The organism is Streptomyces sp. NPDC044063, from assembly GCF_056434285.1.
Genome location: NZ_JBWKFM010000018.1, coordinates 66,214 through 121,111, shown reverse-complemented (window position 1 = coordinate 121,111; position 54,898 = coordinate 66,214). Strand labels below are relative to the sequence as shown.

Below are 54,898 nucleotides of genomic sequence, written 5' to 3'. Positions count from 1 at the left end.
GCGCGGTCCTGGCGACGCGTGCCGGCGCGATCTGCCGGGCGACGGCCGACGGCGCGGTGTGGATCCCCGAGCTGCGGCGCTGCCGCGACGGCGACGGGCCGCCGGGCATCAGGCTGCCGGCGGTGACGGCGCTGGGCGACGCGCTGCCCGCCGTACCGGACCTGCCGGCGCCGCTGGAGCTCCCGCCGGACCGGGTGACCTGGAGCGACATCCGGTACACCGAGCGGGGCGGGGTGGGGTTCGTACGGTTCCGGTTCCCGGGCGGGGCGATGGGCACGGAGCAGTGCCGGCGGCTGCTCGCCGCCTACCGCTTCGCCCTCGGCCGGCCGACGACGGTGATCGTCCTCGGGGGCGAGCGGGACTTCTTCTCGAACGGCATCCACCTGAACGTCATCGAGGCGGCCGCGGACCCGGCCGCGGAGTCCTGGGCCAACATCAACGCCATGAACGACCTGGTCGAGTCGGTGCTGACCACCACCGACCGGCTGGTGGTGGCCGCGGTGGCGGGCAACGCGGCGGCGGGCGGGGCGATGCTGGCGCTCGCCGCCGACGAGGTGTGGTGCCGCGCGGGCACGGTCCTCAACCCCCACTACCGGCTGCTGGGGCTGCACGGCTCGGAGTACTGGACGTACACGCTGCCCCGGCGGGTGGGCGCGGCCCGGGCCGCGGCGCTGACCGCGGAGGCGGCGCCGGTGAGCGCGGCACGGGCACGGGCGCTGGGGCTGGTGGACCGGATCGTGCCGGGTCCCGCGCAGGAGTTCGCGGGGGCGGTCACCCGGATGGCGGCCGACCTCATCGGTGAATCCGACGTTCCGATGCGGATCGCGGTGAAGAGGGCGGCCCGGGAACGGGACGAGGCGCTCAAGCCGCTGGCGGTCTACCGGGCCGAGGAGCTGGAGCGCATGCGCGCCGCGTTCTTCGCTCCGGGTTCCGCCTACCACGCGCTGCGGTCGGCGTTCGTGCGCAAGCGGCCGGCCGGCGACGCGGCCGAGCGGTTCGAGGCGCTGTCGGCACTCCCCCGACAGGATATGCATATTGCCGGAAAAGAACCGGTATGCGAGTTTTAGCCGCGGGGACTCCGGGGGCACCGAAGGGAAGCGCCGATGGCAGAAGCGCGGAGGGCATTCGAGCCGACCGAGCCCGGCTTCGACGAGGTCCACGTCCTGTGGACCTCCGAGGGCATGAGCTGCGACGGCGACACCGTCTCGGTGACCGCCGCCACGCTGCCGAGCCTGGAGGACGTCCTGCTCGGCGCGATCCCGGGCCTGCCCAAGGTCCATCTGCACAACAAGGTGCTCGCCTTCGAGACCGGCGAGGACTTCATGACCCCGTTCCACCGGGCGGCGCGCGGCGAACTGGAGCCGTTCATCCTCGTCGTCGAGGGCTCGATCCCCAACGAGCAGCTCAGCGGCGAGGGCTACTGGTCCGCCATGGGCAACGACCCCGAGACCGGTGAGCCGATCCGGCTGACCACCTGGCTCGACCGGCTGGCCCACCGGGCCTGGGCGGTGGTGGCGATCGGCACCTGCGCGGCGTACGGCGGCATCCACGCCATGGCGGGCAACCCCACCGGGTGCATGGGGCTGGCCGACTACCTCGGCAAGGACTTCCTCTCGGCCGGCGGCCTGCCCGTCGTCAACGTGCCCGGCTGCCCGGTCCAGCCGGACAACTTCATGGAGACCCTGCTGTGGGTGCTGCACCAGGCCGCCGGCCTGGCCCCGGTCATCCCCCTGGACGAGCAGCTCCGCCCGACCTGGCTGTTCGGCAAGACCGTGCACGAGGGCTGCGACCGCGCCGCCTACTACGAGCAGGGCGACTTCGCCAAGGACTACAACTCCCCCAAGTGCCTGGTGAAGGTGGGCTGCTGGGGTCCCGTGGTCAACTGCAACGTCACCAAGCGCGGCTGGATGGACGGCGTCGGCGGCTGCCCCAACGTCGGCGGCGTCTGCATCGGCTGCACCATGCCGGGGTTCCCCGACAAGTTCATGCCCTTCATGGACGAGCCGCCCGGCGGCACGCTGTCCTCCGCGGCGATGAGCGTCTACGGGCCGTTCATCCGCACCCTGCGCTCGATCACCAACTCCGCCGTCAACCGCGAGCCCCGGTGGCGGCACAACAAGCCGGCGCTGACCAGCGGCTACCAGCCGCGCTGGGGCAGCCGGGACTGAACCGGAGCTCCACCAAGCCCGCAAGTCCCCGAGCATCCACGAGAGGACACCGTCCGTGGCGACCGCCCAGAAACCCGACGCGGCAGGGCCCGGCCTCACCGAGGTCGCGTTCGACCCCATCACCCGGATCATCGGCAATCTGGGCATCTATACGAAGATCGACTTCCCGGCCCGGAAGGTCGTCGAGTGCCGCAGCACCTCGTCCATCTTCCGCGGCTACAGCGTCTTCATGAAGGGCAAGGACCCCCGGGACGCGCACTTCATCACCAGCCGCATCTGCGGCATCTGCGGCGACAACCACGCCACCTGCTCGGTCTACGCCCAGAACATGGCCTACGGGGTCAAGCCGCCGCCGCTCGCGGACTGGATCATCAACCTCGGCGAGGCCGCCGAGTTCATGTTCGACCACACCCTCTTCCAGGACAACCTGGTCTTCGTCGACTTCTGCGAACGCATGGTCAAGGAGACCAACCCCGGCGTCCTCGAACGCGCCGAGCGCACCCCCGCGCCCCGCGGGGACGTGCACGGCTACCGGACCATCGCGGACATCATGCGCGCCTTCAACCCCTTCGAGGGCGAGGTCTACAAGGAGGCGCTGCGCATGAGCCGCCTCACCCGCGAGATGTGCTGCCTGATGGAGGGGCGCCACGTCCACCCGTCGACGCTCTACCCCGGCGGCGTCGGCACGGTCGCCACCCCCCAGCTCTTCACCGACTACCTCGTCCGCCTCACCCGCTGCCTGGACTTCATCAAACGCGGGGTGGCGCTCAACGACGACGTCTTCGACTTCTTCTACGAGGCGCTGCCCGGCTACGAGGAGGTCGGCCGGCGGCGCACCCTGCTGGGCTGCTGGGGCTGCTTCCAGGACCCGGAGGTCGTGGACTACGACTACCGGTCCATGACCACCTGGGGGAACGCCATGTTCGTCACCCCCGGCATCATCGTCGACAACCAGCTGGTCACCACCGACCTCGTCGACATCAACCTCGGGCTGCGCGTCCTGCTCGGCAGCTCGTACTACGAGGACTGGGCCGGCGAGGAGACGTACGTCGAGAAGGACCCGCTCGGCAACCCCGTCGACCAGCGCCACCCCTGGAACCAGACGACGCTGCCCAAGCCGCAGAAGCGCGACCTGGACGGCGGCAACTACAGCTGGGTGATGAGCCCGCGCTGGTACGACAAGCGCACCGGCGATCATCTGGCCCTCGACACCGGCGGCGGCCCCATCGCCCGCCTGTGGACCACCGCGCTGGCCGGCAAGGTGCACACACCGTACGTCCGCTCCACCGGCCACAGCGTCGTGATCGAGCTGCCGAAGACGCCCTCGACCGACGAGGTGCGCCTGGAGTGGAAGCCGCCGCCCTTCCCCAACACCATCGAGCGCGACCGGGCCCGGATGTACTTCGTGGCCTACGCGGCCGGCATGGCCCTGTACTTCGTCGACCGGGCGCTGGCGGAGGTACGGGCCGGACGCACCCAGGTGTTCGAGGACTTCGACGTGCCCAAGGAGGCCATCGGCGCCGGCTTCCACGAGGCCGTGCGCGGCGTCCTCTCCCACCACCTCGTCATCCGCGACCACAAGATCGCCAACTACCACCCGTACCCGCCCACCCCCTGGAACGCCAGCCCCCGCGACCAGTACGGGACCCCCGGCCCCTACGAGGACGCGGTCCAGGGCATGACGCTCTTCGAGGAGAACGGCCCGGACGACTTCAAGGGCATCGACATCATGCGCACCGTCCGCAGCTTCGACCCCTGTCTGCCCTGCGGCGTCCATATGTACCTCGGCGGCGGGCGGACGGTGCGGCAGAGCCACTCGCCCACCTTCGGCGCCCTCGCCTGACCGGAGAACGCGGAATGACCTGGAACGACCCCGAGGCGCGCGAGCACGTCGCCCGCGCCGAGACCCTGCTGTCGGCGCTGGCCGAGCTGCCCGACGCCACCGCCCGCGAGCGGGCCGCCGACGCCCTCCACGCCGTCGTCGGGCTCTACGGACAGTGCCTGGAACGCGTCCTGCGGCACACCGACGGCGCGGCGCGCGAGGCCCTCGTGGCCGACGAGCTCGTCGGCCACCTGCTGCTCGTCCACGACCTCCACCCCGAGCCCGCCGAGAGCCGGGTACGACGCGCCCTGAGCGCGGTGCCCGGGGCCGAACTGGTGGCGGTCGACGGGACGGTGGCCCGGGTCCGGCTGCCGGCCGGGAGCGGCGGCTGCTCCGCCGAACGGACCCGGCGGGACCTCCACACCGCGGTGACCTGGGCGGCTCCCGAGATCGAACGGGTGGAGACGGTGACGGAGCCCGCGCCCGGGCCGCTGATCCCCGTCGAGGCGCTCTTCCGCGCCGGGGCGCCCGCCGGCACGGCGAGCGGGACGTGACGACCGTGCCGGTCGCCGCCACCGGGCTGCGCGCCCTCGCCCGGCGCCCCGCGGCCCCGCCCCCGCCCGCTCCGGCGGCGGCCGCCGGGCGCTGCGACCTGTGCGCGGAGCCGCTCGCGGAGACCCACCGGCACCTGCTGGACCTCGCGGACGCATCGGAGCCGCTGTGCGCCTGCCGGGCCTGCGCGCTGCTCCTCGACCACCGGGAGGCGGGCGGCCGGCACTACCGCCTGCTGCCCGAGCGCCGGCTCCGCCTGGCCGGCCACACCGTCGACGACGTGCTGTGGGCGGCGCTGGGCGTGCCCGTGGCGCTGGCGTTCTTCGTCCGCGAGAGCCGGACCGGGCGGACCGTCGTGCGCTACCCGAGCCCGCTGGGGGCCGTGCGCGCCGATGTGGACCCCCAGGTCTGGGCGGAGATCACGGCCGGGCTGCCGGGCCCCGCGCGCCCCGCCGACGACGTCGAGGCCCTGCTCGTCAACCGTGCCCAGCCGCCCCACCAGCACTGGATCGTCCCGCTGGACGACTGCTATCGCCTGGTGGCCGTGCTCCGCGCACACTGGAAGGGCCTGACCGGGGGCCGGGACGCCTGGTCCCGGATCGCATCGTTCTTCGCGGAGCCGGCGCCGTCCGCGCCGGACCGCGACGGTCCGCAGGAGGCGACATGAGCGACACCCCGCACGACAAGGGCGGCGGCACCCCGCCGGAGACGGCGGGCATCACCGTCGGCAGACCCGACGTCCGCCCCGACAAGCCCGCGCACGTCCCCGGCGTCCGCCAGGGCAACAGCACCGGCCACTACCGGCGCAACCCCGGCGTCGAGGACGACGGACGGTCCTCCTCCCGCCGCTCGACCGGCATCCGCCCCAAGGCGGAGGACCCGATCCTGCCCGGCATGCCCGGCCTGTCCCCCGCGTGAGCGCGCCCGCACCGCGCGACGGCGCGGACATCGCCGACCTGTCCTTCGCCGTCACCGGCGTCCGGCCCCTCGACCACGCGGCCGTACCGACCCTGGCGTTCCGGCTCGCCGTCACCCGCGGTGGCGGCGGGCCGGTCCGCTCGGTCAGCCTCACCACCGACGTCCGCATCGCCGCGGCGCGCCGCCGCTACACCGGGGCCGAACGGCTCGCCCTGGCCCGGCTGTTCGGCCAGCCCGAGCAGTGGGCCACCGGGCTGCGCCCGCTGACCTGGGCCCGGCTCACCACGGTCGTCCCGCCCTTCGACGACACCACGACCCTCGACCTGCCGGTGCCCTGCACCCGCGAGTGCGAACTGGCCGTCACCTCCTACTTCGACGCCGTCCGCGACGGCGAGGTGCCGCTGGACTTCCTCTTCAGCGGCACCGTCTTCCACACCGGCCCCGGCGGGGCCCTGCGCACCTCGCAGATCTCGTGGGCCCGGGAGACCTCCTACCCGCTGCCCGCCGCGCAGTGGCACGCCCTCACGGCCCGCTACTACGGCGGCCTGCGCTGGCTCCGGGTCTCCGAGGACACCCGGGCCCGGCTCGGCGACTACCGCGCGCGGCACGCCCTGCCGGGCTGGGACGAGACGCTGCGCGCCCTCCTGGAAGGAGCGTCACGGTGAGCGCCGTGGACGAGGCCGTCGACCGGATCGCCCGCACCTGCCTCTACGAGGGCTATCTGCTGTGGCCGTACCGCCGCTCGGCGCTGAAGAACACCCGGCGGTGGACGTTCGGCGCCGTCTACCCCCGCGAGCGGGCCGGGGAGGCCGGGGAGCGGGACGGGGTGCGCACCGAGGTGCTGCTGGAGGCGGGCCCCGCCGCGCCGCTGACCGTGCGCGTACGCTTCCTGCATGTCGTCGAGCGCCAGGTGCACCGGGTCCTGCCGGACGGCGGCCGCGAACCGGCCGACTCCCTCACCGTCGCCGGCACCCGCCACCTGACCTGGCACGAGGCCACCGAGCACGAGTGGCTCCTGCCGCCGTGGCACCCCGCCGACGGCCCGCGCGCGACCACCCTCAGCGCCCCCGGCGGTACCGACGAGGAAGCCCTCCGCGACACCGCGGGACGCACCGCCGGGGTCCTGGTCCGCACCCGGCGCCCGCTGACCGCGGACGTCGCGCTGCGCGCCGTCCCCGCGGCCGACGGCGTGCTCCGGGTCTCCGTCACCGTGCGCAACACCACCACCCGCTGCCCCGCGCCCCGAGGCGGCCCGCGCACCGCCCGCGACGAGCTGGCGCCGTACGCCCTCGCCTCCACCCATGTGGTGCTCGGCTGCGACGGGCCCGGGGCGTTCGTCTCGCTCGCCGACCCGCCCGCGGGGCTGCGGGAGGCGGCCCGCTCCTGCCGCAACGACGGTGTCTGGCCCGCCCTGGTGGCCGGTCACGGCGGCCCGGACGACGGGGACCGGCACCGGTCGCGCACCGTGCTGTCCTCGCCGGTCACCCTGGAGGACTTCCCGGCGGTCGCCCCGGAGAGCCCCGGCGACCTCTTCGACGGAGGCGAGATCGACCAGTTGCTGATCCTCAACGTCCTCGCGCTCACCGCCGAGGAACGCGAGGAGGCGCGCGCGAGCGACCCGCGGGCGCGCGAGATCCTCGACCGCTGCGCCTCCCTGTCCGCCGACGACCTCATGGCGCTGCACGGCACGATCCGCGGCTTCTCCCCCGCCGCCCGGACGCCCGGGGAGGGACGATGACGCCGGCGCGGACCGTCCCGGTGGACGGGGCGATCGTCGGCCGCGGCAGCAGGGTCCGGCTGCGGCCCGGCCCGCGCGCCGACGTCCTCGACCTGGCGCTCGCCGGGCGGATCGCCGAAGTGGAGGCGGTGGAGGAGGACATGGAGGGCCGGACCCACCTCGTCGTCACGCTCCACGGCGACGCCGGCCGGGACTTCGCCACCGGGCTCGGCCACCGTTTCTTCTTCGCGCCCGAGGAGGTCGAGCCCCTGGGGCCCGCCGAGGCCTCCGGCGCGCCGGCCGCCACCGGCCACCGCGTGCTGGTGGCGGGCATCGGCAACGTCTTCCTCGCCGACGACGCCTTCGGCCCCGAGGTCGTCGGCACCCTGCGCGGCCGCCCCCTGCCGCCCGGCGCCCACCTGGCCGACTTCGGCATCCGCGGCATGGACCTGGCCTACCGGCTGCTGGACGGCTACGACGCCGCGGTGCTCGTCGACGCGGCGCCGCGCGCCCCCGAGCCCGGCACCCTCCACGTCATCGACGTGGCCGACGAGGACTGGGCCGGGCCCGCGGCCGCCGCGCCGGAGGCCCACGGCATGGACCCGGTGAAGGTACTCGCGCTGGCCCGGGAGCTCGCCCGCGAGGAGGGCGTGCCGCTGCCGCGCGTCGTGGTGCTCGGCTGCGAGCCGCTGGTGCGCCCGCGCGGCGACGAGGCCGACGTCACGTACGGTCTGAGCGAGCCCGTACGGGCGGCGGTCGGGCGGGCCGTGCCACTGCTGCTGTCCCTGACCGGCGATCTGCTGGACGACCCGCGACGCTCACTGGAGCCGCCCGCCGCGGCCCCCGCGTCGCCCGCCGCGCGGGGGAGGTGACCGACATGAGAAACGGGATCTTCATCCCCGCGGTCGTGGTCCGCATCGCCGTAGGCGTCATCGCCGCGGCGGCCGTCGCCGCGCTCGCCTGCAACGCGTCCGACGCGGTGCGCTACGTCAAGTTGGAGACCATGTAGGCGCGTAAGGCGTGCCGGAGGTCATGAGCACGGAAGGGCCATCGGATGTCCGCACCACCACCGGAGCACCACCCGGACGGCCATCTCCCCGGCGGGGCGCTGGGCGACGCCGCCGAGCGGCTGTCCGAGGACGTGCGGCGCCTGGTCCGCGAGGAACTCCTGCGGGCCCGCCCCGAGGCGGCCGCCGCGCTGCGCCGGGCGGGCCTGGGCACCGGGGCGTTCGTCGCGGCGGGCGCCTGCGGGGTGCTCGCCCTCTTCTCGGCGCACGAGACGGTCCTGCGCACGCTGGAGCGGTCGATGCCGCCGCGGTGCGCGGCGGGCCTGCTCACCGCCGCGTACGGCACGGGCGCGGCAGCGCTGGCGTGGTACGGCTACGGACGGCTGCGTGCCTCCTGCGACGCCTCGCGGCACGCCCTGGAGGATCTCGGGGACGGCACGACGGACGAGGAATGAGCGGGGAATCGCGGGGCAGGCGCACCTGTGGAGGTGAACATCGTATGGTTCCCCTGATTCTCGTCCTGCTGCTCGCCCTGCTCCTCTTCGGAGCGGGATTCGCCGTCAAGCTCCTGTGGTGGGTCGCCGTGGCCGTCCTCGTGATCTGGCTGCTCGGCTTCCTCCTGCGGTCGGCCGACGGCGCCGGGTCCCGGAGCCGCTGGTACCGGTGGTGAGGTGGCCCGCCGCGAGTCGCACGATCCGAAGGGCCGCCGGGCCGAGTGCCCGGCGGCCCTCTCAGTTCCGGCCGCCGGCCTCCGCCGCGGCGGCCTCGGCCGCCCGGCGGGCCGCGCGCCAGGCGCGTTCGGCCGCGCGGAGGCGGTCCCGGACCTCCCGGACGCGTTCCTGGGCGGCCCGCCGGTCCTCCTCGGCCGCGTCGAGCTCGGCGGTCAGGTCGTCGGCCCGCCGCCGGGCCTCGCGCTCGGCACGGGCCGCGCGATCGGCCTCCTCCCGCGCGCGGGCCGCCCGTTCCGCCTCCTCCCGCGCGCGGGACTCCTCGGCGCTCCGGTCGGCGGCCTCGCGCTTCCGGCGGCGGGCGCGCTCGGCCGCCAGGTCGGTGACGCGGGCGCCCGCCCCCGGCCCGTGGGGCCCCTGCGCGGGAGCCGGTGAGGGCGGCGCCGCGAGGAGCTCCGCCGCCCCGGGGGCGATGCCGGGGAAGCCCGTCACCGGGGCCGGGGGCCGGGCCAGCCGGCCCGCCGCCCACTCGCGTGCCACGTCCGGGTCCGCCAGGACGGTGTGGAGGATGCCCTCGACCTCGCGGCCCACCTCCTCGCCCACCGGGTGTCCGGCCGCCTCCGCGAGCGCGCGGGCCCGCCCGGACAGCGAGGCGACCAGGGTGCGCTGCCGGCGGCCCAGTTCGCGCAGGCTCGCCCCGTCGAGATCACGGTGGGCGGCGCGCAGCCCCTCGCCGAGGGCCGCCAGTGCCTCCGCCTCGCCGGGCCGTTCACGGACGAGCAGGTTGCTCGCCCAGGCCGCCAGGGTGGGGCGGCGCAGCGCCTTCAGCCGCCGGGCCAGCTCCGGGTCGCCGCCCCGGCGGGCCTCGGCCGCGCGCCGGTCCCGTACGGCGGTGAACTCATCCGGCCGGAGTCGGTAGAGCTCATCGGTCACACTCTCCAGATCCATGGCGTCGTCCGTCGTCCGTCCCCCGGCAGGGGTACGGCGGCGACCCGGAGCCGGGTCGCCGCCGTGCCGTGCTCGCGTGTCTAGCGGTGACGCTTGTTCTTGACGGTCCGCCGGAGATTCTCCACCGATTCGTGGAGATGCCCCTTGGTCCGCTCGACGCGGCCCTCGGTGTGCGTCCGCTTGTCCCCGGTGGCCCGGCCGGCCGTCTCCTTGAGGCGGCCCTTGACCTGCTCGGCCTTCGCCTTGGCCATGTTCTTGGCGCTCTTGGCGTCCTTGGCGCTCATTGCCCGGTACTGCCTTCCGACGTCGTGTGCGGTGTAGTCGTGATGCCGTCGCCGGGTGACCGTGCGTCGTCACCCGGCCGTGTCCCGGTGCGTACCCCCTCTCTCCAGTCTCCCGCCGCGGCCGGGCCGGCGCACGTCGCCGGCCGCGGCCCTCTTCCGGGCCGGCGGTCAGTTGAGCAGGCCCGGGCGGTACGGGAAGCGGTGCCGGGCGAGGGCGGTGGCCAGGGCGTCGGCGACGTCGCCCGCGGAGGCGGTGCCGTTGCCGGTCAGCACACCGTGGCCGGGCGCGTCCTCGCCCATGACGAGCTCCTCGGGCACCCTCGCCTCGGACAGCAGCCGGGTGCCCTCGCCGAGGGCGGCCAGCGGCTTGCCGTGCCGGTAGGCCTCCTCGACGAACCGTACGGCGGCCGGGTCGGCGGCCAGCGTGGACACCGCGTCCCCGCCGCCGGGGACCACCACGGCGTCGTACAGCACGGAGGACATGGTCGGCAGGGCCCGGTCCACCTCCAGGGTGCCGCCGCCGGCGTCCCGGACGGTGCCGTCCTTGGCGGCCAGCACCTCGGCGACCGCGCCGTCGGCGGCCAGCCGCTCCCGTACGGCCGTCACCTGCCCGGCGTCCGTGCCGTCGGCCGCGAGGACCGCGACCTTGCGGGTGCTGATGCCGGAACCGGCCAGGTTCTCCTGGCTGAGGGCCGGCGAGGAGGCCGTGGGGAGGCCGGCGACGGGCTGGGGGGCCGGCAGGCCGATGCCGTCGGCGACCCGCTCGGCGAGCTCGCCGCTGACGTGGGCCAGGTTGCCCGTCATGCGCTCGCGCACCTCGTGGGAGCCGACCTTGCCGAGCTCGAACCGGAACGCCTCGACGATGTGCCGCCGCTCCCACTCCGCCATGCTGTTCCAGAACAGCGTGGCCTGGCTGTAGTGGTCCTGGAAGCTCTCGCTGCGCGTCCGGATCTTCTCCCCGTCGACGCGCTGCGCGTAGTGCCGGAAGACGCCCGCGCCGCCGCCGGCGCCCGCGTGGGCGGGACAGCCGCCGCCCAGCGAGTTGGGGAAGTAGCTGGTGCCGGGGTGGATGATCTGCTGCCCGTAGCCGTCGCGGTGGTTGTGGTGGACGTCGGCGACAGGCCGGTTGACGGGCAGCTGGCTGAAGTTGGGGCCGCCCAGGCGGATCAGCTGGGTGTCGAGGTAGGAGAAGTTACGGCCCTGGAGCAGCGGGTCGTTGGTGAAGTCGATGCCGGGCACGACGTTGGCCGTATGGAAGGCGACCTGCTCGGTCTCGGCGAAGAAATTCTGCGGGTTGCGGTCGAGCACCAGGCGGCCGACCGGCCGCACCGGCACCAGCTCCTCGGGAATGATCTTCGTGGCGTCGAGCAGGTCGAAGTCGAAGGAGAACTCGTCCTCCTCCGGCACCAGCTGCACCCCGAGCTCCCATTCCGGGTAGTCGCCGGCCTCGATCGCCTCCCACAGGTCGCGCCGGTGGAAGTCGGGGTCCTTGCCGGCCGTGATCTGCGCCTCGTCCCAGACCAGGGAGTGCACGCCCAGCTTCGGCTTCCAGTGGAACTTCACGAAGGTGCCGCGCCCCTCGGCGGTGACGAAGCGGAACGTGTGCACCCCGAAGCCCTGCATCATCCGGAAGCTGCGCGGGATGGCCCGGTCGGACATCGCCCACATGAGCATGTGGGTGGTCTCCGGTTGCAGGGAGGCGAAGTCCCAGAACGTGTCGTGCGCGGTGCCGCCGGTGGGCATCTCGTGCTGCGGCTCCATCTTCACCGCGTGCACGAAGTCGGGGAACTTGATGGCGTCCTGGATGAAGAACACCGGGATGTTGTTGCCGACGAGGTCGTAGTTCCCCTCGCGGGTGTAGAACTTGGTGGCGAACCCGCGCACGTCGCGCACCGTGTCGGCCGAGCCGCGCGGCCCCTGGACGGTGGAGAACCGCACGAACACGGGCGTCCGGCGGCCGGCCTCGGCGAGGAAGTCGGCGCAGGTGTACTCGCGCAGCGAGGCGTACGGCTCGAAGTAGCCGTACGCGCCCGCGCCGCGGGCGTGGACGACGCGTTCCGGGATGCGCTCGTGGTCGAAGTGGGTGATCTTCTCGCGGTTGTGGAAGTCCTCCAGCAGCGTCGGCCCGCGCGTTCCGGCCCGCAGCGCGTTGTCCGTGTCGTCGACGCGTACGCCCTGGTCCGTGGTGAGGGCGTCGGACGCCGGGGCGGCCCGGAACTGTTCCAGCTGCTCGTCCTTGGCGTCCTGCGGTGCTGACTCGTGGTGGGCGGACACGCGCGCACTTCCTTCCGCGTGGGGTCGTCGGCGTCGTCGTCGGGGGGGGCGAACGGTGATCTCCGCGGGGAGGGCGGGAACCGGCGCACCGGCACCGCTCGCCCCCTCAGGCTCACCCGGGTTCCCGGGGCGGGCAAGCCGAAACCGCCGACCGGGGCCCCGGCGGGGAACGGCGGGGGTGTGCGGAGCCGATGACGGGGCAGCAGCACCGTGTGCTCCGGACCGGGAGCGCGCCGCGGTACGGGCGATCCCCTCCCCGCGACCCCGCGGCCCGTACGGCCCCGACCGGCGGCCGCGCGCGGCGCCCCCGGCCCGGGAGAACCCCATCCCCCGGAGGAGGCGTGTCACCGCCATGCGTACGTCCCGTCACCCTCATGACGACGCCCCCGACACCGCGGCCGCGTTCCGCCGCATCGCCTGCCTGCCCAAGGGCCCTGAGCGCGACGAGCTGCGCCGCCAGGTCGTCGTGGCCTGGCTACCGATGGCCGAGCGGCTGGCCGGGCGGTTCCGCGACCGCGGCGAGTCGGCCGAGGACCTCCACCAGGTCGCGGCGCTCGGGCTGGTCAAGGCCGTGCACCGCTACGACCCCGACCGCGGGACCGCGTTCGCCGGTTTCGCCGTGCCCACCGTCGTCGGCGAGATCAAGCGCCACTTCCGCGACCACGCCTGGAGCGTCCATGTGCCCCGCCGGGTGCAGGAGCTCCGCAACCGCGTCCGCCGCGCCCGCGACGAGCTCGGCCGGACGGCCGGCGCCGGCGGTCCCGCGGCCGTCGGGATCGCCGAGATCGCCGAGCACACGGGGCTGACCGAGGACGAGGTACGGACCGGGCTGGAGGCCCTCGACAGCTATACCGCCCTGTCGCTCGAGGCGGAGTCCCACCGCGGCGCCGGACGGCCCCTGGCCGACTCCCTGGGCGGCCCGGACGCGCGGCTCGACACCGTGGTGGACCGGGTGGCCGCCGGCCCCCTGCTGCGGGACCTCCCCCGGCGCGAACGGGAGATCCTCTACCTGCGGTTCTTCGGCGACCTGACGCAACGGCAGATAGCCGAGGTCATGGGCATCTCCCAGATGCACGTCTCCCGCCTCATCAACCGCTGCTGCGCCCGGCTGCGCGACGAGATCACGGCGGAGGCGTGAGGTGAGGCCCGGCGTGCTCCGCCCGAACGCGGGTACCCGGTCCCCATGCGCACCGTGCTGAGCTCCTGGGACCGGTCCCTGTTCCATCTGGTCGCCACGCGGCACTGGCCGGGTGGCGACCGTGTGCTGCCGCGGCTCTCACGCGGCGCCGACCACGGGATGCTGTGGTTCGGCGTGGCCGCGGGGGCGGCGCTGCTGGGCGGGCGGCCCGCGCGGCGGGCCGCGCTGCGCGGGGTGGCGTCGCTGGCGCTCGCCTCCGCCACGGTGAACACCCTGGGCAAGCGGTCGGTGCGGCGCGGCCGCCCGGTGCTGGACGCGGTCCCGGTGATCCGGCGGCTGACCCACCAGCCGTTCACGACCTCCTTCCCGTCCGGGCACTCCGCCTCGGCGGCGGCTTTCGCCACCGGAGTGGCGCTGGAGAACCCGGCGTGGGGCCTGGCGCTGGCCCCCCTCGCCGTGTCCGTGTGCTTCTCCCGGGTCTACACCGGGGTGCACTACCCGGCCGACGTCGTGGCGGGCGCCCTGCTGGGCGCGGGCGCCGCCTACGCGGTGCGCGGGCTCGTGCCCACCCGGGCGCAGCTCGCTCCCCCGGCCCGGCCGAGCGCCGACGCCCCGGTACTGCCCGGCGGGCGGGGCCTGGTCGTCGTGGCGAACCCCGGCTCCGGGCAACGGCTGCCGGGCGCCGCGGACCCGGAGCCGGAGATCCGCGCGGCGCTGCCGGAGAGCGAGTGCGTCGTCTGCCGGGCCGATGATCCGCTGCCCGAGGTGCTGGAGTCGGCCGCGAAGCGCGCGGCCGGGCTCGGCGGGGCGCTGGGGGTGTACGGCGGGGACGGCACCGTCAACGCCGCCGCCGCGGCCGCGGTCCGGCACGGGGTGCCGCTGGCGGTCCTGCCCGGCGGCACCCACAACCATTTCGCGCACGACCTGGGCATCGAGTCCCTCGCCGACGCCGCCCGCGCGGTCGAGGCCGGGGAGGCGGTGGCGGTGGACGTGGGCCGCTTCGGCGGGGAGCTGTTCCTCAACACCTTCAGCATCGGCGTCTATCCCGAGCTGGTGCGGGTGCGGGAGCGCTGGGCCCCCCGGACCGGGGCGTGGCCGGCCGGGCTCGTGGCCGCCGTGCGCGTGCTGCGCACGGGGCGCCCGGTGCGGCTGACGGTCGGCGGCCGGGCGCGGCGGCTGTGGACGCTGTTCGTCGGCAACTGCTCCTACCGGGGCCCGGGGGCGGCCCCCGTGCGCCGGCACGACCTGGCGGACGGGGTGCTGGACGCGCGGATGCTGCTGGGCGGCCGGCTCGCCCGGACCCGGCTGCTGGCGGCGGCGCTGCCGGCCTCGCCCCGGCACTCCCCGGTGCTCAGGTCGGCCCGGGTGCGGCGGCTGACCGTCGAGGACATCCCGCCCGGCACCCATCTGGCGTACGACGGCGAGGTGGCGCCCGCTCCCCGGTCGCTGGTGCTGGAGAAGGAGAACGAGGCGCTGGTCGTCTATCGGGTGCCGGTGTGACGGGTGTGACGGCCGCGTGGCGGGGTGGTGTCAGTCCGCCACGGTGGCGGGCGCTTCGAGGCAGAACTGCAGCAGGCCCGCGCAGACGTCCTTGATGATCAGCTTCATCTCGGCCCACGGGGGCTGGAACTCGGTGCCCCACTCGACTGTGTAGGCGAGGATCCGCCCCTTGCCGGGGTCGGTGAGGTGCCGCGAGTAGGCGTAGTCGTCGCTGGTGCCGGCGGTGGGGTAGAGGTCGAAGGCCGGCTTGGCGGTGTACGTCCTGCCGCGGACGGCCTTGAGGGCCGTGGTGAAGTGCCGGGCGAGGGCGGCCGCGTTGTCGAGGTCGTCCTTGCGGACGAACTCGCGGTAGGCCGTGTCGCCCTCGATGCCGCGCTTGCCGTCGAAGTCGTGGTTGCGGAAGTTCATGTCCTCGTCGTCCGACTGGTTCTCGTCGTCGCCCCAGACATGCAGCATGGCCTGGGAGTAGCTGTGGACGTCGACGTACCAGCGGGTGCGCGGGTGTTCGTCGAACAGCCAGCGCACATTGCGGGTCTCGGGCTCGGAGAAGGGCTGGGGGCCCTGGTAGACCTGCGGGTCGCAGGGGTTGGCCGACACCCGGACGTCGGAGAGGGGCGAGAAGGCCGTGGCGAAGTCGAAGAGGAAGTCGAAGTTGCGGTTGATGTCGACGCCCACGCAGTCGCCGCCGCCGGTGGAGTGGGCGTGGTCGCGGTTCTTGCGCCACATGGGGTCCACGGTCTGGCTGTAGCGCCGGCCGTCCGGGTTGACCAGCGGGAAGACGACGATGTCGAGTCCTTCCAGCACCGTCGCCACCTGGGCCGCGGTGAAGGTCTTTCCGCCGTAGACCAGGCCGCCGCCGGTGTCGTACGCCTCCAGCAGGTCGGCGGCGAGGAAGACGAGGATCTCGCAGCTGCCCCATTCACGGGCGTGGACGCCGCCGGTGAGGACGACGCAGTCGCGGTCCCCGGTGTCCGGTCCGGCGCGCAGGCGCAGCGCGTGGCAGGCGGTGCCCTCCACGGACGGTTCCGGCAGGTCGATCAGCGCGCAGTGCGCGGGGTAGGTGTCCGCCAGCCGCAGCACGGCGGAGTCCGTCTCGGTGGTGTTGAGGTACGGCATCTCAGCCCTCCCGGCTGCGGTCCTTCACCTTCTGGCCGAGGCCGTGCGGGACCGCGCCGGGGTCGGCGTAGCGGTCGCCGGTACCGACCTCCTCCTGACGGGCCCGGCCGGCGGCGGTGGCGTCGCCGAGCACATGCACGGCGATGTCCCCGCCCTCCAGGGCCAGGGCCTTCTCCTCGGTGAGGTACGCGTCGATGCTGGTGCCTCCGCCGGGGCCGGGCGCGGGCCCGGGACCTCCGCCGATGTCCAGCCGCTCGTCGCGCAGCAGGGCGCGCAGGGCCCGGCTGTCCGGTGCGGTGACGCGTACGTGAAGGATTCTGTCCTCGCCGGCCATGGCGGCCTCCCCAGGCCCCCCTCGGCTCCTTTCCTCCATCGTGCGCGGTCCCGGCGGCTCCTGTCGAACGCTGCGGCGCCTGCCCCGGCGGGCCCGCGGCTCAGCCGATGTCGCGGCGGCGGAGGGCGGCGAGCCCGGCGGTGGTGAGCAGGGCCGTGAGGGCCGCCATCCACACGAAGGGGGTCGCGGAGAGCGCGGCTCCGGGGAGCTTGGGCAGGTGTCCGAAGGGCGAGAGGTCCATGACGGCCGCGGGCAGCTCGAGGGCGGGGCCGATCCAGCCGATCGCCAGGCAGCCACCGGCCGCCGCCCAGGACACCGCGGTGGACGCGGCGGGGAGGGCGCCGACGGCCAGGACGGCCACGGCGGTCAGCGTCCAGACGGCCGGTATCTGAGCCAGCGCGGCGCCGAGGACGCGCGGCAGTTGCCCGGGGACATCGCCGGCGGCGAGACCGTGGCCGAGGCCCATGCCGAGGCCGCCCACGCCCAGGACGGCGGCCGTGCCCAGGAAGGCGAGGAGCAGATGGCCGGATGCCCAGCGCAGCCTGCCGACGGCCCCGGCCAGCACGGGCTCGGCGCGCCCGGCGGTCTCCTCCGAGCGCAGCCGCAGCACCGCGCTCACGGCGCACAGAGCGGCGACCATGCCGAGCATGCCGGTCATCGCGCCGAGGAAGGCGTCGGTGATGCCGTGGTGGCCGCCCATGCGCTCGATGATCCGGCGGGTGCCGTCGTTGCCGCCGACCAGATCGCCCGCGCCGTCGGCGACGGCGCCGAAGACGGCCCCGGCCACCGCGAAGCCGGCCGCCCAGCCCGCCAGCGCGCCCCGCTGGAGCCGCCAGGCGAGGCCGTGGGCGCCGCCGAGGGACGGGGGGCCGCCGGCGGCCCCCGGCCGGGCGGCCAGGAAGCCGGCGCCGAGGTCGCGGCGCCCGGCCAGGACGTACGCGGCGGCGGCCGTCAGCAGCGCGGCGGCGTACGACGGGAGCAGCGCCCACCAGCGCTCGCCGGCGAAGGCCCGGACCTGCTCGGCCCACCCGAGGGGGGAGAGCCGCACGAGGGGCGAGCCGGCGCCGGGGGCGGCGGCGTCGCCGGCCGCCCGGAGCAGGAAGGCGAGGCCCACCGCGGCGCCGGCGACGCCCCGGGCCGCGCGGGCGCTCTCGGTGAGCTGGGTGGCGACGGCCGCCACGCCCGCGAAGCACAGCCCCGTGCCGCCGACGGCCAGGCCGAAGGCCGCCGCGCCGCCGGCGGGCAGCCCGGCGCGGACCAGGCCGGCCGTCACGAGGAGGGCGGTCAGGCCGTTGGCCAGGAGGGCCGTGAGGAGCGCGGCGGTGAGGGGCGCCCCGCGGCCCACCACGGCGGAGGACAGCAGCTCCTGACGGCCGGTCTCCTCCTCCTCGCGCGTGTGGCGGACCACGACGACCAGGCTCATGACGGCCGCCAGGGCGCCGCCGAAGACCGCCATGCGCCAGGCGACCAGGCCGCCGGGCGAGTCGGCGAACACCGGCCCGTACAGGGCGCGGAGGGAGCCGTTGGCGTTCGCCGAGCGGGCCACGTCGGCGCGCTCGGCGGCCGTGGCGTAGAGCGAGTCGAAGGCACCCGCGACGCTGACGACCGCGAGGGTGAGGGCGAGGATCCACCGCGGCAGCAGGAGGCGGTCACGGCGCAGGGCGAGCCGCAGCAGGGCGCCGGTGCCGGCGAGGGGGCGCGCCCCGCGCGGGCGGCGGTGGGCCGGGGGCGCGGCGGCACGGGCGGTGGCCGGGGTGCTGGTCATGACGCCGTCTCCCGTGTGCCGGCCGCGGCCGCGCGGGACGGGGTGGCGGTGCCGCGGAGGTCGTCCCGGTAGTGGCGGAGGAAAAGCTCCTCCAGGGTGGGCGGGGTGCTGGTGAGGCCGCGGACCCCGTGGTCGGCGAGCCCGCGCAGCACGGCGCCGAGCCGGTCGGTGTCGACCTGGAACCTGACCTGGTGGATCCCGTCGCCGTGCACGGCGCGGACGGCGAGGTCGTGGACGCCGGGCAGCCGCGCGAACCCGTCGGGGGGCCCGGACAGTTCGGCGACGACCGAGGTGCGGGTCAGATGACGCAGCTCGGCCAGGGTGCCGCTCTCGACCGTGACGCCCTTGCGGATGATGCTGACCCGGTCGCAGAGGGCCTCCACCTCGCTGAGGACATGGCTGGAGAGCAGGACCGTACGGCCGCGGTCGCGGGCCTCGGCCACGCACTGCCGGAAGACCTCCTCCATCAGCGGGTCGAGGCCGGAGGTCGGCTCGTCGAGGACGAACAGCTCGGCGTCGGAGGCGAACGCGGCCACCAGGGCGACCTTCTGGCGGTTGCCCTTGGAGTACGCGCGCCCCTTCTTCGTCGGGTCGAGCTCGAAGCGCTCCAGCAGGGCGGCGCGCCGGGCCGGGTCCGGGCGACCGCGCAGGCGCGTGAGGAGGTCGATGGCCTCGCCGCCGGAGAGATTGCGCCAGAGGGTCACGTCGCCGGGCACGTAGGCCATGCGGCGGTGGAGCTCCACGGCGTCGTGCCAGGGGTCCCCGCCGAGCACCCGGGCGGCTCCGCGGTCCGCGCGCAGCAGGCCGAGGAGGATCCGGATGGTGGTGGACTTCCCGGCGCCGTTCGGGCCGAGGAAGCCGTGGACCTCGCCCGCCTCCACGGCGAGATCGAGGTCGTCCAGCGCGCGGGTGCGGCCGAAGGACTTGCCCAGGCCGGCCACCGAGATCGCCTTCGTCATGCTTTTCACGCTACGCTTCTTTCAGAAATTTGTGAAGGCTCGAAAGCGTGTAAATTTGATCCGATCGGGGCGAGCGAGGGAGACGACGGGGCGATGGGCGACAGAGGCACCAGGGCGGCGGGCACGGGAAGCCCGGCGGGCACGGGGAGCACGGCGGACCGGGCCCGCGATCCGGAGGAGATCTCCCGCTTCGTCGAGCGGTTCGCGGCCGAGCTGACGGACGCGGGCATGCAGCGCATGGCGGCGCGCGTCTTCGCCGCGCTCCTGGCCTCCGACTCCGGCGCGATGACGTCGGCGGAGCTCGCGCTGAGCCTGCGGATCAGCCCGGCGGCCGTCTCGGGCGCCGTGCGCTACCTCGGCCAGGTCGACATGGTGGGCCGCGAGCGCGAGCCGGGCTCCCGGCGCGACCGCTACCGCCTCTACGAGAACGTCTGGTTCGAGGCCTTCACCCGCCGGGACCAGCTGATGACCCGCTGGGAGGGCGTCCTGCGCGACGGCGCGCGCACCCTCGGCCCCACGACCCCGGCCGGGGCGCGGCTGGCGGAGACCGCCGAGTTCCTGGAGTTCATCCAAAAGGAGTTCCAGCAGATCCTCGTCCGCTGGCGCGACCACAAGGCCGCCCTCGGCGAGGGCGGCCCCGGGACGCGGTGACGGGACGCGGTGACGGGACGCGAGTGACGGGACGCGAGTGACGGGCTCCGCTCAGCCGATCCCGCCGGCCGGCCCCGTGGAATCCCCGGCGTCGCCGGCGTCCCCCGAGTCGTCGGTCTCCGCCGTCAAGTGGTCCTCCACGCTCACCACGCCGTCCACGCTCCGGCACAGCTGGACGAGCACCGGCAGCAGGCTGGCGCGCCGCACCGAGCCGCTCAGCCGCACCTGACCCTGGTTCACCTCCACGCCCACGGCCGACGGCCGCTCCCGGAGGGTGCGCACGAGCACGTCCTCGAGGATCTCCTCGCGGATGGCGCGGTCGGTGCGCAGGAAGACCCGCAGCAGGTCACCGCGGCTGACGAGGCCCACCAGCCGCCCGTCCTCGTCCACCACCGGGAGCCGCTTGACGCGGTGTTCCTCCATGGTCCGGGCGGCCTCCACCACGCTCCACTCCGGCCGGGCGCAGACGGCCGGACTGGTCATCAGCCCCTCGGCCGTGGTGGCCTCGCGCTTGGCGCGGGCCACCGGATCGGCGGAGTCCGGCTGCTGCGAGGCCTTCGCCAGCAGATCCGCCTCGGAGACCACGCCCACCGGGCGGTCCTCGGCGTCCACCACCGGGACCGCCGTGATGTCGTGCTCGTGGAGCACGTGGACGAGCTCCGTGAACTGGGTGCCCCGCTGGACCCTGACGACCTCCCGGGTCATCAGGTCCCCGACGCTTCTGTGCTGCAACATGTACCGGTCCCTCGGCGAACGGCGATGACGTCCCGTCAAATCTAGAACGCCGCGCGGGTCTCCCCGCACAGCCCGCCCCGGCTCGCGTACGCCCCGCGGACGACCCGCCCCACGGACGACCGCATGGCCGGTCCCACTGTGGCGATCATGTGTCATACGTCGCTCACCCCTGCCGCGACCTGCACTCTTTCCGTTACTGTCGCGTTCGACCGGTTCACTCAGCGCCACCTTCGACGGTGGCCACGCCCCGAAAGGACGTCATGCGCGCGCATCTTCGCCGCCGGGCGATAACGGCACTCGTCACCACCGCCGTCGCCACCCCCGTGCTCGTCGCCGCCACGGCCGCCCCCGCCGGCGCCCTGGCCACATCCCCGGGCGACCGGCACAGACAGGCCGAACGCCTGTCCCAGAAGCTGGTCAAGGCCTCCTCCGGGAAGAGCGCCTACCGTCATCTGCGGGCCTTCCAGGACATCGCCGACGCCAACGGGGGCAACCGCGCCGCCGGCACCCCCGGCCACAAGGCGTCCACCGAATACGTCTACCGCCTCCTGAAGAAGGCCGGATACGACGTCTCGTACCAGGACTTCGACTTCTTCGAGTCCAAGACGCTGCGCGAGAAGCTCACCGTGGTCTCCCCCGAGCCCCGTGACATCAAGGTCGCCGCCTACGAGTTCAGCAAGTCCACGCCCGCCGGCGGCCTCAAGGCCCAGCTCGCCGCCGCCCGCGTCGACGACACCCCCGGCTGCGGCCTGGACGACTACGCCTCCGGCGACTTCAAGGGCAAGATCGCGCTCGTCAAGCGCGGCAACTGCACCTTCCAGCAGAAGGAGGAGGTCGCCGCCAAGGCGGGCGCCGCCGGTCTGATCCTCTACAACCACTCCGGCAGCGAGCCGGTCCACGGCGGCGTCGAGGACCCGGCCAACGCCCACATCCCGGCGGGCGGCATCTCCCTGGCCGACGGTCAGGCCCTGGCCGCCGCGCTCGCCAAGGGCGATGTGACCGTCAACCTCGACGTGGCCACCGACGCCCTCAAGCGCACGACCCGCAACGTGATCGCCGAGACCCGGTGGGGCAGCGCCGACCACGTCGTGACGCTCGGCAGCCACCTCGACTCGGTGCCCGAGGGCCCCGGCATCAACGACAACGGCTCCGGCTCGGCCGGCCTGATCGAGGTCGCGCTCAAGCTCGCCCAGGAGACCCGCGGCTCCGGTCACCGACCCGCCAACAAGGTGCGGTTCGCCTGGTGGTCGGCCGAGGAGCTGGGCCTGCTCGGCTCCAAGGCCTACGTCGCCCAGCTGAGCGAGAAGCAGCGCAAGCAGATCGCGCTGTACCTCAACTTCGACATGATCGCCTCGCCCAACCCGGTCGAGTTCGTCTACGACGGCGACGACTCCGACCACACCGGCTCGGGCCCCGGCCCGAAGGGCTCCGCCCAGATCGAGCACCTGATCAACGGCTACCTCGACCGCAAGGGCCTCCCGCACGAGGGCACCGACTTCGACGGCCGCTCCGACTACGGCCCGTTCATCGCCAACGGCATCCCGGCGGGCGGCACCTTCACCGGCGCCGAGGGCGTCAAGACCAAGGAGCAGGCGGCCCGGTACGGCGGCACGGCGGGCACCGCCTACGACCCCAACTACCACGCCAAGGGCGACACCCTCGCCAACATCGACCGCAAGGCGTTCGACACCAACATCGACGTCATCGCGCACGCGGTCGGCACCTACGCCCACGACCTGAGCTCGCTGGACGAGCAGGCCAAGGGCTGACCCAGGGTCATCTCCCCGTGCGCCGGGCGGGTTCCGTACCCGCCCGGCGCACGCTTTTCACGGAGTCCGGGGCTCATGGGTGCGGGACCACCGCCACCGGGCAGGGCGCGTGGTGCAGCACCGCGTGCGCCACGTGGCCGACGCGCTGGCGGCCGTGTCCTCCGGTGCGGCGACCCACCACGAACAGCCCGGCCCGCTCGCCGGCCGCCAGCAGCACCTGGGCGCCGCTGCCGATCTCGACGTGCTCGATCACCTCCACCTCCGGGTGGCGCTCCCGCCACGGCCGCAGCGCCTCGGCCAGCCGCCCCCGCTCCAGCCGCTCGAAGCCGCCCGCCTCCTCGGCCTGCCGGAGGGAGCCGGGCCGCCAGGCGAGGACGGGCGGCAACGACCAGGCCCGTACGGCCCGCAGCGGCGCGCCCCGCACCGCCGCGGCCCCGAACGCGAAGCCCAGCACGCTCGACGTGTCCGCCGCCGCGTCGTCGACCCCCACCACCACCTCGCCGTCGGGCGACTCGCGGCCCGTCTCACGGGGATCGCGGACGAGGACGACCGGCCCCCGGGCCTGCCGCAGCACGTGCAGGGCGACCGAGCCGACCAGGAATCCCGTCAGCGCGCCGTGACCGCGCGAGCCGAGCACCAGCAGCCTGTCCTCCGCCGTCTCGGCCACCAGCGCGGGCACCGCCTCCTCCGCCAGCAGCTCCGCCGATACGGCGATCCCCTGCCCCGCCCCGGCCGCCCGGCGCTCCGCGGCGCCCAGCAGGTCCCGCGCCCAGCGCTCCTGCGTCCCGGCGTCCGCCGCCAGGGGCAGGTCCAGCGGCTGGTACACCCAGGCGTGGACGACGCGCAGCCCCGCTCCCCGCCGCCGGGCCTCGGCCGCCGCCCACGACGCCGCGGCCAGGCTCTGGTCGGTTCCGTCGACTCCCACGGTGATCGTGCCGGACATCGGACCTCCCGGTGGCGGTGCGGACCTCGGCGTGCGCGAGTGGGGCACTGATGAGCGGTAATGTCGGACAGCGACCAGAATATGACGGAGAGGCGGGATGAGCGGAGAGGGCGCGATCACGGACGCGGCGATCGCCGCCGTCACGGCCGGGTACGCCCTGCTGTCGCGCCGCCTCGCCTCGACCGCCGTCACCGCGCCCATGGTGTTCACCGCCGCCGGGGTCCTCGTCGGACCGGCCGGGCTCGGCGTGCTGGACCTGGAGCACGACGCGGGACCGGTGCTCACGCTGGCCGAGGCGGCCCTGGCGACGGTCCTGTTCACCGACGCGGTGTCGGTGCGCGTGGGCCATCTGCGCAGCGGCTGGTTCCTGCCCGCCCGGCTGCTCGTGCTGGGCCTGCCGCTGGTCGTCGCGCTCGGCTGGCTCCTGGCGTGGCCGCTGCTGCCCGGTCTGAGCGCCGCCGAACTGGCGCTGGTCGCCGTCGTCCTCGCGCCGACCGACGCGGCGGTGAGCAAGGCCGCCGTGTTCGGCCCGCGCGTCCCGGTGCTCGTCCGGCACGGGCTGAACAGCGAGTGCGGCCTCAACGAGGGCCTGGTCCTGCCGGCGTTCGTCCTCCTCATGGCCGCCGTGCCCGGCACGGCGGCCGCCCACGAGGGGGTGACGGGCGCCTTCCGGCGGGCGCTGCTGCTCAGCCCGGCGCTGGGGCTGGTGGTGGGCGGGCTCGGCGGCTGGCTGCTGCACCGTTCCATCGCGGCGGGGGCCTCGGCGCGGGAGTGGCGGCAGCTGTTCGCGCCGGCCGTGATCGCGGGCGCGTTCACGGCGGCCGTGGTCACGGGCGGGAGCGGGTTCCTCGCCGCGTGGGCGGCGGGGTTCGCCTTCGCCGTCCTGCTGCGCAGGGGCGCGCGCCGCACCGGCACCCACCACGGCGCCGTCATGGACTTCGCCGAGCACCTGGCGACCCTGCTCGCCCCGTTGAGCTTCCTGGTCTTCGGCGCGGTGATGCTGGGCCCGGCGCTGGCGCACCTGGACTGGCGCGTCGTCGGCTACGCCCTGCTCACGCTGACGGTCGTACGGATACTGCCCGTCGCCGTGGCCCTGGTGGGCAGCGGGCTGCGGCCGCCGACGGTCGCGTACGTGGGGTGGTTCGGGCCGCGCGGCCTGGCCTCCCTGGTGCTCGGCCTGCTCGTGGTGACCGAGGAGGTGCCCGGCGCCCGGCTCATGGGCACGGTGATCGCCGTGACCATCGGGCTCAGCGTCCTCCTCCACGGCGTCTCCGCCGTCTTCCTGACGGGCCGCTACGGCGCCTGGTACGAGCGCGTCGCCGTGCGGCGGCCGGCGCCGCGCGAGAGCGCCGCGGGCTGACGGCGCGCGGGCCGAGGGCTGACGGCGCGGGGCCCGCGGGCCGCGCTCAGACGTCCTCCGCGTGCACGCGGCCGGAACGCGCGGCCCGGTCCAGGGCCTCGAAGTCCCGCTCGTTCTGGTCGGCGTACGCCTCGGCGAAGCCGGCCAGCGCCCGGTCGAAGGAGTCGCCCCGGCCCAGGTAGGCGGCGATGGCGACGCGGTCGCCGGAACGGGCGTGGGCACGCGCCAGCGTGGCGCCGCACAGCCCGCCGAAGAACTCCAGCTCGCCCGGCGTCATGTCCTCGGGCCGGGCGATGCCCTTCCAGTCCCACAGCTGGCGGAGATAGAAGTCGCGCCGCCGCCCGTCGATCCCCGTGACGCGTTCCCAGCCGAGCAGGATGTCGCTCGTGGCCTGCATGAGCCGCTGCCCCGCGACGACCCGCTGCCCCTGATTGCGGTAGACACTCGGTCCGCAGTACGGGGCGAGCACCGACGGGCCGGCCTCCTTGGCCTGGAGGAACAGCGGGTCCTCGGCGTCCCTGCCGAGCAGCAGCACGATCCAGCAGCGCGTCCCCACGCTGCCGACGCCCACCACCTTGCGGGCGATGTCCACGAGCCGGTACTGGCGCAGCAGGTGCCGGCGGTCGGGGGCGAGGCTGCTGCCGTAGTGCTCGACGAGCGTCCGGAGGCGGGCTTCGAGGTGCTCCCGTTCGCCGGCGGGGAGCAGGTCGGTCAGCGGGACGAGCAGTGGCGGGTCGGCGACGATGCGCCGGGTGCCGCCGGAGACGGTGGTCAGCTTGTCGAAGGCCTTCAGGTTGTCCTTGGCACGGGCCGCGTCCAGCGCGTGCGCGACCCGGCGGCGGGTGTCCTTGCCCGCCCGGTCGCCGAGCAGGTCGCGCAGCCGCTCGGTGTCGGTCCGCGCGTACCAGACGTCCAGGTTGCGCAGTCCGGCGAAGCCGCGCATGGCCTCGCGGTAGGCGCGGACGGCGGCCCGTACGACACGGGCGCGTTCGGTATCGTCGAAGTCGTTGGCGCGGCCGGCGATGGCCAGGCTCGCCGCGAGCCGTTTGACGTCCCACTCCCAGGGGCCCGGGAGGGTCTCGTCGAAGTCGTTGATGTCGAAGACGAGATGCCGTTCGGGTGAGGCGAGCAGCCGGAAGTTCAGCAGGTGGGCGTCCCCGCACAGCTGGGCCTCCAGGCCGGTGTCGGGGAGCCGGGCCAGGTCAGCGGCCATGATGGCGGCGGCGCCCCGGTAGAAACGGAACGGTGACTCCAGCATCCGGCCGTAGCGGATCGGTACGAGCTCCGGCAGCCGCTCGGCGGACTGCGTCTCCAGGATCACCACGGGGTCCGCGCGGTCCTCGGGCGGAGCGTACTCGGCGTGAGCCGAGCGGGGAACGCGGCGGCGCGCCGCCCGGCCCAGCGCCGCCCGCTCCTCGGGAGCGGCGGGCCCGGCCGGGCGGTCCGCGGTCACGACGGGTCCTCCTCGTCCACGCTCGTACCCTCCCCCGCCGGACCGTCGCGCGCATCACCCGCGCCGGGCGACCCGCTCCCCGCCCGCCGCGCCACCGACCTCCGGCGCGCGTACCAGAGACCGGCGCCGGCCAGCGAGGCCGCCACCAGCAGGATCGCCCCCGTGCCCCAGAACCCGCCGGCGAGCCGGAACCCGGCCAGCGCCGTCAGCGCCGCCACGCCGATGGGCGCCACCGCGAGCGCGACGAACCGCAGGACGGCCACCACGCCCGCGGCCCGCGGCACCCGGGTGAACCGCCCGCCCCGGTGTCCGGGACGGTCCGCGGTCGCGCCCGGGGTGTAGTAGGCGACGGCCTTCGCGCCCAGCCGCAGCGTGTTCTGGCGGTAGAGCACCCCCAGCGCCGGAACCCAGATCAGCGGCAGCACGAAGCCGACGAGGAAGAGCGCGCCGATCGCGGCCGACGACAGGAAGCGCTGAGCCCTGGTGCGTTCCTTCCCGCCACCCGTGAGGCCCAGGATGGCGGCCATCCGCAGGATGAGCGACCAGCGCGTGTGCCGGGGCAGCCGGCCGCGGCCGCCGGGCGGGTGGCGCTCGACGCGGGCCAGCGCCTCCTCGGCCGCCTCGGTCGACGGGTACACGTCCTGCAGGACGAGCAGGTCGGCCACGCGCCGTTCGTCGCGGGGGTCCCGTCCGGCGAGCACGGCCAGTTCCAGGAACATCTGGGCCTGCGCGAGCAGGGCCGCCACGAAGCTCACGGGGACGATCACCATGAAGGGGCCGCCGAGGGCCGCCCCTTCGGCCATCGTCATCCGCGTGCCGTGGGCGATGGTCTCCCCGGCCAGCCGGGCGGTCCCGGCCTCCGGTGCGCGCCCGCGCCGCCGGGCGACCGCCGCCTCGGCCCGCGGCCCGAAGCGCCGCACCGCGAAGAAGGCGAGCTGCTCGGGCATGTGCTCGGGGTCGGCCCAGATCATCGGCAGCAGCGCCTGGGCCTCCACGAGTGCCGTGCCCTCCTTCCGCTGCACGCCGGGGGTGCGCCGGCCGCGCCGGGCGCTCATCGTGTCCCCGTCCCGTACGGCCGTCGCCCCGGGCGCGGCACCGGACGGCGGTGAACAATGGCCGTAGGGCGGCGGGAGGTTCCATGGACGACGGTGACCACGACCGTAAGGGCGGCCCGCGCGGGAGCGTGGCGCAGCGGCGCGCGGCACGGCTGACGATCGTCGCGGCCGTGGCGGCGGTACTGCTGCTCCTCGCGGTCGCGGTGGTGAAGAGCGTCGCGCTGGTGGCCCTCGGGCCGGTGGGCCTGATGTGCGCCGCGGCCGGCCTGTGGTGGACGCTGACGCGCCGGGGCCCGGTGCGGGTGCTGGCGGTGGCGCTGACCGTGGTGACGCCGGCCGCGGTGCTCGCGCTGTACACCGCCGCCGGCCTGTTGTGGCCGGTCCTGGTCTCCGCCGCCCTGTGGGCGCTGGCGGTCTCCTCGGGCTGGACGGCGCTGCGCGCCGACGGTCCGCCGCGTCCGCGGGAGCACCGCGTCGCCGCGCCCGTACGCCCGTTCCTCGTCATGAACCCCCGGTCCGGCGGCGGGAAGGTGGGGGCGTTCGGGCTGAAGGAGAAGGCGGAGGCCCTGGGGGCCGAGGTGGTGCTGCTCGATCCCGCGCATCCGTGCGACGTCGCGGCGCTCGCCCGGCGCGCGGTCGTGGACGGCGCGGACCTGCTCGGGGTGGCGGGCGGCGACGGCACGCAGGCGCTGGTCGCGGGGGTGGCCGCCGAGTGCGGGGTGCCGTTCCTGGTGATCTCGGCGGGGACCCGCAACCACTTCGCCATGGACCTGGGGCTCGACCGGGACGACCCGTCGGCGTGCCTGGACGCCCTGACCGACGGAGTGGAGCTGCGGGTGGACCTGGGGCGCATCGGCGGCCGGCCGTTCGTCAACAACGCGTCGTTCGGCGCGTACGCGGCGGTGGTACGGAGTCCGGCGTACCGCGACGACAAGGCCGGCACGATCCTGCGGACGCTGCCGGACGTGCTCACCCACCACAGCGGCCCCCTGCTGACGGTCACCGCCGCCGGCGAGACGCTGCGGGCGCCGCAGGCCGTGCTGGTGAGCAACAACCTCTACCGCGTGGGCGACCGGGCCGGGCTGGGCCGCCGGGACCGGCTGGACGCGGGGGTGCTGGGGCTGCTGGGCGTGACCGTCGAGAGCGCCGCGCAGGCGGCGGCGCTGCTGCGCGGCCGGAACGCGCCCGGGCTCACCGTGCGGGCCGTCCGCGAGGTCGTCGTCGACGCCGACGAGCCGGAGGTACGGGCGGGCGTCGACGGGGAAGCGCTCGTCCTGCCGGCCCCGGTGCGCTGTGCGATCGAGCCGGGGGCGCTGCGCGTCCGCGTCCCGCGGCACCGCCCCGGGGTGCCCCGGCCGCGGCCGCGCCTGGACTGGCGGCGGCTGTGGCATCTGGCCCTGGGGCGGGGCCGGCGGGGCTGAGGGCCGGCCGTTCACCGCCCACCGCCCTCTCCGGGCGGCCGCGTGGTCTCCCCGCCGGCCGGGGGCCGGCCCGACCGCCGCCCCAGGGCCGTCTGCACGGCCCCCACCAGGACGCGGGCCGCCACGGCCACCAGGAGGAGGTCGGCGACCATCTGGGCGGTCACCGCGACCCGCGCGCCCTGGGAGCGCGCGGCGATGTCACCGAAGCCGACGGTGCTGAAGACGGTGACCGCGAAGTACAGGGCGTCGGTTCTGCTGAGGGGTGTGGTGAAGCTGCCGGGCGACGCGCGTTCCCCGAGGTAGTAGGCGGCCGCGAAGAGGAGCAGGAAGAGCGGCAGGGTGGTGGCCAACGCCTCGGCGGCCCGCAGGCGCGGCCGTTCGGAGCGCGAGATCGCGCGGATCTGCCAGAGGAAGAGCACCAGCACGGCACAGAGCCCGAGGACGAGCCCGCCCACGGTCCGGCCGCTGAACTTCTCGTTCAGCGGCATCAGGTAGTAGGCGGCGACCAGCCCGGTCACGACGACGACCGGCCGCACGACCTCGCTCACGGGTGGGCGCGGCCGTCGCGGGCCCGGCCCGCCCGTGGTGTCCCGGTCGTCCATGGTGCTCCTCCCTGACGCCTTCGGCGCCTCAGGCCGCCGCCCCCGGGGCCGCCGTGCTGCCGAGCTGCTGTGCCGGCAGCCCGCGGGTGAAGGCGAAGCCGGCGAGCGCGACGGCGCCGGCCGCCAGGACGGCGGCCTTGAGGCTCTCCAGCTGGGCCTGGGCGTAGGCGTCCACCAGCGCGTCCTGTTCGGAGGACGGCAGTCCGGCGCGCGCGGCGGCGGACCGCACCTGGTCGGTGCTCACGAAGCTGACCTTCCCCTCCAGGGTGACGCCGACCTCCTGGCGCACGGCGTCCGAGATCGCCGGGTTGCCGTCGATCTTCGTGCTGAAGACGGTCACCAGCGCGCCGATGAGGACCGCGCCGATCAGGGCGGTGCCGAGGGAGGAGCCGAGGTTCTGGGCGGTGTACTGGAGTCCGCCCGCCTCGCTGCGCTCGTCCTCCCCGACGCCGGACTGCACGACGTTGCCCAGCTGCGAGGCGAGCAGGCCCATGCCGAGGCCGAGAAGGCCCATGCCGACGCCGAACGTGAGGTCGTCGATGCTCGGATCGACGGTCGCGAGCAGCCACAGGGTGGCGGCGAACAGCACCACGAGGCCGCACCGGACCACGGTGCGCGGTCCGGCGACCCTGGTGAGCAGGGGCCCGGCCATGGAGGACAGCAGCATCGTCACCGAGACGGGCAGCAGCCGCAGGCCGGTCTGGAAGGCGTTGAAGCCCTGGACGATCTGGAGGTAGAGGGGGACGGCGAAGAAGAGGCCGAGGAGGACGAGGTTCTGGCACAGCAGCATGGCCAGGCCGGAGCGCAGGGCCGGGACGGACAGCAGGGAGAACCGGATCAGAGGCTGCCGGCCGCGGTGCTCCTGCCGTCGTTCCCAGCCGTGGAAGCACCACAGGACGGCGGCGCCGGCCGCGATGACGAACAGCGTGAGGGAGAAGCCGAACACGGTCACCGGCGAGTCGCGCGGGCGCACCCATCCCCAGGTGCCGCTCTGCAGGACGCCGAGGACGACCAGCACCATGCCGGCGGCGGACAGGACGACACCCACGACGTCCAGCCGCGCCCTGGGGCCGGGCGCGGGGCGCGGGACCCAGCGGACGCAGGCGAGGAGGGCGACGACGATCACGACCTCGCCGGCGAAGACCAGGCGCCACGTCAGATATGTGGTCACCCAACCGCCCAGCAACGGGCCCACGGCGATGCCCGCTCCGGCGAGCCCGCCGATGACCCCGTAGGCGACGGCCCGTTCGCGTCCCTCGTACGCGCCGGCCACCAGCGCGGCGAGGGCGGGCAGGACGAGGGTCGCGCCGAGCCCCTCGATCACCGACCAGCCGAGCGCGAGCACGCCGACGGTCGGGGCCGCGGCGGTGAGGGCCGACCCCACGCCGTAGACGACGAGGCCGATGACAAAGGCCCGGCGGCGGCCGAGCATGTCGCCGAGCCGGCCACCGGTGATCATGAAGGCGGCCATGACCAGCGTATAGAGGGTGATGACGGCCTGGATCGTGGTGACCTGGGTGTCGAAGTCCGCGACCAGCCGGCTGATCGAGACGTTCATGACCGAGGTGTCCAGCACCATCAGGAACTGGGTCACGCCCAGCACGAGCAGGGCCCGCCAGCGCCGCACGGAGCACACCTCCTGTCACCGGCCCGTCGCGTCGTCCTGTGCCGGGCGCCGCGCGGGGCGGCGTCCGGGCGGGGCCCGGCTGCCACCATAGAGTGCGAAAACGGACATTTCCCGCAGGACGGAGCCGCTCGTCCGGCATGCCGCCCGTTCCGGACCGTTCCGGCGGACGGCCGGGGTCGTCTCGCGGTCACCCGGAACGGGCGATGCAGCGGCCTCGCCCGGCGGTGACGCTGAGGGGGTGAACGCATCCGGCACACCCGTCCCGGACGATTCCGGCCGCCCGCCGCAGCAGCCGCTGACGGCGGACGAACGCCAGGAGTACGAGCGCCTGCACAGGGCCGCGACCATGCGGCACCGGCGCCTGCGCTACGCCGGCGCGTCCGTGCTGCTCGTCCTGTCCTTCCTCCTCGCACCGCTCGCCGTGGTGGCCGCGTGGGTGAACAGCCAGGTGGCCGACACCGACCGCTACGTCCAGACCGTGGCGCCGCTCGCCTCCGAGCCGTCGGTGCAGAACACGGTGACGGACCGGCTCACCACGCGGGTCGTCTCCAGCGTCGACGTCAACGCGATCGCCTCGGCGCTGGGCGATGCCCTGGCCAAGGCCGGTGCCCCGCCCAATGTCACCGACAAGACGCCCCTGCTCGCCGGGCCGCTGAAGAGCGCCCTCACCTCGGCCGTGCACGAGGTGGTGAACAAGGTGGTCACCAGCGACCAGTTCGCACAGGCCTGGGAGATCGCCAACCGGCGGGCGCACGCGGCCGTCGTCAAGACGCTCACCGGCGAGGGCAACAGCGCCGTCCAGGCCCGGGGCGACACGGTCGTCCTCGATCTCGGCACGGTGATCGACAACGTCAAGCAGCGCCTCGTCGACGCGGGTTACCAGAAGGCGGCCGCCATCCCCGACGTCGACAAGGACATCACCCTGCTGAAGACCGACAAGCTCACCAAGGCGCAGGATCTGATGCGGCTGCTCGACATCGTCGGCACCTGGCTGCCCGTCACGGCGATCGTCCTCGCCGCCCTCGGCGTCTGGGCCGCCCCCGCGCACCGGGTGGCCCTGATGACGGCGGGCATCGGCGTCGGCGTGATGATGATCGTGCTGCTGATCGGCCTCGCCGTCATGCGGCGGGTCTATCTGGGCTCCGTGCCGCCGGACGCGCTGCCGCCCGACGCGGCCGCCACGATCTACGACACCTTCGTGCGCTTCCTGCGCCAGAGCACGCGCACGGTCCTCGTCATCGCTGTGATCACCACGCTGGCCGGCTATCTCTACGGCCCCGGGCGCGGCGCCCGGTTCCTGCGCTCGGCCGTCTCCCGCGGCACGGCCGCCACCGGCGGCGCCCTGGCCCGCTCGGGCCTGCGCACCGGCGCCACGGGGACCTGGCTCCAGGGGCACCGCCGCTGGACCACCGGCGCGGTCATCGCCGGCGGCGCCCTCGTCCTTCTGCTGTGGAACTACCCGACGCCGGGAGCCGTGGCCCTGGTCCTCGGCATCGTCGTCCTCGTCCTCGTCCTTCTCGGCGTCCTCGCCGCGGCCTGTGGCCCGGCGCTGCCGGGAGGCGGCACCGTCAGGAGAGAGAAATGAGCGGTTACACCGTCATCGCCTACGACTACCCGGTCCTGGGCGCGTTCTGGACCGTCATGTGGATCTTCCTCTGGGTCCTGTGGGTCATCGTGCTGTTCCGGGTCATCGCCGACATCTTCCGCGACGACTCCCTGGGCGGCTGGGCCAAGACCGGGTGGCTGATCTTCACGATCGTGCTGCCCTTCCTCGGCGTCTTCCTCTACGTCCTCGCCCGCGGCAAGGGCATGGGACGCCGCGAGCGGGAGCACGTGCGGGCCCAGCAGGACGCCTTCGACCACTACATCCGGGAGACGGCCGGCGGCCCGGGCCAGTCCGCCACGGACCAGCTCGCCACGCTCTCGGACCTGCGCGCCAAGGGCGACATCTCCGAGGAGGAGTTCGCCCGGGCGAAGCAGAAGATCCTGCACTGAGACGCTACCGGGCGGTGTCCGGCACGTCCCGCGCGGGCAGCGGCCGGGTGGCCGGGCCCTGGAGGACCGTGCCGTCGACGGCGAACCGCGAGCCGTGGCAGGGGCATTCCCAGGTCCGCTCGACGGCGTCGAAGGCCACCAGGCAGCCCAGGTGGGTGCACCGCGCGGAGACGGCGTGCAGCGTGCCGTCGTCCGCGCGGTGGACGGCGCACCGGCGTCCGTCCACGCGGACGACGGCACCGCCGCCGGGCGGGATGTCCGCCACCGAGTCGGCGTGCGCGGCGCTCAGCCGGTCGCCGACGAAGTGGCGTCCCACGACCGCCTGGTGGCGCAGGAGGGCGGGGGCCTCGCGCAGCGTGCTCCACAGCCGGCGGGGGTCGTACAGCCCGGCCCAGGGCGGGACGTTCCGCCCGACGACGAGGTCGGTCAGGAGGCGGCCCGCCATGGCGCCGCCGCTCATGCCCCAGCCGCCGAACCCGGTGGCCACCCAGGTGTGCTCGGCGCCGGGGTGGAAGCGACCGACGAGGGGGACGGTGTCGGTGGGATCGATGTCCTGGGCCGACCAGTGGTGGAGGAACACGGCGCGCGGGAAGCATCCGGTGGTGAAGGCCGCGAGCCGGGCGTAGCGTTCCGCCTCCCCGCCCGCACCGGGCTCCGCGTGCTCGCCGGTGACGATCAGCAGCCGCCGTCCCTCGTCGTACGGCGCGGTGCGCACCGAGCGGGTCCGGTCCTCGTCGGTGATGTACATCCCGCCCGGGTCGTCGGCGGCGGGGATCACGGCGGCCAGCACCAGCTCGCGGCGCGGGGAGAGCCGGGTGAACAGCAGGGCCCGGTCGAAGACGGGATAGTGGGTGGCGACGACCACGTCGCGGGCCGTGACGGAGGCGCCGTTCTCGGCCGTCACCCGGCAGGGGGTGCCCTCGGTCAGCCCGGTGATCCGGGTGCGTTCGTGGAGCCGCCCGCCGCGCCGCCGTATGTCCTCGGCGAGGGCGAGCAGATAGGCGCGGGGGTGGAGCTGCGCCTGCCCCTCGACGCGCACGGCCCCCGCGACCGCGAAGGGCAGTCCGGTCTCCTCGGTGTAGACGGCGTCCAGCCCGGCCTCGCGGGCGGCGTCGGCCTCCGCGCGCACCTCGTCGCGCCGGGCCGCGTCGGTGACGTAGGCGAAGGCGGGCACCCGTTCCAGCGAGCCGTCCGCGCCCAGCGCGGCCGCGATCCCGGCGACGCGGTCGACGGCCTCCTGCTGGGAGCGCGCGTACAGCCGCGCGCCCTCGGCGCCGCGGGTGCGGCGCAGCCGCTCGTAGCGGAAGGTGTGCAGGTCGGAGACCTTGGCGGTGGTGTAGCCGCTGACGCCCGCGGCGAGGCGGTCGGCCTCCAGGACGGCGACCGAGCGGCCGGCGTCGATCAGCTCCCAGGCGGTGCTCAGCCCGGCGAAGCCGCCGCCGACGACGGCGACGTCGACCTCGATGTCGGTGGTCAGCGGCTCGGCCCGGGGCGTGGCGGGCTCGGTGGCCATCCAGTAGGACCCGGCGCTGCCGGGCGGCGGTATGGCCGGGACTTCTTCGGTGGAGGACGACATGACAGGCCGGGTTCCCCTCGCGGCGGCCCTGATGCACAGGGCGGCCGCATGCGCGTCCGTCCGGGTGACGAACCCTTGATTCGATCGAACGTTCTATATGTGGCGTAGACTGCGTCCATGACCGTCCAGCTCCAGGGTTCGCTCTTCGACACGGCCGACGAGGTCCGCCTCGCCCGGCCGCTGCGCGAGGCCCGCCGGACGTCCCTGACCCACGGCGCCTGGGTCGATGTGCTCCCGGGCTGGCTGGAGGGCGCCGACCTGCTGTTCGAGGCGCTGGTCTCGTCGGTGCCCTGGCGCGCCGAGCGGCGGCGGATGTACGACAGCGTGGTGACCGTTCCCCGCCTCCTCGCCCACTACGGCGCGGACGACGAACCCCCGCACCCCGTCCTGGCCGCCGCCAGGGACGCGCTCGACGCCCACTACGCGGCCGAGCTCGGCGAGCCGTTCCGCACCCTCGGCCTGTGCCTCTACCGCGACGGCCGGGACAGCGTGGCCTGGCACGGCGACCGCATCGGCCGGGGCGCGCGGGAGGACACGATGGTCGCCATCCTCTCCGTCGGCGCACCGCGCCCCCTGCTGCTGCGCCCCCGCGACGGCGGAGCCGCGCGCGTACGGCACGAGCTGGGCCACGGCGACCTGATCGTGATGGGCGGCAGCTGCCAGCGCACCTGGGACCACGCGGTGCCCAAGACCGCCCGGCCCGTCGGCCCGCGCATCAGCGTCCAGTTCCGCCCACGCGGCGTGATGTGATCCCCGCGGCGCCCCGCGCGGAGGCCGGTGCTTCCCGGCCCGCGCGGCGGGGCAGGCATCCCCCGCACACGGACAGACTCGCGGGAGGACCCAGGGTGGGCACGGACCGGCACGCACACACGATGACGCACACCGACACCGACGGGGTGCGGCACTACGAGCGGGCGCTCGACGCCCTGCTCTACTTCCGCGACGAGGTGGGCGGCGAGGTGCGGGCTGCCCTGGACGCCTCGCCCCGCTCCCCCATGGCGAACGTCCTCCTCGCCTACCTCGGGCTGCTGGGCACCGAGGAGAAGGACGCGGCGGCCGCCGTCCGGCCGTTCGAGGAGTTCCGCCGGGCCGTGCCCGCCGCGGAGCTGACGCCCCGCGAGCGCATGCACACCGAGGCCGTCTCCGCCTGGCTCGACGGCGACATCCACCGGGCCGGACGCGTCCTCGCCGAGCTCTCCGTGGCATACCCCCGGGACGCGCTCGCCCTCGCCGTGGGACACCAGACCGACTTCTTCACGGGCGACGCCGTCCTGCTGCGCGACCGCGTCGGCGGGGCCCTGACCGCCTGGGACGAGGACGACCCGCACACCGGCCTGCTGCGCGGCATGTACGCGTTCGGCCTGGAGGAGGCGGGCCACTACGACCGGGCCGAGCGGGTGGGGCTGGAGGCCGTCGAACGCAATCCGCGCGACGTCTGGGGCATCCACGCCGTCGTGCACGCCTACGAGATGCAGGGCCGGTTCGAGGAGGGCATCCGCTACCTCGACGCCCGCAGGACCGACTGGTCGGAGGGCAACTACCTGGCCGTGCACAACTGGTGGCACTACGCCCTCTACGTACTGGAGACCGGCCGGACCGACAAGGTCCTGGAGGTCTACGACGCCGCCGTGCACCACGAGGGCTCGGCCGGGGTCGCGATGGAGCTGCTCGACGCGGCGTCGCTGCTGTGGCGGCTGCACCTCGCCGGCGCGGACACCGGCGACCGCTGGCAGGTACTGGCCGACGCCTGGGCGCGACGCGCGGACGGCCCCCACTACGCGTTCAACGACGTCCACGCCGTCATGGCGTACGTCGGGGCGGGGCGCCTGGGCGACGCCGAGCGCCTGGTCCGCGACCGGGAGGCATGGCTCGCGGAGGCCGGAGGCCCGGGCCGGTCCCGCGCGGCGTCCAACGTGGCGATGACCGCCGGGATCGGCCTGCCGGTGTGCCGGGCCCTCGTCGCGTTCGGGCGGGGCGACCACGCCGGGGCGGCCGGGCTGCTGCTGCCGCTGCGGCACCGCCTCCACACCTTCGGCGGCAGCCACGCCCAGCGCGACGCGCTGCAGAAGACCCTGGTGGAGGCCGCCCTGCGGGCCGGTCACCGCGAGCTGGCGCGCACCCTGCTGAGCGAACGCGTCAGCCTGCGCCCGCTGTGCCCCTGGGACCGGGACGCGCGGGCCCGCCTCGCCGCCACCGCCGCGGCGGCCGGCCCGGGCATCCCGGGGCCGAGCGGGCACACAAAGACGCGGACCGCGAACGGGCGCGCGTAGACGCCGGCTCCGAACGGCCTGCGCATCGCGAGGACTTCACCGCGTCGCGTTCCCGTGCCACCATCCACTATGAGCCGATATGACGCGGTTGTCGTGGGGAGCGGTCACAACGCGCTGGTCACGGCGGCGTACCTGGCCCGGGCGGGCTGGGGCGTCGTCGTCCTGGAGGCCAACGACCGCCCAGGCGGCCTGGTCCGCACCGACGAGCTCACCGTGCCCGGCTTCCGGCACGACGTCTACTCCTCGGCCCATCCCCTCTTCACCTCCGGCCCCGCCTACGCCGAACTGGGCCCGGAGCTCACCGCGCTCGGCCTGACGTACCGCGCCGCGCCCTACGCCATCGGTGCCTCGGTGCCCGGCGCCGGATCCGCCGTGTTCTCCACGGACGCCGCCGCCAACGCGGTGGAGGCCGAACGCCTCGCGCCCGGCGACGGGGCCTCGCTCACCGCCCTGCTGGACGGCTTCGCCCCGTACGCCGGGCCGGTGTTCGGGCTGTTCGCGGCGGACCTGACCGACCCGGAGGCGGCCCGGGTCGTCCACGACCTGATGCACGACGACGGGCACTACTCGACGTTCGCCCAGCGGTTCCTGCGCACGTCGCGGGACCTGCTCGAACACCACTTCGCGTCGCCGGTGCTGCGCGGGCTGCTCGCCCCCTGGGCACTGCACCTGGGGCGCGGGCCCGACGAGGTGGGCAGCGCCTTCTGGACGCTGCTCGCGCTGATCGCCGTCACCACGGCCGGCATGCCCACCCCCGAGGGCGGCAGCGAGCGGCTCGCGCGGGCCCTCGCCGATCTGACCGAACGGCACGGCGGGCGGATCGAGACCGGCCGCCGGGTGGACCGCGTCCTGGTCCGCGACGGCCGCGCGACGGGGGTGCGCACGGCCGACGGCGAGGTCGTGGAGGCCACCCGGGCCGTCGTCGCCTCGGTCAACCCGGACCAGCTGTACCTGCGGCTGCTCGCGGACGAGGACGGCGCGGTCCCGCCCGTACTGCGCGCGCAGGCGCGCGACTACCGCTACGGGCGCGGCTGCGTCCAGGTGCACCTCGCCCTGTCGGAGCCGCCGGAGTTCGAGGACGAACGGCTCTCCCGCACCGGGCAGTACCACCTCACCCCCGGTCTGGACGGGCTGTCCCGCTCGGTCAACGAGGCCGTCCGGGGGCTGCTCCCCGCGGAACCCACCATCTCCTTCGACACCCCGTCGGCCGCCGACCCCACGCGCTGCCCGGCGGGCGCGGCGGTGGCGCGGCTCCAGATGCTCGACGTCCCGCTCCGGCCGCGCGGGGACGCCGCCGACGAGATCGACACCCGGGACGGCTGGACGGCGGACGTGAAGGAGGCCTTCGCGGACCGGGTGCTCCGGCTCGCCGCCCGGCACGCCCCGAACCTGCCCGGGGCCGTCCTCGGCCGGCACGTCATCGGCCCGGACGACCTGGCCCGCTTCAACCCCAACTGCGGCCCCGGCGACCCCTACGGCGGCAGCCACGAACTCGCCCAGAGCTTCCTGCTGCGCCCGCTTCCCGCCCAGCCGTCGCACCGCACCGCCGTCCCCGGCCTCTACACGGTGGGCGCCGCGACCTGGCCGGGCCACGGCGTCAACGGCGCCTCCGGCCACATCGTCGCCCGGCACCTGCTGGCACCCGGGCGCGCGCCGGGGCCGCCGGCCGGTCCGCCCGGCGGGTGAGGCGCGGTCAGGAGCCGCCGGGGGTACCGGGAGTGCGGGGGCGCGCGGGGCGTGGTGCAGGATGTCTGACGCGCCGTCGCCTCCCTGGCCCGGCGCGATCGTGATCTCAGGGACAGGCGGGTACAAGGTGACGAAACGTTACTCCGGGTGGAGCGGGACCGGGAACGGGGCCGAGGCCGGGAGGGGACGCCGGTGAACCGGACGCCGAACCTGCACGACGCCGTCGTGGCGGGCATCTGGGTGGTCGCGGGCCTGATCGCGGCCCTCGTCCTGCGGGTGATCCTGCGCTGGCTCGCCGAGCGGGCCCTGCGGACCAAGTGGCAGGGCGACGACATCATCGTCGACTGCCTGCGCACGATCGTCCCCTGGTCCGCGGTGGCGGGCGGCCTGGGCGCGGCGGCCGCGGCCCTTCCCCTGAACCGTTCGGTCGGACACATCGTCAGCGAGATCCTGACGACGTCCATCATCGTGGCCGTGACGCTCACCGCGGCCCGTGTGATCGGCGGCCTGGTGCGGACCGTGGCGCAGTCCCGGTCCGGAGTGGCCGGATCGGCCACGATCTTCGTCAACATCACCCGCATCGTGGTCATGGCGATGGGCTTCCTCGTCACCCTCCAGACCCTCGGGATATCCATCGCCCCGCTGCTCACCGCCCTCGGCGTGGGTGGTCTCGCGATCGCCCTCGCCCTGAAGGACACGCTGGCCAACCTGTTCGCGGGTGTGCACATCCTCGTCTCCAAGACGGTCCAGCCCGGCGACTACATCCGGCTCAGCAGCGGTGAGGAGGGCTATGTCGTCGACGTCAACTGGCGCAACACCGTGGTGGAGCAGCTCAACAACAACCGGGTCATCATCCCGAACGCCAAGCTCGCCGGCACCAACATGACCAACTTCACCCGGCCCGAGCAGAAGCTGTCCGTCACCGTGCAGGTGGGCGTGGCCTACGACAGCGATCTGGAGCGGGTCGAGCGGGTCACCGTCGAGGTGGCCGAGGACGTGATGAAGGACGTCCCCGGTGCCGTGCCCGACCACGAGCCGGCCGTCCGCTTCCACACCTTCGGCGACTCCCGGATCGGCTTCACGGTGATCCTCGGCGTCGGCGAGTTCAGCGACAAGTGGCGCATCAAGCACGAGTTCATCAAGCGCCTGCACCGCCGCTACCTGGACGAGGGCATCCGCATCCCCGCGCCGGAGCGGACCGTCTCCCTGCGACAGGGGTCGGAGGGATTGATTCCGAATCCGCGGACGTCGCCGGACGCCGTGCGGCAGGCCACGTCCGCCGGCGCATAGGCAGCGGCGGCCGCGTCGATCGGCCCGAAGTCCCCCGGCGGGTCCCGGCATTCCGGGGCCCGCCGGACACATCGTCACACCACGTACGATGGCAGGTGTGCTCGCCTACGCCCCCGCGGCCCTGTTCCTCGTCCTCTTCTGCCTCGGTGTACTGCGTGACCGCAGGCGCTTCAGCAACGCCGTCCACCTCGGACTGACCTGCCTGTTCCTGCTGTTCGGGCTGGTCTATGCCGCCGGGGTCAGGGGCGACCGCGGCGACCACGCGCTGGAATGGCTCGTGGCCGCGATCCTCCTGATCCCGTTCCTCGGCGCCTTCGTCCTGCCGGTGCTCCTGCTCTCCAACGGCGTCAAGATGATCCGCAAGGAGGGGCGGCGTCCGGCGAACCTGCTCTCCTTCCTCGCCGGTCTCGCCGTCTTCGGCCTCATGGGGCTGACCCTGGCGGCCGCCGGCACCCGCTCCCGCGGGCTGATCATCGCCACCGGCACCACCCTGATGATCGCCGCCTATGTGTCGTTCCTCTTCTTCTGCTTCATCGGCTACGCCTTCGTTTACCACTGGCTGCGGCCCCGGCGCGACGTCGACTTCGTGGTGGTCCTCGGCTCCGGGCTGATCGGCGGGGACCGGGTGCCGCCGCTGCTCGCCAGCCGGCTGGAGCGCGGGCGCCGGATCTACGAGCGGCAGGCGGCGCGCGGCAAGCCCCCGCTCGTCATCACCTCCGGCGGCCAGGGCCCGGACGAGCGGGTGCCGGAGTCGCACGCCATGGCCGACTACCTCACCGAGCGGGGCATACCCGAGGAGCACGTCCGGCGCGAGGACCGATCCCGCACCACGGAGGAGAACCTCGTCCTCAGCCACGCCGTCATGGCCGAGGTCCACGGGTCCGGCTACCGCTGCGTGATCGTCACCAACAACTTCCACGCCTTCCGGGCCGCCCTGACGGCCCGGAAGGTCGGGGTCGACGGCCACGTGGTGGGCTCGCCGACCGCAGCCTACTTCTGGCCGAGCGCGACGATCCGCGAGTTCGTGGCCGTCTTCCTCGACCACAAACTGGTCAACCTCACGATCTGCGGCTCGCTCGCGCTCCTCGGCGCGCTGGCCTTCGTCCGGGGCTGACCCGGCCGGCCGACGCCGGACGGGTCGGTTCCAGGGCCGGACGGATCGGTTCCTCCACAGGCGCGAACCGGTCATCCCTCCGCCCCCGCGGCACTCCGTGCCCGCTGGCGGCCGTGCGTGCGCCCCGGGATCATCTGATGCGTCAACAGGCCGCACGGGAGGAGCCCGCCGGATGTCCGGATCGCCGCGCCGACCGCCCGCCGGGCGGGGCTCGCCGCCGAGGGCCCTGCCCGCCCTCGTCCTCGGTCTCGCCCTCGCCCTGCTGCTGTGCGCGCTGCCGGCGGCCGCCGGTGAGCGGGGCTCGTACGGCCGGATCGCGTACGACCGGCAGCGGTGCGGCAACCGGACGAACCGGGTGCTGCTCACCTTCGACGACTGGCCCTACGACCACGTCGAACGCGTCACCCGGACCGGCGCCTACCTGCGCGACCAGGGCATCCGGGCGGCGTTCTTCCTCATCAACCAGTACGCGGAGCGGTACCCGCACGTCGCCCGGGAGCTGCGGCGGCAGGGGCACTGGGTCGGCAACCACAGCTACTCCCACCCGCACCTGCCGGCCCTGCCGGAGGACGCCGCCCGGCGGGAGATCCGCGACGGCGTCCGCAGCACCCTCTTCCGCCCGCCCTACGGGGACTTCGGGCCGCGGGAGGCGCGCCTCGCCCAGGACCTGGGGTACCGCGTGTGCACCTGGACGGTGGACACCCGCGACTGGGAGGAGCGCGCCGGGAGCTTCCCGGACGTGGCCACGCTGCGCGCCCGGGTACGGGCCGCGCCGGCGGAGGACCTGCGCGGCGGCGTGATCCTGGGGCACCTGTTCACCCGTTTCCCGGACGCCGTGCCCGGCATCGTCGAGGACCTGCGGCGGGCCGGCCACCGGTTCTGCCGCGACACCGGCCCCACCACCGAGGACATCCCCGACCCGCTCCCCTGCTGACGGCTCCCACGCCCCCGTACCGCACACCACGCCGACGGAGCAGCGTCCCGGGCGCGGCCCCACCACGGGTGGTAGGAACAGAGGTGGATCACTGGGGCCCGTACGTGAGGAGCCGGCCGGATGCGGATCGTGGTGGACCTCAACCGGTGCCAGGGCTACGCGCAGTGCGTCTTCCTCGCGCCCCAGGTGTTCGAGCTGCACGGCGAGGAGGCCCTGCTGTACACGCCGGCCGTCCCCGAGGGACAGACCGAGCGGGTGCGGCAGGCTGCCGTCGCCTGTCCGGTGCAGGCCATCCTCGTCGGCGAGGAGGCGGGCAGCGGTGCGCGGTGAGACGCGGGACGGGCGGATCGTCGTCGTCGGCGCGTCGCTGGCCGGGCTGCGCGCGGCCGAGACGCTCCGTGAGGAGGGCTTCGAGGGCGAGCTCACCCTCGTAGGGGACGAGCCCCACCGCCCCTACGACCGGCCACCGCTGTCCAAGACGGTACTGCTGGGGCGGGCCGGCGCCGGGGACTGCGGGCTGCCCGCCCGCCGCGAGCTGGACGCGCGCTGGCGGCTCGGCGTGCGCGCCGCCGGCCTGGACCCGGCCGGCAAGCGGGTGCTCCTCTCCGACGGCGGGGAACTCCCCTTCGACCGGCTGCTCATCGCCACCGGGACCCGCGCCCGACCCTGGCCGGTGCCCGAGGAGGCCGCGCTGGACGGGGTGTTCACGCTGCGCACGCTCGACGACGCGGCGCGCCTCGCCGAGCGTCTCGACGCCGGGCCGCGGCGCGTGCTGGTGATCGGCGCCGGGTTCACCGGATCGGAGATCGCCTCGGCCTGCCGGGAGCGCGGGCTGGAGGTGACGGTCGCCGAGCGGGGCCGCGCCCCGCTGATCGGGGCGCTGGGCGGGACGATCGGCGAGTTCGCCACCCGGTTGCAGCGGGCGCACGGGGTCGACCTGCGCTGCGGGGTGACGGTCACCGCGCTCAAGGGCAGCGGCGGCCGGCTGACCGGCGCGGACTTCTCCGACGGCGGCAGCGTCGAGGCCGACGTGGCCGTGGTCGCGCTGGGCGCGGTCCGCAACACCGAGTGGCTGGCGGACTCCGGTCTCGCCGCGGGGCCCAAGGGCGTGGCGTGCGACGCGGGATGTCGGGTGTTCACCATGTACGGCATCGCCACGGACGACGTCTTCGTCGCCGGGGACGTCGCCCGTTTCCCCCACCCGCTCTACGAGTACCAGCTGATGTCCCTGGAGCACTGGGGCAACGCGGTCGCCCAGGCCGAGGTGGCCGCGTACAACATGGTCGCCCCCGGGCCGCTCCGCCGGCCGCACCTGGCGGTGCCGTCCTTCTGGTCCAGCCAGTTCGGCCTCAACATCAAGTCCGTGGGCGTGCCGACCTTCTCCGACCAGGTCGTCGTCGCCCAGGGCACGCCGGAGGAGCGGCGGCTGGTCGTGGTCTACGGCTACCGGGGGCGCGTGACCGCGGCGGTGACCGTCAACCGGGCCAAATGGCTGGACCACTACCGGCGCATGATCGAGACCGCGGCCCCGTTCCCACCCGGTCCTGGCGCCGCCGACCACGTCCCGGACGGCGAGCCCGTCCCCTCCGACGTGCCGGACCCGATGGTGCTGTCGCACGGCCCGACCGTCGCGCTCACCGGCCATCTGCCGGACCTCCGCCTGACGCTGCTGCGGCCGGGCTGAGTCCTCGCGCCGGCCCGGCCGCCCCCGCCGGCCGGCGCGACCGCCCCCCACCAGCCCTGGCACCGGCCCGAGGAGCCCCCGCATGTCCACGGACACGCTGTTCGACCGGATCACCGACTACGCCCATCGGGCCGACCCCTACCCGCTCTACGCCGAGCTCCGCGAGCACGGCGTGGCCCGGCAGCAGGACGGCGCCTACCTGGTGGGCACGTACCACGAGATCACCGCGCTGCTCCACGACCCGCGCGTCAGCTCGGACCTCCGCCACCGCGCCGAACCGGACCCCATGCTGGGCGCCCCGGACACAACGCCGTCCTTCATCGGCCTCGACGACCCCCGGCACGACCGGCTCCGCCGCCTGACGATGCGCCACTTCGGCCCGCCCCACTGCCCCGGCCGCGTCGACGCGCTGCGCGGCGACATCGCCCGCATCGCCGAGGAGCTCGCCGACGGCCTCCGCGGCCGGGACCGCGTCGACCTCGTCGACGACTTCGCCTTCCCGCTCCCCGTCACCGTGATCTGCCGACTGCTCGGCGTACCGGAGGAGGACGTGGGACGGGTGCACGAGTGGGCCGACACGGTCGTCGCCGGGCTCGACTTCGCCCCCGGGGAGGACCCGGCGCCCAGCCGGCGCAGGGCCCTGGAGGCGCGGGCGGAACTGGGCTCGTACCTGGGCGAACTGGCCGAGTGGCGCCGGGACCGGCCGACGGAGGACATGCTCTCCGCCCTCGCGAACCACCAGGGTCCGGACGGTCGGCTCACCGAGCAGGAGGTGATGGTCAACTCCGTGCTGCTGCTCATCGCCGGGCACGAGACCACCGTCAACCTCATCACCAACGGCATGCTCACCCTGCTCCGCCACCCGGAGGCGCTCGAACGTCTGCGCGCCGAGCCGGAAATGATGCCGCGGGCCGTCGAGGAGCTGCTGCGCTACGAGCCCCCGGTGCAGTTCCTGCCGCAGCGCACCCCGCTGACCGACATCGAGGTCGCGGGCGTCACGATCCCGAAGGGCGCCCCGCTGATCCTCGTGCTCGCCTCCGGCAGCCGCGACCCCCTGCGGTTCCCCGAGCCCGACCGCTTCGATCCGGACCGGCGGGACAACGAACACCTCGGCTTCGGGGGCGGCATCCACAACTGCTTCGGCGCGCCCCTGGCGCGGATCGAGACCACCGTCGCCCTGACCACGCTGCTGCGCCGGCTCGACGGCGTACGCCTGCTGGAGGACCCGCCCGAGTACCGGCGCAGCCCGGTGCTGCGCGGGCCGCGCCATCTGCACGTCGCGCTCACGGGCGGCGGGTGAGGCGGGCGGCCCCGTAGTGGCCGGTCCCATGGCTGCCGGTCCCATGGCTGCCGGTCCCGTGGCGGGGCCTCACTCGTGGGGGACGACGGCCACGGGGCAGGTCGCGTGGTAGAGGGCGGCGTTCGTCACCGGGCCCAGCCGGGTGGGGCGGTCCCTGCGCCGGCCGACGGCCAGGAGCGCCGCCCGCCGCGTGCCGCGCAGGACGGCCCGGGGGCCCACCTGCGCGCGCACGTCGTGGATCACCCGCACCTCCGGGTACCGCCCGGTCCAGGGGTGCAACGCCTCCCGCAGCTGGAGGCGGAGGCCATGGACGGGCCCGCCGACGGCGTCCGGGGACATCCCCCAGGAGACGAAGGCGGGCGCGGGCACGGGCCGGCCGTGGAGCGCCCGCAGCGGCACGCGCCGGGCGGCCGCCTCGGTGAAGGCGAACTCCAGCAGCCGGCGGTTCGGCCCCTCCAGCCCGAGACCGACCACCACCTCCTCCCGCCGGCCAGCCGCCGGCGGGGAATCCTCCTCCAGACCGTCCGGCACCAGCGCCACGGGCCGCTCGGCCCGCGCCACGACGGAGAGGCAGGCGGAGGGCGGCACGGGCCCCGGCGCCGCGCCGGGCCGGTGCTTGCGCAGCACGGTGAACTCGGAGCGCGCGGTCTCCCGCAGGAGCACCGCGACGGGATCCCCGTCCTCCTCGGCCACCTCCACGAGCAGCTCCGGCCAGCGCTCGCGCAGGGCGCCCAGGACGGCCTCGCCCGTGACCCCGTCCACCGCCGGCCCGCCGTCGTGCGCCCGCCCCAGGGTGCGCACCAGGCGCAGCGGGATCCCGCGCCGGCGGGCGTCGTCCGCGGCCCACCGGGCCAGGTCCACGCTCTCGGCGGAGCCGTCCAGGTGTGCGGTGACCACGGGACTCACGACGGCGGCCTCTCTGTGCGGTGCGGTGCCCTCGCGGGGCACGGACGACGTACGGGCATTGTCGGCCGCCACGATGCCGCCCGCGATCGGGTCCGGTCGAAAGGGTGGCGCTCATGCCGTCCCCTTCGTGGCCGGCTCAAAACTATCGTTTAAAAAACGCTCGTAGCGAGAATGAACGTACTAGGGTCGAACGCGCAAGGGGTGGCGGCCGAAAGGGAGAGGGGCAGGATGGCCATGGACATGCCGGACGTACGGCGGATGGTGCGGTGGGGCGTCCCGGAAGGGGCCGAGGCGCGCGTGGCCGCGCTGTACTGGGAGGCCTTCGGGCGGAAGCTCGGGCCGGCGCTCAACCCTCCCGAGAAGGCACGGGCGTTCCTCGCGGCCCACCTCCACCGGGACCGGGGGGTCACCGCGCTCGTGAACGGGCACGTGGTCGGCGTCGCGGGATACCGGCTCGGCGGGCGCGCGCTGACCGGTGGCGGCGCCAGGGACGTACTGTCCGCCTACGGTACCTTCCGGGGGCTGCCCCGGCTGGCGGTCCTCGCCCTCTTCGAACGGGCCCCCGCCGAGGGCGAACTCGTGATGGACGGCATCGCCGTCGACGCCGCCCACCGCGGCCGCGGCATCGGCGGCCTCCTCCTGCGCGAGGTCGCCGCCGTGGCCGCCGAGGGCGGCTGTCACCGGATCCGCCTGGACGTCATCGACGTCAACCCCCGCGCCCGGGCGTTGTACGAACGCCACGGCTTCACCGCCGTACGCACCGAACGCACGCCGTACCTGCGCGATCTGATGGGATTCGGAGCCGTGACCACGATGCACAGGCCGGTCACGGCGGCGGACGCGACGTCCGCCTCGCACCACGAGGAGACACGATGAACACCCCCGAGGACGCCGCGGCCGGGCGACCGGAGATCCCCACCCGGCTGCTGGTCCACGCGCTCGTCCGCGAGGACGGCACAGTGGACGCCGGCGAGCTGTACAGCGTCGCCGGCCTCCTCGGCATGACCGACCAGCAGGTGCGGCTGTGCGTCAAACGGCTGGTCGCCGAGGGCCGGTTCAGCCACGAGGGCCGGGGCCGGAAGGCCGTGCTCCGGGCGGTCGCCGATGTGACGGGCTCCATCGCGCCCGACGTGGAGTACGTGCACCACGCCTACCGCCAGGACTGCGGGCTCGCCCCCTGGGACGGCACCTGGCACCTGTTCGCCTTCGCCGTTCCCGAGTCCCGCAGGACCGCCCGCGACGCGCTCCGCGACACCCTCCTCCATCTCGGCGCGGCGCCCCTCCAGGGCGGGCTGTACGTCAGCGCCAACGCGATCGGGGACCTCGTCGAGGCCCGGGCCCGGCACCTCGGTGTCAACAGCTCACTCACCCGCCTCACCAGCACCGACCTGCGCGTCGGCGACGTCACGAACCCGCTCGCCCTGGCCGCCGCCCTGTGGCCCCTGGAGGAGATCGCCGCTCGCTACGAACGGCTGGCCGCCCACGCCGAATCGTGCCGGACGCGGCTGACCGCCGACCCGCGCCCGACGGACCCGGAGCGCATGATCATGGCCGTGGTGCTCGCGGCAGAGTTCAGCCGCGCGATGGAACCGGACCCTCTCCTACCGCCCGAACTCCTCCCGTCCCCCTGGCCGGGCGCGCGAGCCCGCGCCCTGACGGCCACCTGCTGGGCAGCGCTCCCCAAGGACACCCCCGACTCCACCCCGCACCGCCCGGCTCCTCGTTTGTTCCGCCTCTACGAAGAAGCCCTGGTCCCGCCCCGGGACCGCTGAATCGAAGGACCACCGTGCTCACCATCACCGACTACACGTCTCTTTCCGCCGTCCGGATCGCCGCGGCCGTTCAGGCCCGTGAGCTGTCGGCGCTGGAGGTCGCCGACGCGGCCCTGGCCTGTGTCGAGGAACGCGACGCGACCATACGGGCGTTCCGCGAGGTCCTGCCCGTCCTGGCGCGGGAGCGCGCCGCCGAGGTCGACGCGCGCGTTCGCCGGGGCGAGCGGCTTCCTCTGGCCGGCGTTCCGCTGGGCATCAAGGGCAGCGAAGGCCTGGAAGCGTTCCAGAGCGAACGTCTGACGGCGGCCGGTTGCGTGCCCGTCGGCCTGACCTCCGTGCCGCATCGTGGCAGTGGCTGGCAGACCTACGGCCATACGGAACGGGGGCCCACCACGAACCCTCTCGACCCGGATCGTTCTCCAGGTGGTTCCTCGGCGGGTTCGGCGGCTGCGGTGGCCGCCGGCATGGTGCCTCTCGCGACGGGGTCCGACGGTGCCGGATCGGTCCGTATCCCCGCCGCGTGGTGCGGCATCACGGGGCTCAAGCCCACCAACGGGGCGTTCCCCGCCCGCGATCGCGCCGGCCTCAACACCCCCGGCCCCCTCGCCCGCCACGCCCACGACGCCGCCGCCTACCTCCAGGCCCTCTCGGCTCATCAGGGAACCGCTCCGGGGCCGTCGTCGTGCACGGTGGCCTGGTCGGCGACGCTCGGTTTCGCCGACACCGCGCCCGACATCGCCACCACCGCGCGAGCCGCTCTCCAACGCCTCCTCGACACCGGTCCGCTCACCCTCACCGACACCGATGTACGCCTGAGCGACCCCGCCCCCGCGTGGACCGGCCTGCGCGGCGCGCGGCACGACCAGCCCTCGGACATCACCGCACTGATCAGCGACAACGACCGCCGCCTACGGGAACTGTTCGACCGGGTGGACATCCTGGCCACCCCGACCACGCCCCACCCGCCCCACGGCCACGACGGGCCGGGCCGGCGGATGAGCGTGGCCCTCACCTGGGCCTTCAACATCAGCGGACACCCCGCCATCACCATCCCCGCCGGCACCACCCCCACCGGCGAACCCGTCGGCCTCCAACTCATCACCCGACACGGCGGCGAGCGCCTCCTGCTCCACCTCGCCATGGAAGCGGAGGCAGAGGCGGCACGGCGCCGAGGGGGGCTCTCAGGCGTCCTGTGACACGCCGAGATCGTGGCGCATGGCGGTTCTCATGGCGCGGATCAAGTTCCATATGTCGTGCTGGGCTTGGGCGGCGGTCTCCATCGTCTCGCCGGGTGCGGGGGCGTCCCGTTCGAGACGCTTGATCAGGCCGTAAGCCGTGTTCAGGGCTTGATTGACGGCACCCGCGCGCATGAGTACGTCGTCGGGAGCGATCATCTGTGCCTCGGAGTACCGGTCGCGGTGAGCGCTCTTCGCCTCCTCGAGCACGGCCCTGTCGGAGTCCTCCACGCTACCCTCCCTCATGACATGCAGGTGCCGGTTGAGCGCCGTGGTGAACTGCCGGGCATCCCGGTTGAGCTCCACATAGCACGTGCGTCTGAGTAAGCGGTCCTCGCGGTCCTCCTCATGGGCACGAACGAGCTCTATCTCCCGGCGCTTCGCACGTGCGGAACCCCGCTGGGTGAGGAGCGACCCTCCGAGGGTTCCCGCGACACCTGCCAGCGCGATGATCACTGAACTGAGATCCACCCCAAGCACTCCATGAAATCCTCCGGCCCCATGCCCACTGCTCGCGGCCCGGACCGCCGAGTCTGCCCGCTCCCACCACACCACGGCTCGGCACCCCCCGGGTGATGGGCGGGGCACCGCTGGGGCGAACGGTATCGAGGGCGGACTCATCGTGGCGCTTCGAGCGGCAGACGCGCGACGGCCACCGCCGCAGGGCGGGCTGCCAAACGGTAATAGCGGCCAGCCCTGGGGGATCGCGTCAGGCCCTGCGGTAGCTGTCGGTGGGGCCGCCCCAACCGCCCTTGGGACCGTCGAAGTCGATCGCGAGCGCCGAGCCGTCCGGCTTCACCTTCAGGTGCCCCAGGCCGCGCCCGCCGTCCTTGCCGCCCTCGCAGGTCAGAGTGATGGTCGCAGATTCCTGCCCGTCCTTCTCGCCAGGCACGAACGTGCCCGCGCACGACAGCTTCGCGCCCTTGGCCGTGGCCTTGCCGTTGGCCACGGTCAGGGTGTCGAGCGTGTCGTCGTCGGGAGTCCCGATGGACTTCCACGAACCGGCGGCCCGCTCCATCAGCGTGCCCTTCGCCTTACCTGGCTCCGGCTTCTTCTCGGAGCCGGCGGAACTCGCTTTGACCTGCGGCGCTTCCTCGCCCTTACTACTGTCGTTGCCGCATCCGGCAATCGTCACGACGGCGACGAACGACGCGGCCGCTATCCGGGCTGCCTTGCGCACCAGGTCCTCTTCTCCTTGCCCAACATGAACACGTCAGCCTAGGACATTCCTTTCAACGACGAGGTGACCGGCATCAAGGCAACAGTCAGTGGTGCCTGACGGTCTGGCCTTCATGAGCCACGACCTTGCGGCTGGGAGGGGAGCGGCCTGGGGAACGCTGGTGTGCGCACCCGTCCGGCATCGTTGATGTCATCCGTGGATGTCAGAGGAATGGGTACTCTCTGCCGTTCCTCGTGTGCCGTTGCGTCGCGCTCGATACCATCCGACAAGATCGAGGAGGGGGAGGGTGATGGCGACGTTCAATGTGCGTCCGGACATCGACGCGGCCGCGTCAAAGCTGTCCAGCACCGTCGGGGCGAAGCGAGAGATCCAACGGCTTCCCGAGGTGTTGTGGGAGGGAGAGACCGTGGAGATGCTCGCCACGGGTGTTTACGGCAAGGGCAATGGCCTGTTGGCGATGACGAACCAGCGCCTGGTGTTCTTCTTTCACGGCCTGCTCGGACAGCAGGTGGAGGACTTCCCGTACAGCCGGATCAGCTCCGTGCAATGGTCAGGCGGCATGCTGATGGGCACGCTCACGGTGTTTGCCTCGGGCAACAAGGCGGAGATCAAGCAGGTATCGAAGGCCCAGGGGAAAGCACTTTCGGATCGTCTGCGCATGCGGATCGCTAATGGAGGTGCACCGAGCCTCGCGGCCTCCGCGGTACCGGCGCCCGCGCCTGCTCCCGCCGGTGACATCGCATCACGTCTCGCAACGTTGGACCAACTGCGCGCGGCCGGTGCGATCACGGATGCCGAGTACAGGGATCGACGGACAAAGATCCTCGACAGCCTCTAAGGCGTGTCTGACGGGTCAGTGACAAACAGAGGCGAGGTCTCGTTCCAGGGCATCTGGAGCGGGGTGATCTCAGCGACGCGGAGTGGGGCAGGCTGAAGTCACACTTGCCGGGGAACGTGGGGCGGGGCGGGCGTTGGAAGTGCCACCGCAAAGTGATCAACGGGATTCTGTTCCGGCTGCGGGCCGTCCAAGCCGATGCCGATACACAGGGGCGCATCGACTGGTCGATGGCGAAGCGTGGACTCGACGGTCTGACGGGCCCACCAGCATGCTGAGGACGCCCGCCGCAGGACCCCGAAGGTACCGGGCAGGCGAGCCCGGCCTGCCCACCACCGGGACGACGAAGGGATCGGCCGCCCCCGCGACGGGCTCACTACGAAGGTCCACTTGGTTGATGAAGGCGGCCTGCGGCCCTTGGCCCTGCTGATCACTCCAGGGCAGTGGGGCGACACACCTCAGATGATTCCGGTCCTGGATCGCATCCGCGTCCCCCGTCCCCATGGTGGGCACCCGCGCACCCGCCCGGACCACCTCAGCGGCGATCGCGCCTACAGCTCTCGGCGCAATCGCCGCTACCTGCGCCGTCGGCAGATCAATCACACCATCCCCGAGCCGAGGAACCAGCGGGCCAACCGCCTTCGGCGGGGCAGCCGAGGCGGCCGGCCCACCAGCTTCGACAAGGACCGATACATTCGCAGAAACGAAGTGGAACGACTGATCGGAAAGTTGAAGATCAACCGGGCTGTTGCCATGAGATTTCGACAAACGGGCCTATGCATTCCACGGCACCATGACCGTTGCTGCCATTCGCCTGTGGCTTCGCGCTTGACCCGCCAGACGAGTCTCTAGGATGCCTGGCCCTGCACAGCCAACTCATCGTTGCGCTCTGTAAGGAACTTGATCAGGCCGTCCACACCGCTTTGCTGGATCTTCTCGTTGAACTGCTGCTGGTACGTCTGGATGAACCACGCACCCGTCATGTTCAGGTCGTACACCCGCCAGCCCCCCGCCGTCTTGTACACACGGTAGTCGAGCTGTACCGGCAGGCCGTTCGTCAACGTCACTGTTTTCACCACGACGTCGGTGTCGTCTGGGGACGCACGGAACGGCGGGTATTGAATCGGCTCCGGCTCCGGCAGCTGTTGTGCAAGCGCGTCCGCGTACGTACGGACCAGCAGCCACGTGAGCTGCTTGACCAAGCTCGCTTGCTGCGCAGGTGTCGCCGTCCTCCAGTGGCGGCCCGTCGCGAGCTGTGTGGTGCGGCGGAAGTCGATGTGCGGGGCGAAGTACTTCTCCACGATCGCGCCGAGGCGGGCACTGTCACCTCGGCCAAGCGACTGTGCCCGGGCCTCGTCCAGTATCTGCGAGGGCACGGTCTTCACGAGCTCCTGCGGGTTCATGATCTCCCCTGGCATAGCGTGGGTACTATTCAGTCGCACCCTAGATGATCACGCATGGAGCTGGACCTATTCTGGCCATGCCGTGTCCCACGGCGCAGTTCACATCCGTCCGGGACGGCGACACCCCCGGAGTTGGTCCGATGGGGATGCACCGCGTGCTGCCGCAGGCTGGATCACTCCCACCCGCTACCGGGTCGAGCCCTATCGGTCACCTACCGGACCTGCCGCGGACGAAACCGAGCGCGCCGCCCTGCACCCGACCGGACCGGTCAATCGCCAGGTTGCACCCATCGACGCCACAACGGCCGTGCCTGTTACGCGCAAGCGCGCGGGCCTGGTCGCGCGCGCCCGCCAAGCTGTGCCGACCACGTCGCGCGCTCGCACGCCATGGCAATCAGCTCCGGATGTCCCAAGGCATGAGCGGCCGTGTGCGCGAACTTGCAGCACACCGCGTAGACGGCGAACGCCTCTTCCCGCTCGTGGCCGGTCGAGACCTCGGCGAGTGCACGTGCTTCACGGAAGAGGTCCGGCAGGCACCGCAGGATCGCCCTGAGACTTGCCCAGAGCAGCGGCAAGGTCAGCCTGCGGCATGCCCAGCCGAAGGCGGGCACGGCGTACGCGGCGGCCTATCTCCTCGGCTTCCTCCAGCATCAGCGCACCTCCCTGTCCGCTGTCGCGGGGACGTGCCGGCGGGACTCATGGGTTCGAGGGCAAGACATCATGGCTCCGTCCGTTCCGCGTTGTGCTCGTACGCCGAACGGTACCGATGCCAGGGCGCAGCAGGCACGTGACCAGAGCATCGACGCCACCTGCCGCCCTGCGACACGATCCTCGCACCCCGACCGCCAGGCCCTGAACAACGATCAACTACACCTTCAGGTCGAGCAGCAGGGCCATCAGGCCGACCAGGGTGGCGCTGCTGACGATCTCGCGGCGGGTGATCATGCCGGGGATGTCGGCCAGCGGGATCCACTCCAGGCGGTCCGATTCGTTGCGTTCCGTCGGTTCACCGATGCGGTGGGACCCCTCGGCGCGGAAGACGAAGTGCTGGGCGTCGGTGATGCCCGCCGCCGGCTGTGCGTAGATCAGCTCTCGCATCGTCTCCGGGCGCCAGCCGGTCTCCTCCTCCAGCTCCCGGGCGGCGGCGTCCACGGGGCTCTCGCCGTCCTCGACCAGCCCCATCGGCAGCTCCCACGCCCACGTGTCGGTGACGAAGCGGTGGCGCCACATCATCAGGACCCGCTGCCGCCCGTCGACGGCCGCCGTGACGGCCACGTCCCGCAACCGCACGACGTGGTAATCGGTACGGACACCGTCCGGCTGCTCCACATCCAGCGAACGCACCCGCACCCACGGCGTGTCATGAAGGCTGCTCTCACCATGAACCGTCCACCGCATGCCGTGGTTCTGCGGCATGTCAGCCTCTTCTCTCCGTACGTTGATCATTGGGTAGAGAGTAGACAACCGTGCCCAGGCAGCGGACGGCCGTTTCCCAGGCTCGGGTGACCGCCTGGTGGGCGTGGGTCGTGGTGGTGGGGGTGTCGCCGGAGAGGTGGGTGCGGGTGCCTACGTGGACGTGGAGGCGGGGGCGGCGGAGGGGGGCCGTCATCAGGCCCGCGAGCTGTTTGGCGGGGGTGCCGGAGGTCAGGCGGCGGGCGCCTGCCTGGCCCAGGGGGACGATCGGGGCGCCCGTCGCGCGGACCAGCCGGGAGAGTCCGCTGCGGAAGGGGCCCGGCGCCCGCTCCGCGGCGTCCCGGCGCCGGGGGAGGCCGCCCTCGCCGTAGATGAGGACGACCCGGCCGTCGGCGAGCGCGGCCGCGGCGTCGTCCAGGGCTCCGGCCGCCCGCCGGGTGCCCCGGTGCACGGGGATGTGTCCCTCGCGGTCCAGCAGCCGGCCGAGGACGGGGATCCGCCAGAGTCCGGCGGTGGCCATCACCACCGGCCGGACGTCCAGCCGGTGGAGGGCGGCGAGCACGATCGCCGGGTCGGCGAGCGACGTGTGGTTCGCCACGACGACGCTGCCCGGCGCGACGGCCGCGCCGGGGTCGGCCGTGACCGTGAGCCGTCCGAGGGCCGGGACGACGGCGGTCGCGAGGGTGCTGAGCATGCGGGAATCCTTGGTTCGACGGGACGCCCCCTCATCCTCCGCCCGCCGCCCGGCCCGGCGCCTGAGTATCCCTACTCAGGACAGCAGGCCGTCGTAGTCCGGGAGCTTGAAGGCCCTCTCGTAGTAGCCGCCCTCGAAGTCCGTCGAGCGGTTGCCGATGTTGGCCGTGATCGTGTAGCCGTCCTCGGTGAGCTCCTCGCGGCAGCGCTCCTTGCCCTCGCCCTTCTCCTCGCCGTGGTCGCGGGTGCAGATGGCGTCGACGGGGTAGCCGGCGGCCTTCAGGTCCTTCTTGGCGGACGACGACGAGGTGCGGGCGGTGACGAACACGACGGCCATGCCGTGGTCGTGGGCCCACCGGGCCACCTCCAGGACCGGCTTGTTCGCCCGGCCCGGGTGGTAGTAGGTCTCCAGCGCCGTGTTGTCGATGTCCAGGACGACGGCCGGCTTCCCGCCGGCCTTCTCCGCGTGGCCCCGCAGCCACGGGATCGCGGGGGCCACGGCCTTCTTCACGTCGGACTGCCAGGTCTGGTAGCTCGGCGCCGACCCCGCCGGGGCGGCCTGTGCCGGAACGGCCGGCAGCGCGAGGGCCGCCAGCGCGGCGAGAGCGGTCGTGCGCAGCGTCGTCCTGAGGGACATGGGGGGCGATCCTTCCGATGGGTGGCATGTGCCGGTCAGAAAGATCACCAGTACGGAAGGACGTCCGGGCGACGGGAAGGTGTCCCGGGCGTGAAGAGTCCGCACCGGGGGGGGGGGTGGGGGGGGGGGGGGGGGGGGAGGGGGGGGGGGGGTAAAGACGCTTCAAGCACAATAAAACCCCCTCCCCTC

The 54,898-nt window shown here is 74.0% G+C and carries 54 protein-coding genes and 2 pseudogenes (1 of these 56 cut by a window edge); 34 read left to right on the top strand and 22 right to left on the bottom strand.

The window, feature by feature from the left end:
* The 12 genes in view from AC07BS_RS22395 to AC07BS_RS22340 are tightly spaced (at most 55 nt apart) and all read left to right on the top strand, a layout consistent with a single transcriptional unit that may run on beyond the window.
* On the top strand, positions 1-1,067 hold the 3' portion of the coding sequence (locus tag AC07BS_RS22395) for an enoyl-CoA hydratase-related protein (protein WP_478647900.1). It extends 676 nt beyond the left edge of the window; only the last 1,067 of its 1,743 coding nucleotides appear in the window; its start codon lies off the left edge, out of view; its stop codon occupies positions 1,065-1,067.
* Between the two features lie 36 nt (positions 1,068-1,103).
* The gene (locus AC07BS_RS22390; RefSeq protein ID WP_478647899.1) at positions 1,104-2,168 is read left to right on the top strand and encodes an NADH-quinone oxidoreductase subunit B family protein; all 1,065 of its coding nucleotides are present in this window, start codon (positions 1,104-1,106) and stop codon (positions 2,166-2,168) included.
* 55 nt (positions 2,169-2,223) lie between these two features.
* Complete coding sequence (locus AC07BS_RS22385; protein WP_478934025.1) at positions 2,224-4,011, top strand: nickel-dependent hydrogenase large subunit; 1,788 nt, start codon at positions 2,224-2,226, stop codon at positions 4,009-4,011.
* Between the two features lie 14 nt (positions 4,012-4,025).
* Positions 4,026-4,544: a hypothetical protein gene (locus AC07BS_RS22380; protein WP_478647897.1), complete on the top strand. Its 519-nt coding sequence runs from the start codon at positions 4,026-4,028 to the stop codon at positions 4,542-4,544.
* The gene (locus tag AC07BS_RS22375; RefSeq protein WP_478934023.1) at positions 4,541-5,209 is read left to right on the top strand and encodes a DUF5947 family protein; all 669 of its coding nucleotides are present in this window, start codon (positions 4,541-4,543) and stop codon (positions 5,207-5,209) included. The genes AC07BS_RS22380 and AC07BS_RS22375 overlap by 4 nt, the downstream gene beginning before the upstream one ends.
* A complete protein-coding gene (locus tag AC07BS_RS22370) occupies positions 5,206-5,460 on the top strand; it encodes a hypothetical protein (RefSeq protein WP_478647893.1) in 255 nt (84 codons plus the stop codon). Before AC07BS_RS22375 ends, AC07BS_RS22370 begins: the two co-directional genes overlap by 4 nt.
* Positions 5,457-6,125, top strand: coding sequence for a DUF6084 family protein (locus AC07BS_RS22365; protein WP_478647891.1), 669 nt, complete (start codon positions 5,457-5,459; stop codon positions 6,123-6,125). The genes AC07BS_RS22370 and AC07BS_RS22365 overlap by 4 nt, the downstream gene beginning before the upstream one ends.
* On the top strand, positions 6,122-7,198 hold the full coding sequence (locus AC07BS_RS22360; RefSeq protein ID WP_478647889.1) for a hypothetical protein: 1,077 nt from the start codon (positions 6,122-6,124) through the stop codon (positions 7,196-7,198). Before AC07BS_RS22365 ends, AC07BS_RS22360 begins: the two co-directional genes overlap by 4 nt.
* Positions 7,195-8,049: a hydrogenase maturation protease gene (locus tag AC07BS_RS22355; RefSeq protein WP_478934020.1), complete on the top strand. Its 855-nt coding sequence runs from the start codon at positions 7,195-7,197 to the stop codon at positions 8,047-8,049. Before AC07BS_RS22360 ends, AC07BS_RS22355 begins: the two co-directional genes overlap by 4 nt.
* A gap of 5 nt (positions 8,050-8,054) precedes the next feature.
* Positions 8,055-8,186, top strand: coding sequence for a hypothetical protein (locus AC07BS_RS22350; RefSeq protein WP_478647886.1), 132 nt, complete (start codon positions 8,055-8,057; stop codon positions 8,184-8,186).
* Positions 8,187-8,231: 45 nt separating this feature from the next.
* Positions 8,232-8,639 (top strand): phage holin family protein, encoded by a 408-nt coding sequence (locus AC07BS_RS22345; protein ID WP_478647885.1) that lies wholly within the window; start codon positions 8,232-8,234, stop codon positions 8,637-8,639.
* 44 nt (positions 8,640-8,683) lie between these two features.
* The gene (locus tag AC07BS_RS22340; RefSeq protein ID WP_478647884.1) at positions 8,684-8,854 is read left to right on the top strand and encodes a hydrophobic protein; all 171 of its coding nucleotides are present in this window, start codon (positions 8,684-8,686) and stop codon (positions 8,852-8,854) included.
* A 61-nt stretch (positions 8,855-8,915) separates the two neighbouring features.
* Here the strand turns inward: AC07BS_RS22340 and AC07BS_RS22335 are convergent, their stop codons facing one another.
* The 3 genes from AC07BS_RS22335 to AC07BS_RS22325 all read right to left on the bottom strand — a co-directional run bounded on the left by AC07BS_RS22335 (position 8,916) and on the right by AC07BS_RS22325 (position 12,358).
* Complete coding sequence (locus AC07BS_RS22335; RefSeq protein WP_478934017.1) at positions 8,916-9,800, bottom strand: hypothetical protein; 885 nt, start codon at positions 9,798-9,800, stop codon at positions 8,916-8,918.
* Between the two features lie 80 nt (positions 9,801-9,880).
* Entirely contained in the window at positions 9,881-10,084 is a 204-nt protein-coding gene (locus AC07BS_RS22330; RefSeq protein ID WP_478647882.1) for a CsbD family protein, read from the bottom strand.
* A 168-nt stretch (positions 10,085-10,252) separates the two neighbouring features.
* Positions 10,253-12,358: a catalase gene (locus tag AC07BS_RS22325; protein WP_478934015.1), complete on the bottom strand. Its 2,106-nt coding sequence runs from the start codon at positions 12,356-12,358 to the stop codon at positions 10,253-10,255.
* Positions 12,359-12,710: 352 nt separating this feature from the next.
* Between AC07BS_RS22325 and AC07BS_RS22320 the strand changes: the two genes are divergently transcribed.
* Both AC07BS_RS22320 and AC07BS_RS22315 read left to right on the top strand, forming a co-directional pair.
* Positions 12,711-13,496, top strand: coding sequence for a SigB/SigF/SigG family RNA polymerase sigma factor (locus tag AC07BS_RS22320; RefSeq protein ID WP_478647879.1), 786 nt, complete (start codon positions 12,711-12,713; stop codon positions 13,494-13,496).
* 45 nt (positions 13,497-13,541) lie between these two features.
* A complete protein-coding gene (locus AC07BS_RS22315; RefSeq protein WP_478647878.1) occupies positions 13,542-14,996 on the top strand; it encodes a phosphatase PAP2 family protein in 1,455 nt (484 codons plus the stop codon).
* Between the two features lie 30 nt (positions 14,997-15,026).
* Here the strand turns inward: AC07BS_RS22315 and AC07BS_RS22310 are convergent, their stop codons facing one another.
* The 4 genes from AC07BS_RS22310 to AC07BS_RS22295 all read right to left on the bottom strand — a co-directional run bounded on the left by AC07BS_RS22310 (position 15,027) and on the right by AC07BS_RS22295 (position 19,170).
* Positions 15,027-16,112: a M14 family metallopeptidase gene (locus AC07BS_RS22310; RefSeq protein WP_478647877.1), complete on the bottom strand. Its 1,086-nt coding sequence runs from the start codon at positions 16,110-16,112 to the stop codon at positions 15,027-15,029.
* A gap of 1 nt (position 16,113) precedes the next feature.
* Positions 16,114-16,446 (bottom strand): hypothetical protein, encoded by a 333-nt coding sequence (locus AC07BS_RS22305; protein WP_478647875.1) that lies wholly within the window; start codon positions 16,444-16,446, stop codon positions 16,114-16,116.
* 100 nt (positions 16,447-16,546) lie between these two features.
* Positions 16,547-18,211, bottom strand: a complete 1,665-nt coding sequence (locus tag AC07BS_RS22300; RefSeq protein ID WP_478934012.1) for an ABC transporter permease — start codon at positions 18,209-18,211, stop codon at positions 16,547-16,549.
* Complete coding sequence (locus AC07BS_RS22295; protein WP_478647873.1) at positions 18,208-19,170, bottom strand: ABC transporter ATP-binding protein; 963 nt, start codon at positions 19,168-19,170, stop codon at positions 18,208-18,210. The genes AC07BS_RS22300 and AC07BS_RS22295 overlap by 4 nt, the downstream gene beginning before the upstream one ends.
* A gap of 93 nt (positions 19,171-19,263) precedes the next feature.
* On the opposite strand from AC07BS_RS22295, the gene AC07BS_RS22290 reads away from it, so the two are divergent.
* Positions 19,264-19,821: a GbsR/MarR family transcriptional regulator gene (locus AC07BS_RS22290; protein WP_478647872.1), complete on the top strand. Its 558-nt coding sequence runs from the start codon at positions 19,264-19,266 to the stop codon at positions 19,819-19,821.
* A gap of 51 nt (positions 19,822-19,872) precedes the next feature.
* On the opposite strand, the gene AC07BS_RS22285 is transcribed toward AC07BS_RS22290, so the two are convergent.
* Positions 19,873-20,553: a CBS domain-containing protein gene (locus AC07BS_RS22285; RefSeq protein ID WP_478648051.1), complete on the bottom strand. Its 681-nt coding sequence runs from the start codon at positions 20,551-20,553 to the stop codon at positions 19,873-19,875.
* 263 nt (positions 20,554-20,816) lie between these two features.
* On the opposite strand from AC07BS_RS22285, the gene AC07BS_RS22280 reads away from it, so the two are divergent.
* Complete coding sequence (locus AC07BS_RS22280) at positions 20,817-22,325, top strand: M28 family metallopeptidase (protein WP_478647870.1); 1,509 nt, start codon at positions 20,817-20,819, stop codon at positions 22,323-22,325.
* Between the two features lie 73 nt (positions 22,326-22,398).
* Here the strand turns inward: AC07BS_RS22280 and AC07BS_RS22275 are convergent, their stop codons facing one another.
* Positions 22,399-23,268 (bottom strand): universal stress protein, encoded by an 870-nt coding sequence (locus tag AC07BS_RS22275; protein WP_478647869.1) that lies wholly within the window; start codon positions 23,266-23,268, stop codon positions 22,399-22,401.
* Positions 23,269-23,365: 97 nt separating this feature from the next.
* On the opposite strand from AC07BS_RS22275, the gene AC07BS_RS22270 reads away from it, so the two are divergent.
* Positions 23,366-24,628: a cation:proton antiporter domain-containing protein gene (locus tag AC07BS_RS22270; RefSeq protein WP_478934008.1), complete on the top strand. Its 1,263-nt coding sequence runs from the start codon at positions 23,366-23,368 to the stop codon at positions 24,626-24,628.
* Between the two features lie 46 nt (positions 24,629-24,674).
* On the opposite strand, the gene AC07BS_RS22265 is transcribed toward AC07BS_RS22270, so the two are convergent.
* Together AC07BS_RS22265 and AC07BS_RS22260 are read right to left on the bottom strand one after the other, a co-directional pair.
* Entirely contained in the window at positions 24,675-26,081 is a 1,407-nt protein-coding gene (locus tag AC07BS_RS22265) for a DUF2252 domain-containing protein (RefSeq protein WP_478647865.1), read from the bottom strand.
* Positions 26,078-27,136 carry a hypothetical protein gene (locus AC07BS_RS22260; protein ID WP_478934006.1) on the bottom strand — a complete coding sequence of 353 codons (1,059 nt, stop codon included), beginning with the start codon at positions 27,134-27,136 and terminating at the stop codon, positions 26,078-26,080. Before AC07BS_RS22260 ends, AC07BS_RS22265 begins: the two co-directional genes overlap by 4 nt.
* An 83-nt stretch (positions 27,137-27,219) precedes the next feature.
* Here AC07BS_RS22260 and AC07BS_RS22255 point away from each other — a divergent pair, with 83 nt between their 5' ends.
* Complete coding sequence (locus tag AC07BS_RS22255; protein ID WP_478934004.1) at positions 27,220-28,557, top strand: diacylglycerol/lipid kinase family protein; 1,338 nt, start codon at positions 27,220-27,222, stop codon at positions 28,555-28,557.
* 11 nt (positions 28,558-28,568) lie between these two features.
* Here the strand turns inward: AC07BS_RS22255 and AC07BS_RS22250 are convergent, their stop codons facing one another.
* Together AC07BS_RS22250 and AC07BS_RS22245 are read right to left on the bottom strand one after the other, a co-directional pair.
* Positions 28,569-29,159 (bottom strand): potassium channel family protein, encoded by a 591-nt coding sequence (locus tag AC07BS_RS22250; RefSeq protein ID WP_478934002.1) that lies wholly within the window; start codon positions 29,157-29,159, stop codon positions 28,569-28,571.
* Positions 29,160-29,187: 28 nt separating this feature from the next.
* Positions 29,188-30,786 carry an MFS transporter gene (locus AC07BS_RS22245; RefSeq protein ID WP_478934000.1) on the bottom strand — a complete coding sequence of 533 codons (1,599 nt, stop codon included), beginning with the start codon at positions 30,784-30,786 and terminating at the stop codon, positions 29,188-29,190.
* Positions 30,787-31,024: 238 nt separating this feature from the next.
* Here AC07BS_RS22245 and AC07BS_RS22240 point away from each other — a divergent pair, with 238 nt between their 5' ends.
* Positions 31,025-32,371, top strand: coding sequence for a hypothetical protein (locus tag AC07BS_RS22240; protein WP_478647859.1), 1,347 nt, complete (start codon positions 31,025-31,027; stop codon positions 32,369-32,371).
* Positions 32,368-32,781 carry an SHOCT domain-containing protein gene (locus AC07BS_RS22235; protein WP_478647858.1) on the top strand — a complete coding sequence of 138 codons (414 nt, stop codon included), beginning with the start codon at positions 32,368-32,370 and terminating at the stop codon, positions 32,779-32,781. Before AC07BS_RS22240 ends, AC07BS_RS22235 begins: the two co-directional genes overlap by 4 nt.
* A gap of 4 nt (positions 32,782-32,785) precedes the next feature.
* Here the strand turns inward: AC07BS_RS22235 and AC07BS_RS22230 are convergent, their stop codons facing one another.
* Positions 32,786-34,357, bottom strand: coding sequence for an FAD-dependent oxidoreductase (locus tag AC07BS_RS22230; RefSeq protein ID WP_478933998.1), 1,572 nt, complete (start codon positions 34,355-34,357; stop codon positions 32,786-32,788).
* Between the two features lie 117 nt (positions 34,358-34,474).
* On the opposite strand from AC07BS_RS22230, the gene AC07BS_RS22225 reads away from it, so the two are divergent.
* The 9 genes from AC07BS_RS22225 (at position 34,475) to AC07BS_RS22185 (ending at position 44,635) form a co-directional block, all read left to right on the top strand.
* Positions 34,475-35,107 (top strand): alpha-ketoglutarate-dependent dioxygenase AlkB, encoded by a 633-nt coding sequence (locus AC07BS_RS22225; RefSeq protein ID WP_478933996.1) that lies wholly within the window; start codon positions 34,475-34,477, stop codon positions 35,105-35,107.
* A gap of 122 nt (positions 35,108-35,229) precedes the next feature.
* Positions 35,230-36,627 carry a tetratricopeptide repeat protein gene (locus AC07BS_RS22220; protein WP_478933994.1) on the top strand — a complete coding sequence of 466 codons (1,398 nt, stop codon included), beginning with the start codon at positions 35,230-35,232 and terminating at the stop codon, positions 36,625-36,627.
* Positions 36,628-36,696: 69 nt separating this feature from the next.
* A complete protein-coding gene (locus AC07BS_RS22215; RefSeq protein WP_478933992.1) occupies positions 36,697-38,313 on the top strand; it encodes a phytoene desaturase family protein in 1,617 nt (538 codons plus the stop codon).
* 192 nt (positions 38,314-38,505) lie between these two features.
* Positions 38,506-39,603 carry a mechanosensitive ion channel family protein gene (locus tag AC07BS_RS22210; RefSeq protein ID WP_478647853.1) on the top strand — a complete coding sequence of 366 codons (1,098 nt, stop codon included), beginning with the start codon at positions 38,506-38,508 and terminating at the stop codon, positions 39,601-39,603.
* Between the two features lie 97 nt (positions 39,604-39,700).
* Complete coding sequence (locus tag AC07BS_RS22205) at positions 39,701-40,717, top strand: YdcF family protein (protein WP_478648049.1); 1,017 nt, start codon at positions 39,701-39,703, stop codon at positions 40,715-40,717.
* 172 nt (positions 40,718-40,889) lie between these two features.
* Complete coding sequence (locus AC07BS_RS22200; RefSeq protein ID WP_478647852.1) at positions 40,890-41,651, top strand: polysaccharide deacetylase family protein; 762 nt, start codon at positions 40,890-40,892, stop codon at positions 41,649-41,651.
* A gap of 120 nt (positions 41,652-41,771) precedes the next feature.
* Positions 41,772-41,981, top strand: a complete 210-nt coding sequence (locus AC07BS_RS22195; protein WP_478933990.1) for a ferredoxin — start codon at positions 41,772-41,774, stop codon at positions 41,979-41,981.
* A complete protein-coding gene (locus AC07BS_RS22190; protein ID WP_478933988.1) occupies positions 41,971-43,335 on the top strand; it encodes an NAD(P)/FAD-dependent oxidoreductase in 1,365 nt (454 codons plus the stop codon). Before AC07BS_RS22195 ends, AC07BS_RS22190 begins: the two co-directional genes overlap by 11 nt.
* A gap of 82 nt (positions 43,336-43,417) precedes the next feature.
* Positions 43,418-44,635, top strand: a complete 1,218-nt coding sequence (locus AC07BS_RS22185; RefSeq protein WP_478647848.1) for a cytochrome P450 — start codon at positions 43,418-43,420, stop codon at positions 44,633-44,635.
* Between the two features lie 69 nt (positions 44,636-44,704).
* Here AC07BS_RS22185 and AC07BS_RS22180 read toward each other — a convergent pair whose 3' ends face one another.
* Positions 44,705-45,613 (bottom strand): universal stress protein, encoded by a 909-nt coding sequence (locus AC07BS_RS22180; protein ID WP_478647847.1) that lies wholly within the window; start codon positions 45,611-45,613, stop codon positions 44,705-44,707.
* A 156-nt stretch (positions 45,614-45,769) separates the two neighbouring features.
* On the opposite strand from AC07BS_RS22180, the gene AC07BS_RS22175 reads away from it, so the two are divergent.
* From AC07BS_RS22175 to AC07BS_RS22165, 3 genes are read left to right on the top strand one after another with little or no spacing between them, the layout of a single operon-like run.
* A complete protein-coding gene (locus AC07BS_RS22175; protein ID WP_478933985.1) occupies positions 45,770-46,417 on the top strand; it encodes a GNAT family N-acetyltransferase in 648 nt (215 codons plus the stop codon).
* Positions 46,414-47,313, top strand: a complete 900-nt coding sequence (locus tag AC07BS_RS22170) for a PaaX family transcriptional regulator C-terminal domain-containing protein (RefSeq protein ID WP_478933983.1) — start codon at positions 46,414-46,416, stop codon at positions 47,311-47,313. Before AC07BS_RS22175 ends, AC07BS_RS22170 begins: the two co-directional genes overlap by 4 nt.
* A 14-nt stretch (positions 47,314-47,327) precedes the next feature.
* Entirely contained in the window at positions 47,328-48,509 is a 1,182-nt protein-coding gene (locus tag AC07BS_RS22165; protein ID WP_478933981.1) for an amidase, read from the top strand.
* Here the strand turns inward: AC07BS_RS22165 and AC07BS_RS22160 are convergent.
* A complete protein-coding gene (locus AC07BS_RS22160) occupies positions 48,495-49,004 on the bottom strand; it encodes a hypothetical protein (protein WP_478933979.1) in 510 nt (169 codons plus the stop codon). The two genes, AC07BS_RS22165 and AC07BS_RS22160, sit on opposite strands and share 15 nt — an antisense overlap.
* A gap of 253 nt (positions 49,005-49,257) precedes the next feature.
* Positions 49,258-49,728: a hypothetical protein gene (locus tag AC07BS_RS22155; RefSeq protein WP_478647843.1), complete on the bottom strand. Its 471-nt coding sequence runs from the start codon at positions 49,726-49,728 to the stop codon at positions 49,258-49,260.
* Between the two features lie 289 nt (positions 49,729-50,017).
* Between AC07BS_RS22155 and AC07BS_RS22150 the strand changes: the two genes are divergently transcribed.
* Together AC07BS_RS22150 and AC07BS_RS22145 are read left to right on the top strand one after the other, a co-directional pair.
* Positions 50,018-50,566, top strand: a complete 549-nt coding sequence (locus AC07BS_RS22150; protein WP_478647842.1) for a PH domain-containing protein — start codon at positions 50,018-50,020, stop codon at positions 50,564-50,566.
* Between the two features lie 53 nt (positions 50,567-50,619).
* Positions 50,620-51,395 (top strand): annotated as a pseudogene (locus AC07BS_RS22145) (IS5 family transposase).
* A 16-nt stretch (positions 51,396-51,411) separates the two neighbouring features.
* On the opposite strand, the gene AC07BS_RS22140 reads toward AC07BS_RS22145, so the two are convergent.
* The 5 genes and pseudogenes from AC07BS_RS22140 to AC07BS_RS22120 form a co-directional block, all read right to left on the bottom strand.
* Positions 51,412-51,966, bottom strand: a complete 555-nt coding sequence (locus AC07BS_RS22140) for an MlaC/ttg2D family ABC transporter substrate-binding protein (RefSeq protein ID WP_478933976.1) — start codon at positions 51,964-51,966, stop codon at positions 51,412-51,414.
* 347 nt (positions 51,967-52,313) lie between these two features.
* A pseudogene (locus AC07BS_RS22135) lies at positions 52,314-52,617 on the bottom strand (hypothetical protein); the annotation flags it as partial.
* A 216-nt stretch (positions 52,618-52,833) separates the two neighbouring features.
* Positions 52,834-53,364, bottom strand: coding sequence for an NUDIX hydrolase (locus tag AC07BS_RS22130; RefSeq protein WP_478934055.1), 531 nt, complete (start codon positions 53,362-53,364; stop codon positions 52,834-52,836).
* A gap of 19 nt (positions 53,365-53,383) precedes the next feature.
* The gene (locus tag AC07BS_RS22125) at positions 53,384-54,073 is read right to left on the bottom strand and encodes a lysophospholipid acyltransferase family protein (protein ID WP_478933974.1); all 690 of its coding nucleotides are present in this window, start codon (positions 54,071-54,073) and stop codon (positions 53,384-53,386) included.
* Positions 54,074-54,148: 75 nt separating this feature from the next.
* Complete coding sequence (locus AC07BS_RS22120; protein ID WP_478933972.1) at positions 54,149-54,709, bottom strand: HAD family acid phosphatase; 561 nt, start codon at positions 54,707-54,709, stop codon at positions 54,149-54,151.
* Between the last annotated feature and the right edge of the window lie 189 nt (positions 54,710-54,898).

Coding starts and splice junctions, on each gene's coding strand:
- AC07BS_RS22195 (WP_478933990.1), top strand. CDS start 41,772: ATGCGGATCGTGGTGGACCTCAACCGGTGCCAGGGCTACGCGCAGTGC.
- AC07BS_RS22150 (WP_478647842.1), top strand. CDS start 50,018: ATGGCGACGTTCAATGTGCGTCCGGACATCGACGCGGCCGCGTCAAAG.
- AC07BS_RS22130 (WP_478934055.1), bottom strand. CDS start 53,364: ATGCGGTGGACGGTTCATGGTGAGAGCAGCCTTCATGACACGCCGTGG.
- AC07BS_RS22390 (WP_478647899.1), top strand. CDS start 1,104: ATGGCAGAAGCGCGGAGGGCATTCGAGCCGACCGAGCCCGGCTTCGAC.
- AC07BS_RS22380 (WP_478647897.1), top strand. CDS start 4,026: ATGACCTGGAACGACCCCGAGGCGCGCGAGCACGTCGCCCGCGCCGAG.
- AC07BS_RS22320 (WP_478647879.1), top strand. CDS start 12,711: ATGCGTACGTCCCGTCACCCTCATGACGACGCCCCCGACACCGCGGCC.
- AC07BS_RS22215 (WP_478933992.1), top strand. CDS start 36,697: ATGAGCCGATATGACGCGGTTGTCGTGGGGAGCGGTCACAACGCGCTG.
- AC07BS_RS22340 (WP_478647884.1), top strand. CDS start 8,684: ATGGTTCCCCTGATTCTCGTCCTGCTGCTCGCCCTGCTCCTCTTCGGA.
- AC07BS_RS22370 (WP_478647893.1), top strand. CDS start 5,206: ATGAGCGACACCCCGCACGACAAGGGCGGCGGCACCCCGCCGGAGACG.
- AC07BS_RS22280 (WP_478647870.1), top strand. CDS start 20,817: ATGCGCGCGCATCTTCGCCGCCGGGCGATAACGGCACTCGTCACCACC.
- AC07BS_RS22220 (WP_478933994.1), top strand. CDS start 35,230: ATGACGCACACCGACACCGACGGGGTGCGGCACTACGAGCGGGCGCTC.
- AC07BS_RS22255 (WP_478934004.1), top strand. CDS start 27,220: ATGGACGACGGTGACCACGACCGTAAGGGCGGCCCGCGCGGGAGCGTG.
- AC07BS_RS22200 (WP_478647852.1), top strand. CDS start 40,890: ATGTCCGGATCGCCGCGCCGACCGCCCGCCGGGCGGGGCTCGCCGCCG.
- AC07BS_RS22260 (WP_478934006.1), bottom strand. CDS start 27,136: ATGAGCGCCCGGCGCGGCCGGCGCACCCCCGGCGTGCAGCGGAAGGAG.
- AC07BS_RS22310 (WP_478647877.1), bottom strand. CDS start 16,112: ATGCCGTACCTCAACACCACCGAGACGGACTCCGCCGTGCTGCGGCTG.
- AC07BS_RS22120 (WP_478933972.1), bottom strand. CDS start 54,709: ATGTCCCTCAGGACGACGCTGCGCACGACCGCTCTCGCCGCGCTGGCG.
- AC07BS_RS22230 (WP_478933998.1), bottom strand. CDS start 34,357: ATGTCGTCCTCCACCGAAGAAGTCCCGGCCATACCGCCGCCCGGCAGC.
- AC07BS_RS22330 (WP_478647882.1), bottom strand. CDS start 10,084: ATGAGCGCCAAGGACGCCAAGAGCGCCAAGAACATGGCCAAGGCGAAG.
- AC07BS_RS22335 (WP_478934017.1), bottom strand. CDS start 9,800: ATGGATCTGGAGAGTGTGACCGATGAGCTCTACCGACTCCGGCCGGAT.
- AC07BS_RS22175 (WP_478933985.1), top strand. CDS start 45,770: ATGGCCATGGACATGCCGGACGTACGGCGGATGGTGCGGTGGGGCGTC.
- AC07BS_RS22315 (WP_478647878.1), top strand. CDS start 13,542: ATGCGCACCGTGCTGAGCTCCTGGGACCGGTCCCTGTTCCATCTGGTC.
- AC07BS_RS22305 (WP_478647875.1), bottom strand. CDS start 16,446: ATGGCCGGCGAGGACAGAATCCTTCACGTACGCGTCACCGCACCGGAC.
- AC07BS_RS22345 (WP_478647885.1), top strand. CDS start 8,232: ATGTCCGCACCACCACCGGAGCACCACCCGGACGGCCATCTCCCCGGC.
- AC07BS_RS22125 (WP_478933974.1), bottom strand. CDS start 54,073: ATGCTCAGCACCCTCGCGACCGCCGTCGTCCCGGCCCTCGGACGGCTC.
- AC07BS_RS22275 (WP_478647869.1), bottom strand. CDS start 23,268: ATGTCCGGCACGATCACCGTGGGAGTCGACGGAACCGACCAGAGCCTG.
- AC07BS_RS22295 (WP_478647873.1), bottom strand. CDS start 19,170: ATGACGAAGGCGATCTCGGTGGCCGGCCTGGGCAAGTCCTTCGGCCGC.
- AC07BS_RS22270 (WP_478934008.1), top strand. CDS start 23,366: ATGAGCGGAGAGGGCGCGATCACGGACGCGGCGATCGCCGCCGTCACG.
- AC07BS_RS22170 (WP_478933983.1), top strand. CDS start 46,414: ATGAACACCCCCGAGGACGCCGCGGCCGGGCGACCGGAGATCCCCACC.
- AC07BS_RS22250 (WP_478934002.1), bottom strand. CDS start 29,159: ATGGACGACCGGGACACCACGGGCGGGCCGGGCCCGCGACGGCCGCGC.
- AC07BS_RS22350 (WP_478647886.1), top strand. CDS start 8,055: ATGAGAAACGGGATCTTCATCCCCGCGGTCGTGGTCCGCATCGCCGTA.
- AC07BS_RS22140 (WP_478933976.1), bottom strand. CDS start 51,966: ATGAACCCGCAGGAGCTCGTGAAGACCGTGCCCTCGCAGATACTGGAC.
- AC07BS_RS22185 (WP_478647848.1), top strand. CDS start 43,418: ATGTCCACGGACACGCTGTTCGACCGGATCACCGACTACGCCCATCGG.
- AC07BS_RS22300 (WP_478934012.1), bottom strand. CDS start 18,211: ATGACCAGCACCCCGGCCACCGCCCGTGCCGCCGCGCCCCCGGCCCAC.
- AC07BS_RS22355 (WP_478934020.1), top strand. CDS start 7,195: ATGACGCCGGCGCGGACCGTCCCGGTGGACGGGGCGATCGTCGGCCGC.
- AC07BS_RS22290 (WP_478647872.1), top strand. CDS start 19,264: ATGGGCGACAGAGGCACCAGGGCGGCGGGCACGGGAAGCCCGGCGGGC.
- AC07BS_RS22225 (WP_478933996.1), top strand. CDS start 34,475: ATGACCGTCCAGCTCCAGGGTTCGCTCTTCGACACGGCCGACGAGGTC.
- AC07BS_RS22235 (WP_478647858.1), top strand. CDS start 32,368: ATGAGCGGTTACACCGTCATCGCCTACGACTACCCGGTCCTGGGCGCG.